We start from the raw sequence: 49,939 nt of genomic DNA, 5'->3' as shown, positions 1-49,939 counted from the left end.
CCCACATTTCTTCGGGCCGCGGGGGCTCGCTGATTTTAAAAACACACTCAGGGGGGGAGGGTCAGCCCTGCGCGACCGGGGTCGCCTGCAGCACGCCCTTGAGCTGCTCGCCACCGGGCCAGTCGGTGGCGACCCGGTCGTTCTCGAGGACCGAGGGCAGCGAGAACTCGACGCCGGTGGGCACCGCGGCGTGCGGCGCGGCGTCGGCGGCCTGGATCAGGTAGGAGTGCGCGGGCGAGGTCGCGGTCAGGTTGACCGGCTCGGCGGCGCTGTTCTCGGGGACGACGTCGACGCCCGGGATCGGCGCGCCGTTCTCGTTGAAGACCAGGCCGCGCGGGCCGCCCTGCAGCTTGCAGTTGACGTCCGGGTTCGTGGCCGCGTAGTCGATGCGGAACGCCTCGTGGCCGGCGGCGCCGCCCTGCTCCTTGACGACCGTGACGTTGACGTCGGCGGCGGTGCAGGCGGTGTCGCTCGGGTTGGCGGTCGCGGCCCCGGCGGAGAGGACGGAGATCCCGGCGACCGCCCCGGTGACGGCGGCGGCAGCGGCGATGCGGCGGATGTTCGCGAACATGGTGTTTCCTCCTCAGTGGTTCTTCTGCTCCTGAAGACGTGCCGGGCGCGCCGAGGATGCTCCGGGATGACACTGCTCATGCCGGAGCAACCTCGGGCCCGCCCGAACGTCGTCCGGAGGCGGGTGGGAGGAATGCCCCGTTCGTCCGCTCGATCCCGGGCGAGCGGGACGCAACGGCACCTGGTCCGTCCCCGGGCGCCGACGCACCCGGGGACGGACGCCTTCCGCGAGCACGTGCGGCGCTCGCTGTGATCAGGCCGCTCCGCTGCGGCCGCCGAGGTGCGCGGCGAAGAACCGCTCGATGGCCCGGTGCAGCTCGATCTGGTTCTCCGGGTTGAGGAACCCGTGCCCCTCGTCCTCCTTGACGAGGTACTCGACGTCGACACCGCGTGCCCGCAGCGCGGCGACGATGTTGTCCGATTCGGCCTGCACCACCCGCGCGTCGTTGGCGCCCTGGGCGACCAGCAGCGGCGTGCGGATCCGGTCGACGCGGGTGATGGGGGAGCGGGCGAGCATGTCGGCGCGCTGCTCGGGCACGTCCGGGTCGCCCGCGTACCGGTACCAGTTGCCGATCAGCCCGCGGCGGGCGAACGGCGGCAGCGTGCGGGTGAAGTTGACCAGGTCGGAGATGCCCACGTAGTCGACGGCGGCGGCGAACTTGTCGGGCGTGAAGGTGACGCCGACCAGCGCCGCGTACCCGCCGTAGGAGCCGCCGGAGATCGCGAGGCGCTCGGGGTCGGCGTAGCCCTGCTCGACGGCCCAGTCGGCGGCGTCGATGAGGTCGTCGTGCATGGCCCCGGCGAGCTCGCCGATGGCGGATTCCAGGTGCCGCTTGCCGTACCCGGTGGAGCCGCGGAAGTTCACCTGCAGCACCGCGTACCCGCGGTTCGCCAGCAGCTGCACCTCGGGCGAGTAGCCCCACGAATCCCGGTACCACGGCCCGCCGTGCACCAGCAGCACCAGCGGCAGCCCGCGCGGTTCCACGCCGACCGGCAAGGTCAGGTACGAGGGCAGCGGGAGCCCGTCGCGGGCGGGGATCGTCACCGGCGTCATCGGCGCCAGCGATTCGGGGTCGAGGTGCGGGTACGACCGGAACAGCAGCCGGGATTCCCCGGTGGCGTGGTCGTAGAACCAGGTGGCGCCGGGGTCGCGGTCGTGGGTGAACGACACCACCCAGCGGCGTCCGGTGTCGTCCCGGGAGATCCCGGCCAGGTCACCGTCGGAGAGCGCGGCCAGCTTCGCCAGCACTTCGGCGAACTCGTCGTCCAGCGCCCGGATCTCCTGCCGCTCGCCGAGGTAGCGCACCCCGAGCAGCCGCCCGCTCGCCCGGTCCCGGATCAGCGGGGAGGACTGCTGCACGACGATGCGCCGGTCCCCGTCGAGGTCCAGCTCCGGGTGCGAGTCCACTTCGGACTCCTCGCCGGTGGTCAGGTCGAACCGGGCCAGCAGGGCGCGGTCCCCGTCGCGGTACGAGCCCAGCCACACCCCGGTGCCGTCCGCGTCGAGCTCGAACGGGTTGATGCCCAGCGGATGGCCGTCGCCGGTGAAGGTCGCGATCGGGGTCAGCTCGCCGGTCGCGGGGTCGTGGCGGGACAGCTCCAGGTCGCCGTCCTCGGTGATGCTGCGGGCGTAGATCTCCGCACCGGGCAGCCAATCCAGCACGGTGCCGGGGTTCTCGGCGAGCACGGTCGACTCGCCGGTGCTGATGTCGATCTCCACCAGGTCGAACCGGTCGAGCTCGCGGGCGTTGAGCTGCACCAGCACCTTGCCGGGCCGGTCCGGGCGCTGCTGCCCGATCGAGGTCCGGACCCCGGGCGGGTAGGGAGTGAGGTCGACCGCGGGCGCGTCCGGGTCGTCCAGGTCCACGCGGAACAGGTGCCAGTCCTCGTTGCCGCCCGCGTCCTGCACGTACAGCAGCCAGCGCGGGTCGTCGGTCCAGTGGTAGCCGGTGACGCTGCGCGTCTCGTCCGCGGTGACGCACCGCGCCTCGGCGTCGTCCTCGACCCCCCGCACCCACACGTTGAGCCGGTTCTTCCACGGCGCCAGGTAGGCGATCCGCGTGCCGTCCGGGGAGATCGAGGCGCCGGCGCGCTCGGGCGAGTCGAAGAACGCTTCCACCGGCAGGATGTCGGGCAGGGCCATGTCGGATCTCTCCTCTCCGACGGCCCGGTCGGCCGCCGTGACCACAGTCGACCCCGTGCCGTCGCGGCATGCTCAAGCCGATTTCCCGTGACCCGAGCCACTCGTGCCGTCGCGAGAACGGATCTCCACCGACGTCCGACCGGATCGCGGCGTCGACGGAGCGCCCGGCCCGGGCCCGTCAGAGCGACCGCAGCCGGTCGCGCACCCGCTCCAGCAAGGGCAGGTCCCGATCCGCCTCGATCCGCCCGCTCCTGGCCAGGCGCCGGTCCAACGCCGCTCCCGGTTCCCGCCGGGGCAGCGGTGGCCGGCAGTCCGGACCGCACGAGTGGTCGCGCCCCCAGCTCTCGATCAGCACCGCGACGCAGTCCGCGCACCCCGAGCGCGCCCGGCCGCCGGTGGCGCGGTCCACACCGATCCCGCAGAACGCGGATCCACCCCTCGCGTCCCGGACGTGCACCCGCCCGTCCGCGTCGGTCCAGGTCCCGGCGGGCCGCAGCGGCCTCATCGGAACGCCGTTCCCGTGAGTCCGGTGGCGGGACCGGTGCTGGTCGGGGTGTGCACCGGTCCCGCCGGAACCCCACCCGGGCCGCGGCCGGGGATCCGCGGTCGTCCTCGGGTGGGGTGGTCGCGGCGCGCACCGAGCACCCGGGTTCCGAGCGCGGAGCGGAACCGGCGGACGAGGTGCGGCGGCATTCGCGACATACCCCGACCGTCGGCGCCCGATCGCCGCAGGTTGATGTTGATGCGTGGCCTGCGCATGCGCGTCCGCTCATGCGCATGGCACGCGATCAGCGGTGGAGCATGTCCTGGTAGGACGCTTGGAGTTCTGGAGCGGCCGGGGACCGGGCGGCGGTCACGGTGCTGACGACTTCGGCGATGCGCCACCAGTTCGACGGCGCGACCTGCCCGGTGTCGATCGCGGCGCGGGCCGCCGCGGCGGCCTCGTCCAGTCGCGACTTCTTCGCGCTGATCAGCGCCAGGTCCATCTGCGCGGCCGCGTACCGGCGAGCTCGCGGGTTGGGGCCGGTTCCGGTCGGCGCGAACATCTCGACGGCGCGGCGGGTGCTGCGCTCGGCCTCGTCGTCGCCGAGCCACGCCAAGGTGGTGGCGGTGAACGAGTCGGTCTTCGCGGGATCGAACCGGTAGTGGTGTTCCGCCTGCACCGGGACTCCTTTGCGAGCGGAGAGGACGTGCGCGGATTCCAGGTGCCGGTAGGTCGCGTCCGCGGCGCCGAGGCGGGCTTGGACGCGGGCGAGCTGCACGGTCGCCTGGATCTCCGCCGACCCGCCGGCCGGGGCGTGCTCCAGCGCCGCGGTGGCCAGCCGCAGCGCCGTGCGGAAGTCGCCGGTGTTGAGCACACGCCACGCATCGGTTTCGAAGCACCAGGCCAGCGCCTCGTCGTCCCCGGCGTGCCGGGCGAGGGCCGCGGAGCTGCGCAGCCACGCGGAGGCGCGCGCGTGCTCGTTGAGGTCGATGTGCAACGTGGCCCGCAGCAGCGCCAGCCAACCGCCGAGGCCCACCAACCGCCGATGTTCGGCGAGCGTCTTCCGCGACGCGTCGAGGAGCCCCTGCACGTGGTCCAGGTGCTCGGCGACCTGCGGCAGCAGCACGGCCGGATCCTCGGCGCAGTAGTCGGTGGCGGCGGTGTCGAACGCGGCTTCCAGCAGGTCGAGGACGTCCCCGCCGAGGTCGGAAGCTCCGGCTCGCCGAACCAGTTCGAGCGCCTGCGCGTTCCCGTCGTCGCCGCCGCCGGTGGTGCGCGCCAACCGACCGCCTGCGGCGAGGAGCTGTTCCAAGGCGTGGACCACCTGGTCGTCCGGGTGCTGCCGGTCGCTCTCGTACCGCGAGATGTCGCTCTGCCCCAGGTGGACCTGCTGCGCCAGTTGCAGCTGCGTCAGCCCCGCGGCGCGGCGGAGGCGCCGCAGCGCCTGCCCGAAGCTCTCAGCCATCGTTCGCCCCTTCCTCGCCGGGCGGCCCGGCGAGCGGCCCACCTTGCCACCCGTGCGCCCGATCCTCGGCGGACTCGGCCGGGCGAGATCGACTCCGCAGCTGATCAGTCGACCGCGACCGGCCCCAGCAGGTCCCAGCGGTTTCCCGCGATGTCCAGGAAGACCGCCACGCGGCCGTAGGGTTCGCTGCGCGGGGGCCGCACGAATTCGACCCCTGCCGCCCGCAGCCGCGCGAGGGCGGCGTCGAAGTCGTCCACGCGCAGGAAGAACCCGACTCGACCGGCGGTCTGCTCGCCGACCGCGGCGGACTGCCGTTCGCCGTCCGCACGGGCCAGCAGGATTCCGGTCGCGGCACCGGGCGGCCGCACGACGACCCACCGCTTCGCCCGGCCGTCGCCGGTGGTCGCGGGCGAGTCCTCGACGAGCCCGAATCCCAAGGTGCCGGTGAAGAACTCGATCGCCGGGTCGTAGTCGTCGACGACGATCGTCACGAGGTCCAGGTGCACGGCGTCCTCCTGAGCGGATCGCCGACCAGCTTCGCGCACGGCAGGACCCTTCCGCAACGGCCCCGGACAGCAGGAAACCCCCTGTGGGGAGGGGGTTTCCTTCGGCTCGGCCGGACCGTCGGCGCACTGGTGCCGAAGCCGTGGATCGGCGCGGACCACGGCACCGGCCCGGCCTGCGCGCGGGGCGGCCGATCAGCCGGCGGGCGTGGTCGTGCACTCCACCGTCGGCTCGGCCTCGGTGCCGGAGGCGACGCAGTCGACGCCCTCGCCGTCCTCGGGGATCGGGTAGCTGAACACGATCGGCCCGTCCGCCTCGTCACCGACGGAGAACTTCAGGACGGTCGGCTGCCACGATTCGCTGCCGTGCAGGGTCTTCGAGTAGTACGTGGTGCCGGGCTCGACGGTGGTGCCGAAGCCTTCACCGTCGTCGGTGAGCTCGCGGACGTGCAGCCGGTAGTCCCCGGCGGTGTACTTGCCCTCGCCCTCGTGTCCCGGTTCGGCGTGGTGCGAGTTCTGGACCTGGGAGGGGACCTGTTCCAGGTTCACGGCCGCGGCGATACCCCCGCCGACCACCAGCACCGCACCGGCCACGAGGCCGGAGACCACGACGTTCTTGGCATTGATCCGCATTACGGCTCCTCGCATTTCATCCGGCCCGAGCACCGTCGCGGCGGTGTCGGAATTCCGATCACCAAGCCTGGCGCGGCGCGCGATCGGCCACCTCGGCCGAGAGGCCGGTTCGAAACGCGGAAAACCAGCCGATCGGCCGGGACGGCCTCTTCGGAGCCTTTCCGAAAAGCAGGGAAACCGTTGCGAACGGCGGTTTCCCGCTCGCCCGGAAGCGCATCCGAAAAGTTCCTGTCCGTCGATCGTCGGATTCGGCCGACGAAATACCTGCGGTACCGGTCCGCTTCCCGCAGCGTGCCGATGGTCCTTTCAGGTGATCCCAGCGGTAAACGGAGTAGTGGGGGCTCCGGTTGACGAAGATCGGCCCCTTCGTGCATCGAGGGACAAGGGGCGGGCGTTGCCGGAGGGCTTCTACACGGATCGACAAGGCCGGGTTCGGCCGATCAACGGCAAGAAGGGCCGCGGCGGATTCGTCGCCGCCGCCGGTGCGACCGCACTCGCGGTCACCGCCGTCGCCGGTGGCGGTGGGGCTACCGGCGGGGTGAGCTCCGTGGCGGGTGAGCAGGTCGCGGTCCGCGTCAGCAACGCGAAGCAGGCGGCGCGCAACGGGCAGTCCGACAAGGCCTGGCAACGGATGCGGCTGCGGGTCCGCGAGCAACGATCCCCGGATCATCAGCTGGACTGCATCGTGCATTCCTTCGGACAGGTGCAGGAGTTCTTCGTCGGGCACCCGTGCCGCTCCCTGACGAGGACCGTGATTCCGCTCGCCGACGAACAGGGCGGCACCGCGGTCGTGTCGATCGCCTGGGTGCGGACCGGCAGCACACGGGATGCGCGCGCGCTGAACCGGCTGGACCGCCGGGACGGGACCGGGGACATCAGGGCGCTGGGCAGCAGCGTCCTCGCCGCGCGGGGCGTGTCCTTCACCGGCGAGCACTACGAGTCCACCGCGAAGGGCACCCTGTTCGTGCGAGCGGAGGCGGCACCGATGAGCGGGAACCTCCCGCCGGCGCTCCTGGACGGGATGGCCGAGGTGGCGGTGCTGCTCCCGCGGCCGTAGCCGGGACGGGAGTCGGTGCCGACGTGCTCGACGGTGCGGTCGGTGGCAGAGCGATCAGGTCGGCGGGGAGGCCCGATCGCCATCACCCGACCCCGGACAGCAAGAAACCCCCTGCGACTAAGTAGGGGGTTTCCAGCTGTCTCGACCAGACGTGCGCCCGAAGGGATTCGAACCCCTAACCTTCTGATCCGTAGTCAGATGCTCTATCCGTTGAGCTACGGGCGCTTGTTCAGTTGTGGATCCCCGCCTGGGCGGGAACCCCTGCGGAGGCTCCGGGATTTGAACCCGGGAGGGGGCGTGACCCCCAACCGCATTAGCAGTGCGGCGCCATAGACCAGACTAGGCGAAGCCTCCCGGCAGTCCCTCTCGGCCACTGGGGAAAAGAGTACACGGCCCGTTCACGCCTTCGCGCAGGGGGGTCGGTCCGCGATCGCTCAGCCGTTCGCACCCGCTGCGAGCTGCACGAACGGGTCGAGGGCCGCCGGATTGCGCAGGGCGTCGCGGCTGACTGCGCGTTCCGGGTCGCCGCCGGCGAGGATCTTCTTCACCGGAACCTCCAGCTTCTTGCCGTTGAGCGTCTGCGGGACCTCGTCCACGAGCAGGAACCGGTTCGGCACGTGCCGCGGGGACAGCTCGTCGCGCAGCCGCCGCTTCAGCTCGCCTTCGACGTCCGCCAGCCGGGCACCCTCGGCGAGCACCAGGAAGCAGAGCAACTCCCCTTCGCCGCCGGCGCCGGAGGTGTCGATGACGAGCGAGTCGGCGACCTCCTCGAAGGCTTCCACGACGCGGTAGAACTCGGCGGTGCCCATCCGGATGCCGCCGCGGTTGAGCGTGGAGTCGCTGCGGCCGTGGATGACCAGGCTGCCGCGGTCGGTGACCTCGATCCAGTCGCCGTGGCGCCACACGCCGGGGTAGGTGTCGAAGTAGGCCTCGCGCAGCCGCGACCCGTCGGGGTCGTTCCAGAAGAACACCGGCATCGTCGGCATCGGCTTGGTGAGCACCAGTTCGCCGACCTCGCCGCGCAGCTCCGCACCGTCCTCCGAGTACGACCGCACCGCGGCCCCGAGCAGCGCGCAGGAGATCTCGCCGAGCCACACCGGCACGTCCGGCGCCGCACCCACGATCGCGGTGCACAGGTCCGTCCCGCCGGAGACGCTGGCGATCTGCACGTCCGCGCCCACGTGCTCGGCGATCCAGCGGAACCCGTCGACGCTCAGCGGGGAACCGGTGGAGCCGACGGTGCGCAGCGCGCCGAGGTCGTGGTGCTCGGCGGGCCGCAGCTCCTTCTTCAGGCAGCTCTGCACGAACGGCGCCGAGGTGCCGAAGTAGGTGACCCGGTGCCGTTCCGCCAGGTCCCACAGCACGTCCAGCGACGGGTGCCCGGGGCTGCCGTCGAACAGCAGCAGCCGGGTGCCGGTGAGCAGGCCGCCGACGAGGAAGTTCCACATCATCCAGCCGGTGGTGGTGAACCACAGGAACGTGTCGCCGGGCCCGAGGTCGGCGTGCAGGCCGATCGCCTTGAGCTGCTCCAGCACCATGCCGCCGTGCCCGTGCACGATGCCCTTCGGCAGCCCGGTGGTGCCGGAGGAGTACAGCACCCACAGTGGGTGGTCGAACGGCACCGCGTCGAAGGCGAGCTCGGCGCCGCGGTGCCGGTCCAGCAGCGCCGCGAAGTCCTCGGTGCCGTCGAGCCCACCGGCTCCGACGTAGTCGACCAGCACCACCGACGCGCCGGGCAGCAGCCCGCGCAGCTCGTCCACGGTGGCGCGGATGTCGTAGGTGCGGCCGCCGTACGCGTAGCCGTCCACGGCGACCAGCACGGTCGGCTCGATCTGCACGAACCGGTCCGCGACCGCCCGCACCCCGAAGTCCGGCGAGCACGACGACCAGGTCGCGCCGAGGCTCGCCGCCGCCAGGAACGCGATCAGCGTCTCCGGGCAGTTCGGCGCCAACGCCGCCACCCGGTCACCGCGGCGCACGCCCAGCTCGACGAACGCGGCGCGCATCGCCGCGACCCGCGCGCGCAGCTCGCCGAACGTGAGCTGCGAGCCGGCCCCGTCCTCCCGGGCGAACACGACCGCCACGTCCTCGTCGGCCTTGCCGGGGCCGCCGCGCAGCGCGTGCTCGGCGTAGTTCAAGGTCGCGCCGGGGAACCACTTCGCGCCCGGCATCACCTCGGCGTCGAGCACCCGCTCGGCGCGCTCGTGGAAGGCCACGTCGAAGAAGTCCGCGATCGCGCCCCAGAAACCTTCGAGGTCCGACACCGACCAGTCCCACAGCGCCGGGTAGTCCGGCAGGTCGAGGCCGCGCTCGGTGCGCAGCCACTCGCGGAACTCGGCGAGGCGGGTGCCCGCCACCTGTTCCGCGGTGGGCCGCCACAGGACCTCGGGGTTTCGATCGGCGCCGGTGCTCGATGTCATGAGTGCTTCCTAACCCACGACCGGGCGTCGACGCCATAGCCGAACTGCTCGGTGCGCACCGCGAACAGGTTGTGCACATGCCTGTGGATGAGTTGTCCACAGGCTGTGTGCAACTCAGCGCAGGTGGGTGTCCAGCCAGTTCCGCGCGCGCTGCCACGCCTCCGCGGCCGCGTCCAGGTCCGTGTCGAAGCGGTGCTCGCTGCGGGCGAAGTGCACCAGGTCCGTCGCCACCGGGGCGGTCGCCGCGGCCTCGCGGAGCTTGTCCACCTCGTCCGCCGGGATGCGCTCGTCCAGCTCGCTGTAGATGCCCAGCCACGGGCCCGCCAGCTCCCCGGCGATCTCCACCAGCGCGGGCAACCCGTCCGACAGCGGGCTCAGGATGCCGCCCCCGCCGACCGTCACCGCCGCGCCCAGGCTGCGGCTCGCCGCCACCACCAGCGCGGCCGAACCGCCGATGTCGAACCCGATGACGCCCTGCCGGTCGCCCGGCACGCCCTGGTCGGTCAGCCACACGAACGCCGCGTCCGAATCCGCCAGGATCGACTCGCCCGATAGTCGCTGCACGTGGTCCCGCACGTGCTCCTCGGCGTGGTCGTCGGAGAACTCATCGGTGCCCTCGCGGTGGTACAGGTGCGGCGCCACGGTCAGCCAGCCTTCGTCGGCGAGGCTGCCCACCAGGGAACGCACCCGGTCGGTGACGCCGCGCGCCTCGTGCAGCACCACCAGTCCGCCGCGCACGACGTTCTCCGGCTCGGCGACGGTCATCCGGAGCTCGGTGCCGTCCGTGAGCGCGAGCGTCTCGGTCCGGGTTTCGGTCATGCCGTTCAGGTAATCAGGGATGGGTGAACAGCAGTCAACGTGATCATCCGGATGGCGGAGCCCGGTTGACACACCGTCGCCGTCGCCGCGTTCCCGCCGCCGCGCCGTCCGCTGATCTCCGCGCCCTCCCGGGCCGCGACAGGTGAGTGCGCCGCCACGTGCGGCAACGGGCCGGCAGAGATCCACCGCGGGCCGCGCGGAACGGCACCGCCGCGGGCCCGGCCCCCCCCCCCCCCGCGCCGGGGGTGTGTTCGGTGTTACACCCGATCGGCGCCAACCGGTCGCCGGGCGGGGTGGAGCCCCGCGGCGCCCGACCCTCCCGGGGTGCCGAACGGGAGCTCCCGCTCGGCCGCACGGATTCTGGGCCTCCCCGTCCAGCTCAGCGCCGCGTCACCGGTTCTACAGTGGTCGGGCGGTGCTCCCGGCGGCGAAGCGGGGGACGCCGCCCGAGCAGAGGGAGCCCCGCATGACCGTCCGCATCCGCCCCGACCTCGACCAGCTGCCCGCCTACGTCGCGGGCCGCACCGTCGCCGGATCGCTCAAGCTCGCCAGCAACGAGGTCTCCGCGGGTCCGCTGCCCGGCGTCGCCGAGGCCATCGCCCGCGCCGCCGCGGACGCGCACCGCTACCCCGACATCGGCGCCGCCCGCCTCACCGAAGCGCTCGCCGCCCACCTCGACGTCGATCCGGGCCGCATCGCCGTCGGCTGCGGCTCCGTCGCCCTGTGCGAGCAGCTCATCCAGATCACCTGCACCGCCGAGGACACCGTCGTCTACCCCTGGCGGTCCTTCGAGGCCTACCCGATCCTCAGCCGCATCGTCGGCGCCACCGAGGTGCAGGTGCCGCTGACCGCCGAGCACGCCGTCGACCTCGACGCGATGGCCGCCGCGATCACCCCGCGGACCCGGCTGGTGTTCGTCTGCTCCCCGAACAACCCGACCGGACCGGCGCTGCGCCGCGCCGAACTGGAGCGGTTCCTCGACTCGGTGCCCTCCGACGTGCTCGTCGTCTTCGACGAGGCGTACCGCGAGTTCGTCACCGACCCCGACGTGCCGGACGGCGTCGAACTCACCGCCCGCTACGACAACGTGCTCGCGCTGCGCACCTTCTCCAAGGCCTACGGGCTCGCCGGGCTCCGCGTCGGCTACGCCATCGGGCCTGCGCACGTCGCCGAAGCGCTGCGCAAGGTGTGCATCCCGTTCAGCATCAACGCCCTCGGCCAGGCCGCCGCGATCGCCTCGCTGGCCGCGCAGGACGAGATGCGGGCCCGCTGCGCCGCGATCACCGCCGAACGGGTGCGGGTGCGCGACGAGCTGATCGCCCTCGGCCACGCCGTCCCCGAGACGCAGGCGAACTTCGTCTGGCTGCCGCTGGGCGACCGGGCCGGCGAGTTCAACGAGCACTGCCTCGCCGAACGCGTCGTGGTGCGCGCCTTCGCCGGCTCCGGCGTGCGGATCACCATCGGCGACGCCGCGGAGAACGACCTGCTGCTCGGCGCCGCGAAGTCCTTCCCGCTGCACGGCTGACGAAGCTCGATCCACCGGCCCCCGCGTTGCTACCGTGCCCGGACAGCGCGCAGATCGGGGGCCGGTGATGGCGGCGGAACACGTTCCGGGTGGAGTGCGGGCGAGCTGGCTCGTGGTGGACGCCGAGACGGCGGAAGTCCTGCGGCGGCACGAAGAACGGCACCGCTTCCGCTCCGCGTCGCTGGTGAAACCGCTCATCGCGCTCGACCACCTGCGGCGCGGCGGCGAACCGTCCGCGGCCGACCGCGCGCTGCTGGAACCGATGCTGCGCTCCAGCGACGACGACGCGGCGAGCGAGCTGTGGGACCGCGGCGGCCGGGAGCGGATCGTGCACCGGACCGTCGCCGAGATCGGCCTCACCGGGACCGAACCGCCGCGCGATCCGGACATGTGGGGCTACGTGGTGCTCACCGCCGCCGACGTCGTGCTCTCGCTCCGGCACCTGCGGACCGCGGGAGCGGCGGGCGAGTTCGTGCTGGAGCAGCTGCGGCACTTCACCCGGCACGGCACCGACGGCTTCGATCAGACCTTCGGGCTCCCCGCGTCGGGAGCCGACGTGGACGCGCTCAAGCAGGGCTGGTCCGGGTTCGGCCTCGGTCCGAACGAGAAGCCCGCCGAGCCGGCGGCCGAGCGCCGCGCCATCCCGGACGAGCGGATCGACCTGGAACGCCCGGCGATGCACACCAGCGGCCTGGTGCGCCGCGGGGATCGGCTGCTCGTCGTCGCGGTGTGCACGCTGCACCCGGCCGGAACCGGGTGGGACACCGCGGCGGGAACGATCACCGAGCTGGTCCGCTCGATCCTCGACTGACCGCTCCTCCCGTCGCACCAGGGGGATCGACCGGTCCGCGAGAGCGGTGATGCCCGGCGGAGAGAGGGGGAGTACTCCGCCGGACATCCCGCGAGGTGTGACCGCCGGTCGGACCGGAACGGCCGCGGCGACCGCGCAGCCGAACCACACCGAGAGCGAATCTAGCCGCGCAGCCGGGAAAAACGCCGGGCGCAACAACCAAGATCGCACTTTCGAGTGGAAGATCCCGCCGGTTCAGCGCGCGGCCGGCCCGATCTCGTCCTGGGCGGGCGCGGCGGCCACGGCGCGGGGTTCGGCGCGGTCCTCGGCGGACTTCGCGGCGACCTCCTCCTCGCTGACCCGCTCGCCGCCGCGGCGGCGGAAGAACTGGAAGCCGGGGATGCCGACGATGGCCCGGCGCACGTCGTGGGTGACTTCGAGCAGCTCGTGGATCTCGGGGCCCACCTTGTCCAAGGTGCGCAGGATCGGCAGCACGTCGGAGAGCACGTGCTCGGTGAGCACCGGGAGTTCGTCGACCAGGCGGATCGCCGCGTCGACCTCCTTCTGCGAGAGCTCGTCGACGAACAGCTGCGCCATCGGGGCCGCTTTGCGCGCGACCGGCTCGTAGGCGGCGAGGAGTTCGTCGGCGACCGCCGCGGTCCGCTGCACGTCGCTGACGGTGCTCGCGGCGGTGGCGCTGACGGCGCCCGCGGACTCGACGATCGTCTGCGCCTCGGCGGAGATGGCGCCGGCCGCTTCGACGGTCCGTCCCGCCGCGGCGGCCACGACCTTGGCCTCGCGCAGGACCTCTTCGACCTCGTCGACGGTGCGGCTGGTGCGGGCGAGGATCTCCTCGGCCCCGTCGACGACGGTGTTCACCCTGGCCAGCAGGGCCTCGACGCCGTCCACCAAGCCCAGCACCCGAGCGGGAGCGGCGGCGACGGTGGTCGCGGACTCCACCGCCCGACCGACCGTGGAGCGGGCCATTCCGAGTACGTCGCCGGGAGTGGGGATGCGGATCAACATGTCACCACTGTGCACGTGCCCGCACCTCGTCGACCACGGTGCGGGTCGGAACGAGGTGCGGGCACGGTGCGAATCGGGACGAAACCGGTCAGCCGGTCACGGCGGCGTGGCCGGCCACCGCCACCGGGCTCGGCGCGGCGGGCAGCTCGGCCGGCGATACCTGCTCGGGGGCGCTCGGCGCGGGCGCCGGAGCGGGAGCCGGGCCGGGGCCGGGCTCGCCCGGGCCGGGGCCACCGGGGCCGGGCCAGTCGGGGCCGCCGCCGCCGCAGTCGTCGTCGCAGCCGCCGCAGTCGTCGTCGTCGCAGCCGCCGCCGTGGCCGGGCTTCTCCGGCTTCTCGTGCCCCGGCTTCTCGGGCTTCTCGTGGTCCGGCTTGTGCGACGGGTGGTCCCCGACCGGCGCGTTGGTGCAGTCACCGCTCTGCGGCGACAGGATGTTGACCACCGCACCGACGACCGCCACGTTGTTGCCGCACAGCTGGATCGGAACGAGGCTCACGTCGTTGTCGTTGCCGACGTTGATCCCGTCGTTGTCCGCGCTGTCGGCGAACGCCGGAGCGCCTGCGAGCAACAAACCAGCGGTCGCCGTGATGACACCGGCGAAGCGTGCTTTTTTGTGCACTGTCGCACTTCCTTCGTTTCGATTTCCGGGATTTCTGTGGTGGCCGGCTTTTCCCGTGGCCCGGTTCCGGCCGGCCGGTCGCGCCAGGACCTCGTTCGCCCTGCCGCCTTCCCGCCGCGTTCCGCTCCGCTGTTCGCGAGTGCTCTAGTGCAGCAGCACGAGTGTTCCCAGCGGGAGTGTGCTCAGCAGCCGTAATGCGTCCGGTGGCACTCGCACGCACCCGTCGCTGGCTGCCTCGCCGAACACGGCCGGATCCGGCCAGCCGTGCAGTGCGACCGTTCCCGGTCCGCCTCCGTAGCTGTTGAACGTTTCGGAATGCGTACCGAGCGGAAGGATGATGGGGCTGAACTTGGTGACCGTTTCCTCGATCGCGGCCATCAGGTAGGTCCGGCCGCGCGGGGTGGGGGAGTCGGAGGAACCGACGCCGACGGTCCAGCTGCCGACGTTCCGGTCGCCCTCCCACACCACGAGCCGACGCGCGTCGACGTCCACGTCGACGTGGTAAGGCGTGCGGGCCTGCGTGATCGGGGCGCCGTCGATGCGGATCCAGCCGGTGCTGCTGTTCGGCCGGGACGGCAGCAGGACCTGCCCCCAGCCGCCCTGCCGAGCGATCAGCGGCACCCAGGTCGGGTTGCCGAGCTGGGTGGCGGGCAGCCGCGCGAACGGGGCTCCGCCGGGGGCGTCGTGCACGGCCACGTCTTGCTCGACCCGCAGCACGACCCCGTCGGTCCCGACCTGCGGCGCGGGGTCGGCGGCGGCGCCGTCGAGGTCGCCGAAGGTGCTGGCCTCGGGGAGCCCGGTGAGGTCGACCCGGGCGGCTTGTCCGGCCGGTGCGGGGGCGGCGTGATCCGCGGCCGGAGCAGGTGGCAGCGCACCGCCCCCGCAACCGGTGAGCAACGCCGCGAGGCCACCGGCGAGCAGCGAGGATCGCGCGCGGCCGAGCGCCCGGCGGCGTGCCGGGGCGCTCGGGGCGGATCGCGTTCGCGCAGTCATGGCTCGTCCTCGGTTCCTGGCCCGGCGATGCCGGGTGCGGCGATGCGGTGAGGGAATGCCGAAAGGCATTCGGGAGGTTTCTTGCCGATCGGGGAGGCGCCGGATCGCCGGTACCGCCGATCAGGTGCCGGGCGGACGCTAACCCACCGCGTGGATCGCTCCAAACGGAAAGGTACGCGCGTGCGTGGCAGTGCCGTCCCGCGGAATTCGTTGCTGAGCAGCGAAAACCGGCGTTTCCGGTGGATCTGTCGGAAACGCCGAGAATCGGTTGCCCCACCATCGGGTAGATAAGTTCACTACTTCGAGTGACCCGTTTCGAGGGATTCGCGTGGTGCCGAACTGCCGCCGGACGAGCTCGAACGGCGAGTACCCGGTCCGGCTCGTGATCAGCGTCCTCCCGTATCCGCCGGACCGCCACCGCACGAGGGCGCGCGGTTCCAACCCCGAGGTGCCGCCCGCCGCGGGATCGCGGTGCGGCGGCGACCACGATCTTCCGCCGGGCCGCCGGGCGCGGTGCGGGCGCGAGTCGGTTCTGCCGGGCCCGTACCGCTGTCTCCTCCGGCGCGGAATCGTGGCCGTGGAACGCAACGATCCCCGTCCGGAAGACGGGGATCGTTGCTGTGCGGCGGGGGGAACGGGGTCAGTCCACCCAGGGGCCGTGCTGGACCTCGACCTGGCTCGGGCCTTCGGGGTCCGACTCGTGGACCGGCTTGCAGTAGATGGCGTAGTAGTCGTCGGGGGTGTTGGGGTCGTTCTTCATCTGCTTGACCTTGTCCAGGCAGGCGTCCCCGGTGGGGTAGACCGTCGGAAGGGTCTCCAGCTGCTCGGGTCCCGCGGATGCCGCGCCGGTTCCCAGCAGGGAAACGCCTGCACCGGCCACGCAGAGAGCCGCTGTCGCCAGAGCCTTGCCGAATCGCATATGAACTCCTCTTCGAGGTAAGGGTGGGGAGCGAACGCGTCGCTGGAACCGACGCTATTCGCGGGGGAGCGCGCCGGGGCCCGATCAGCCGCGCAGTCCGGGTAACCCCTCGGCGGCCGTCCGAGGCGCCACCGCGGGTGACGGGGAGTACGAGCCGCGCCGATGCCCGGAATGCCGCACACGGGACGAATCCCGGAACGCTGAAGACCTGCTCAGGTGCGGCAGCGGAGCATTCGAGATCACCGGTCCGCCTCGGACGCGCTCGCATTCGCACCGTGCCGTTCCACGGCCGGAGGTGCCGATTCCGCGGTCCGGCCGGGGAATCGCGAGATCAGCGTTGCCGCGACCGCGGCGGCCACCGCGGCACCGACGGAATTGTTGAGGAAGTCCTGCGTCTCGCACACCCCTCGGTTCGTGCCACCTGCAGCAACTCGATCGCCGCGCTGAGCCCGATCGCCGAAACGAGCACCACCAGCGGCTTGCGCGTGGCGAGGACGGCGAAGAACACCAGCGGCACGAACAGCAGCACGTTCGACAACTCGTTGCCGCCGGCCATCGAGAATCCGTTCAGCTGGCAGAACGGTTCCTCGACCACCCGCACTCCGGGCATCGACGCGTAGTCCGGCCGGGTGCGGGAGAGGGTCGCGCCAGCACCACGCCGAGGCTGGCCCCGGCGAGCACCGACGGCACCGGACGCCATCCCCACCGGCGCGCCGCCATCAGTCCCGCGGTGCTCAGCAACGCGAGCCCCACCAGCGTTCCGATGAGGATGAGCGGGTTGGACAACGCGCCCACGACGGACCAGAAAACCGAATTCACTCCGTACAGCACAACGGCATCTCCCATTCGGGGTCGACTGCATGCCCGAGTGAAATTAGCGGCGGAATAAGACGATCCGGATCAGCCGCGAAGCCGGTGGTCCCGGGCCGAACGGCCGATTCAGCGGCACCGCGGCCCGCCGATCGGCCAGTGCGGCAGCGGACGCCGCCGGATCCCGCGGAAGGTGCGAAGGGGACGCGGAGCCGCGGCGCGGGCGGCAGGACGCGAAAGAGCCCGGCGGGGAATTCCTCGCGGGGCTCCACTGGTTCCCGTTGCGGAAGCGGGGGGATTCGAACCCCCGGTCCCTCTCGGGACGCTCGCTTTCAAGGCGAGTGCATTCGGCCGCTCTGCCACGCTTCCAGGGCCGGAGCCTAGCCCGCTGGGACGGTTCGGGGGACAGCGGGGAGGGGCTGCGCTCAGGCGTCCGGGCGGTCGTGCAGGCGGGTGCGGAGGCGTTCGAAGACGGCGGCGAGGACCTGCTTCTCGGCGGGTTCCAGGAGGTCGATGAAGTGCTCGCGGACGCCTGCGACGTGGGTGGGGGCCGCGGTGCGCAGGACTTCGAGGCCGCGGTCGGTGAGGACGGCTAGGACGCCGCGGCCGTCTTCGAGGCAGTCGTTGCGGCGCACCAGGTCGGCGTTCTCCAGCCTGCGGATCTGGTGCGAGATGCGGCTCTTCGAGTGCGCCACGTCGCGGGCCAGTTCGCTCATCCGCTGCTGCCGTCCGGGCTGTTCGGAGAGCCGCACCAGGATCTCGTAGTCGGCGATGGACAGGTTGTGCGCGGCCTGCAGCTCCCGGTTCAGCCGGTGCTCCAGCAGCGCGCTGCCCTCGATGTACGAGCGCCACGCGACCATCTCGTCGTCGTCGAGCCAGCGGACCTGCTCTTCGCTCCCATCGATCACGCCCACCAGGTTAGTCCGCGCCGGGTGATCACCGGGGCGGATCGGCGGGACGGGCCGCCGGGCTCCCACCGCGGACCGCCTGCGCCGAACGGGTGCGACGGCCCGGTGGCGGTGGCGGAACCGGGGTGGGCGGACGGGGGAGTCCGGGTGCCGCTGCGGGCTTCCCGAGTGCACCGGACGGGCGGATTCGGGAAGCCCGCGGCCGACCTCGGAACGCACCGGGCGGCCCACCCGGTCCGGGCGGGCCGCTCGGCCGCGTCGATCAGCGGACCGCGTGCTCCCCGAGCCGGGGGAGCGGTGCGGCGGCGGTGCGCTGGGCGGTGCGGCCCTGCGCGCCGTTGACGCCCGCGGTGCTCTGCGCGTACCGGCCGATGGTGTCGGCCAGCGCCTTGGAGTTCCGCTCCAGCGCCACCCGGTCCACGTTGGACAGGTCGTCCTGCGGGGTGTGGTAGTTCGGGTCGAAGGTCTGCCCGGCGGTGCCGCCCCACTTCGCGGCCTGCTCCTCGGTCTTCGTGCCGTCGCCACCGGTGAACAGCCCGCCCGCGGGGATGCCGTTCGCGATGAACTCGCCGTAGTCCGAGCGCCCGTCGAAGTCGGTGCCCTCGGCCTCGACGCCCTGTTCGGCCAGCGCCGCCACCAGGTCCCGCTCGATGGCGGCGGAACCGTGCGGGCCGGGGCCCGCGCCGACGCCGTCCGAGTCGTCGCCGTCGTAGGCGAAGTACCCGGCGTTCGGGGAGCCGATCATGTCGAAGTTCAGGTACAGCGCGATGTCCAGCTGCTGCTCGAATCCGAGGCCCTGCACGTACTTCGTCGACCCGACGAGACCGGATTCCTCCGCGCCCCAGAACGCGAAGCGCACCGCGTTCTCCGCGCCCGGGTTGCCGCCGAGGGCTTCCGCGGTGGCCAGCAGCCCGGCGGTGCCGCTGCCGTTGTCGTTGATGCCCGCGCCTTCGGGGACGCTGTCCAGGTGCGCCCCGGCGACCACCACGTTGTCGGTGCGGCCGCTGCGGGTCTGGGCGAGGACGTTGCGGGTGGTGATGTCCTCCAGCCGCGACTGCACGTCCAGGTGCACCTGCGCGCCGGCCTGCTCGGCGAGCCGCTGCCCGGTGGCGAGGTCGACGCCCGCGCTGGGGATCCGGGCGTCGGCCGGGTCGCCCAGGGTGCCGTTCAGCGGGCCTTCGACGTTGTTGTAGACGATCGTGCCCGCGGCGCCGAGTTCCGCGGCGACCAGCTGCTTCTCCGCGAACGTGCAGGAACCGCGCTGGACCAGCACCACCGAGCCCGCCACGTCCGCCGGGTAGTCGGTGGCTTCGCAGCCGGGCGTGTCGTCGACCGCGGCGACGGTCAGCGGTGCGGTGATCCCGCCCTGCGGCGTCGCGGGGGAGTACTCCAGCGCGCCGCCCTCGACCGGGGCGCCCGCCACGTCCAGCGCGAACGAGTCGAGGAAGAACGCCTGGTAGTCGAATTCCGGTGTGGTGACGTCGAAACCGGCCGCGCGCAGCTTGCCCGCCACGTAGTCCACGCTGGCCTCGTAGCCCGGCAGTCCGGACGCGCGGTTCCCGTCGTGCGTGTCGGCGATGCGCTGCAGCGCGACCAGGTGCCGGTGCACCGCGTCCACCTCGACCCGGTCGCCCAGGTCGGTGGTGGCGGCGGAAGCGGGAACGGCGGCGAGCAGCATCGCGGCGAAGGTGGCGAACGCGGCGGTCGCGCGGCGACCGGGTTTCACAGCACTCATGTTCTGTTCGGCTCCCCAAGGTGAGTTCGTGACGATCAGCTTCGACAGCTCCCCCGACGGAGTCAAGAATGTCCGGATGATGGTCCTGGCGGGCGGTTTTCCCGATATTGCCGGAACGCGTCCAGGTACTACCGTCGGCACCATGCATGCCATCGCGATCCGTGAACCCGGGAATCCGGAAGTGCTGGAGTGGACCGAACAGCCCGATCCGCGGCCCGCTCCCGGCGAAGTGCTCGTCGAGGTCGCCGCGGCCGGGGTGAACCGGGCGGACCTGTCGCAGCGGCAGGGGAACTACCCGCCGCCGAAGGGTGCCAGCGAGGTCCTCGGCCTGGAGTGCTCCGGCACCATCGCCGAGCTCGGCGAGGGCGTCACCGGCTGGCAGGTCGGCGACCAGGTGTGCGCGCTGCTGTCCGGTGGCGGCTACGCCGAACGCGTCGCGGTGCCCGCCGCGCAGCTGCTGCCGGTGCCGGACGGCGTCGACCTCCTCGACGCGGCCGGGCTGGTGGAGGTCGCGTGCACGGTGTGGTCGAACGTGGTCATGGAAGGCGGTCTCGCCGAGGGGAAGCTGCTGCTCGTGCACGGCGGTTCCGGCGGCATCGGCACCAGCGCCATCCAGATCGGCCGGGCGCTGGGCGCACGGGTCGCCGCGACCGCGGGCGCGCCGGAGAGCATCGAGTTCTGCCGGCGGCTCGGCGCCGACCCGGTGATCAGCTACCGGGACGAGGACTTCGTGGAGGTGGTGAAGGGCCTCGGCGGGGCGGACGTGGTGCTGGACAACATGGGCGCCGCCTACCTGGACCGGAATCTCTCGGCGCTCGCCCCGGACGGGCACCTCGCCGTGATCGGCATGCAGGGCGGCCGCAAGGCCGAGCTGGACCTGGGCAAGATGCTGGTGAAGCGGCTGCACATCTCGGTGCTGGGGTTGCGCGGGCGGCCGGTGGACGGCCCGACGGGGAAGGCGGCCATCGTCGCCGACGTGCGGGAGAAGCTGTGGCCGCTGGTCGCCGCCGGGAAGGTGCTGCCGATCGTGCACGACCGCATCCCGCTGCCGGAGGCGGCGCGCGCGCACGCGCTGCTCGAAGCGGGCGGCGTGCACGGCAAGATCCTGCTCGTCCGGCCCTGACCAGGTGAGTGGCCCATTCGCCCAGTCCCGCTGGGCCGGTGGGCCACTCAGCAGGCGCTCCCCGCCCGTCCTCGACCCCCGCAGGTCCTTCATCGGTTTCCTGTCAGCGGCGCAGCCGCTGAGCCAACGACCACCCAAGCAACGGGACCACCCGGGGGTTCTCAGCGTCCTCCTCGCGAGGACAGCGTTTTCTCATGTGGCGGAGCCACCTGTGAAAACGATCCCGCAGCGAGGAGGACGCTGAGGTTCCGCCACCCCAGTGCTACGCACAACGAGTGGGAAGACCGAGCTCAACTGAGAGCGGCGACCGCGCGCAGGAGTTGGTCGACCTCGTAGGTGTTCGTGTAGTGGGTGAGCCCGACGCGCACCGCGCCGCCGACCTCGCCGACGCCGAGCACGGCGAACACCCCGTGCGTGCCCGGGTCGGCGAACGCGCAGACGCCCTGCTCGGCGAGGTGCTCGATCGCGTCGACCGCCTTCACCCCGTTGACGGTGAACGCCATCGACGGCACCCGGCGCATCGCGTCCCCGATGATCATCACGTTCCGCAGCCTGCGCAGCCCGCCGGTCAGGTTCGCCAGCAGCCCCGCCTGGTAGGCCTTCACCGAGCTCAGCGAGGTCAGCAGCCGCTCCCGGCGCGGTCCCGCGGCGGCGTCGTCCAGCCCGGCCAGGTAGTCCACGGACGACACCAGACCGGCCAGCAGCGGGTAGGCGTGCGGCCCCAGCTCCAGCCGGTCCGGCCCGCGCCAGCCGGGTTCCAGCGCCGCCGACGGCAGCTGGTCGATCATCGCCGGGTCGCGGAACACCAGGGCGCCGACCGGCGGCCCGCCCCACGCGGAGGCGTTCAGCGCGAGCACGTCGGCGCCCATCGCGGTGATGTCCAGCGGCAGGAACGGTGCGGCGGCCGAGGCGTCGACGACCACGAGCGCGTCGTGCGCGGCGGCGATCTCGGCGATCTGGCGCACGTCCGGGCGGGTGCCGACGGCGCCGGAGGCGGCGGTGACCGCGACGACCTTGGTGCGCTCGTCGATCAGGTCCTGGTACTGCCAGGCGGGCAGCTCGCAGGTCTCGATGTCCACCTCGGCCCACCGCACCTGGGTCCCGGAGCGCTGCGCGGCCCGCTGCCAGCACACCACGTTGGAGGGGTGGTCGAGCCGGGACACCACGACGTCGTCGCCGATCATCCAGCCGTCGCCGAGCCCGTCGGCGAGCCGTTGCAGCAGCACGGCGGAGTTCGGCCCGAGCACCACCCCTGCGGGGTCGGCACCCACGAGATCGGCCAGTGCGCGACGGGCTGCGTCCACGATGGCCTCGGCGCGCTGCGACGCGGGGAAGATCCCGCCAGGCCCGGAGACGGGGGCGCGCAACGCGGTGGACACCGCGGTCGCGACCTGCTCGGGAACCTGCATGCCCGCCGGGGCGTCCAGGTGCACCCACCCGTCACCGAGCGCGGGGAACAGCCCGCGAACTGCAGCGACGTCGAACGCCATGGTCATACCGTACGGAGCGGGCCGGGGCGCACCGCCGCCGGGTGGTCCGATCCAGCCTGCCACGTGCACCCGGCGCGGCCGGACGCGTCAGGATGGTGGGCATGAACCAGAACGAGCAGGACCAGCAGCGCGAGATCTTCGTGGTGGGCGAGGGCACCCCGCTCGGCTCGGGCGCCGACCCGTCCGCCGAGGCGGTGGGCGAGCGGGAGAACGTCGGCGAGCTCGTCGAGCAGCCCGCGAAGGTGATGCGCATCGGCACCATGATCAAGCAGTTGCTGGAGGAGGTGCGGGCCGCGCCGCTGGACGAGGCGAGCCGCAGCAGGCTCAAGGAGATCCACCAGTCCTCCATCCGCGAGCTGGAGGAGGGCCTGGCGCCGGAGCTGATCGAGGAACTGGACCGGCTGTCGCTCCCGTTCGCCCAGGAGACCACCCCCTCCGAGTCGGAGCTGCGCATCGCGCAGGCCCAGCTCGTGGGCTGGCTGGAAGGCCTGTTCCACGGCTTGCAGACGGCGTTGTTCGCGCAGCAGATGGCCGCGCGGGCGCAGCTGGAGCAGATGCGGCGCGGCCTGCCCGCGGGTGGCGCGGGCGAGGGCGAGCCGGCCTCGCACCCGAGGGGAACCGGCCAGTACCTCTGAACGGACGATGACCGGAGGGTGTCCGGTATGCCGAGAGTGATCGCGGCAGCGATGCCCTGTACTCGGTCGGGTGTGGCCTGTGGGTACTCTGACGCACCGTGCAGGCCACAAGCACGCAAGAGCGCCCTCCGGCCCCGCCCGAGACGTCCGCACGGACTTGGCGCAAGGCGTTCCACGACATCGCGCAAGGTTTCCAGCAGCAGCAGCTCTGGGCTCATCTGGGCTGGCAGGACATCAAGCAGCGCTACCGCCGCTCGGTGATCGGCCCGCTCTGGATCACCATCGGCATGGGCATGACGGCGACCGCGCTCGGTCTGCTGTACTCCCAGCTGTTCGACCAGGACATCAAGACGTTCCTGCCGTACCTGACGGTCGGCTTCATCGTCTGGAACTTCATCCTGGGCTGCCTGACCGAGGGCACCGAGGTCTTCATCTCCAACGAAGGCCTGATGAAGCAGCTGCCGGCCCCGTTGAGCGTGCACGTGCTCCGGCTGGTCTGGCGCCAGGCGCTGCTGTTCGCCCACAACATGGTCGTCTACCTGGTGGTCCTCGCGATCTTCCAGATGCCGATCGGGTGGAGCGTGCTGCTGGTCTTCCCGGCGTTCCTGCTGCTCATGATCAACGGCGCGTGGGTGGCGCTGCTGTTCGGCGTCATCGCGACGCGGTTCCGCGACATCCCGCCGGTGATCAACAGCCTCACCACGCTGCTGTTCTTCATGACCCCGATCGTGTGGGACGCGAAGATCCTGGAGGAGAAGGGCGTCGGCTGGCGGGCGAACCTCGCCGAGATCAACCCGCTCTACCACTACATCCAGATCATGCGCGACCCGCTGATCGGTGGCGACGAGAAGTTCTACCACTGGGGCATCGTGCTCGGCTGCACCGTCGTCGGCTGGCTGCTGGCGCTGGTCGTGCTGCGCAACTACCGCGCTCGCGTCACCTACTGGATCTGATCGGGGGTTCTGCACATGGTCAGCATCGACGTCTGGAATGCCGCGGTCGACTTCCCGATCTTCGACGCCAAGTCCCGCTCGCTGAAGAAGGCGGCGCTGGGACGGGCCGGCGGCAAGATCGGCACGGAGAGCCGGGTTCCGATCATCGAGGCCCTGCACGACATCGACCTCTCGCTGCGGCACGGCGACCGGGTCGCGCTGGTCGGGCACAACGGCGCGGGCAAGTCCACGCTGCTGCGCCTGCTGTCCGGCATCTACGAGCCCACCCGGGGCAGCGCCCGCGTGGTGGGCAAGGTCGCGCCGGTCTTCGACCTCGGCGTCGGCATGGACCCGGAGATCTCCGGGTACGAGAACATCATCATCCGCGGTCTGTTCCTCGGCATGAACCGCAAGCAGATGGAAAAGCGGATGGACGACATCGCCGAGTTCACCGAACTCGGCGACTACCTCGGCATGCCGCTGCGCACCTACTCCACCGGCATGCGGGTGCGGCTGGCGCTGGGCGTGGTCACGTCCATCGACCCGGAGATCCTCATCCTCGACGAGGGCATCGGGGCCGTGGACACCGAATTCCTGGACAAGGCGCGGGACCGGCTCAACGACCTGGTCAAGCGTTCCGGGATCCTGGTGTTCGCCTCGCACTCGGACGAGTTCCTGATGGAGCTGTGCACCACCGGGCTCTGGATGGAGAAGGGCGGCATCCGGGAGCACGGCTCGCTGCGCAGCGTCCTGACGTCCTACAAGGGCAAGGACCCGTTCGAGAACCTCAGCCCGGAAACCCTGGCGCGGATCGGCGAGTCCGCCCTGATCGAGAGCGACAAGGCACCATGAGCACCGACTCCGCCGAGCAGCCGCAACTGCCCGCCGACTCCGTCGTCGCGGTGATCGTCACCAGGCATCGCCGCGAGCTGCTCGCGGAGTCGCTCAAGGTGATCGCCACCCAGACCCGGGTGCCGGACCACCTGGTCGTCGTGGACAACGGTCCCGACCAGCCCGCGCGGCAGGTCGTCGAGGACTGCCCGATCCCGTCGACGTACCTGCCCTCGCAGCGCAACCTCGGCGGTGCCGGTGGTTTCGCGCTGGGCATGCTGCACGCGCTGGCGCTCGGCGCGGAGTGGGTGTGGCTCGGCGACGACGACGGCAGGCCCGCCGACGACCACGCGCTGTCGACGCTGCTGGAGGTGGCGCGCACCCGGAAGCTCGCCGCCGTCTCGCCGGTCGTGGTGAACATCGACCACCCGGAGAAGCTGGCGTTCCCGCTGCGCCGCGGCCTCACCTGGAAGCGGCACCCGGAGGAGCTCGGCGCTCCCGGCGGCGATGCCGACTTCCTGCCGGGCATCGCGTCGTTCTTCAACGGCGCCCTGTTCCGTGCGGCCACGCTGGACGTGGTGGGCGTGCCGGACTACCGGCTGTTCTTCCGCGGGGACGAGGTGGAGCTGCACCGCCGCGTGGTGCGCTCGGGCCTGCCGTTCGGCACCTCGTTGAAGACGCGGTTCGTGCACCCGGACGGGTCGGACGAGTTCAAGCCGATGCTCGGCGGCCGGTTCCACGCGCAGGACCCGTCGGACGCGAACAAGCGCTACTACACCTACCGGAACCGCGGCTACCTGCTGTCGCAGCCGGGGATGCGCAAGATCGGGATGCTGGAGGTGCTCCGGTTCGGGCTGTACTTCGTCGGCCACCGCCGGGACCCGAAGGCGTTCCGGGAATGGCTGCGGCTGGTCCGGCAGGGGCGCCGGGAGCAGTTCTTCCGCCGCTGATCGGGGCTGCGCGCGTTCCGTCGTTCGGTGGAACTTGAATCTTTCTAGCGTATTTGCCGCTTGAGTGGCCATCGCGGTAGAAGTATGCTGTGGTCAACACGAGGCTGAAGACGGCGAAGTTACTCCATCGAATCAGGCGAGCCGTCCGGGAGAACCCGGCCGCTCGGGAGCGCGGAGTGCGGCTCGTGGAGTCGCCGCAGCGCGGCAAGGGTTCGCACCGGCTCTTCCTCCTCTGCGACGAGGACGATCGCGAACTGGTCAGGTTCGTGCTTCCCGGGCATCAGCGCGAGGTCTCCTGGACGGTGCTCCGGAGCATCGAAGGGCGCTTGGCGCCACTGCTCGGCGAGAAGTGGATGGAGGAGCGATGAGCGGCGTTCAACGAAATCACTACACCGTCGACGTGGCGCGCGAGGACGACCTCTGGGTCGCCGCGGTGCGGGAGCTCGACGGCGGGGTCACCGACGTCGAGCGGTTCGACGACCTGGACGTGGAGGTCCGGGACATGGTCCGGCTGCTGGTCGACGTGCCCGAGGACTCCTTCGACCTCTCCTGGCACTACCGCCAGGGCGACGTCGAGTACACCCGCCCGGTCGAGGAGCTGGTCCACTGGCGCGAGCAGTCCCGGCGGGCCGCGGAGAACGCCGAACGCGCCCGCCTGGAGATCATCACGACGCTGCGGGCGGCGGGGCTGAGCCAGCGCGTCATCGCCGAGGTGATCGGCACCTCGCACCAGCGCGTGGCGCAGCTGCTGGCGGAGGCGTCCTGAGCGTCCCCGGTGTCCGGGTCACCGGGCGGTCACCGGGGGATCACGGGACGCTGAGAGCGGCCTGAGAATCACTCGATCGGTACTGCTCATGGGGTCGGCGGAGATCTCGATTCCGGCCGCACCGAACGCGCCGGACGTCCCCGGACCAGCGACTACTATTCTCCTGGCGTGCTTAAGGGGCAGGAAGACAGCAGTCGCAAGGACGACCCATCGGAGTCGTCCGAGGATCGACCGGCGGACTCTCCGGCACGCCCGGCGGCGAACGGGCGGGACCCGTCCGCGAAGCAGCTGAGGTGGTTCGCCTCCGTGCTCGGACTGCTCGGCGCGGTCCTGGCCCTCGCGGTGCCCTTCCTGCCGGTCGAGCACGACGTCAACACGCTGCGATGGCCCACCGCCGAGGGCACCGAGTCGGTGTCCGCGCCGCTGGTGAGCTTCGAACCGCTGTGGATGGACGCGACCGTGCCGTGCGCCTCGGTGCGCAGCCTCGACGCGCGCACCCAGGGCCCGGCGAACCTGCTGAGCACGAACCCGCCGGACTCCGACTACGGCAACCTCACCGGGATGACCCTGCAGGTCGACAACGGCCAGGTGACGCTGCTGTCGAAGGGGCAGCAGATCAGCACGATGCCGCTGCCGCCGGGGGACTGCGCCATCGAGGTGCGCTCGGACGCGATCGGCACCAAGGTCGAGCTCGGTGACGAGAAGCTGGCCAACATGCGCGGCGACCAGCGCCCGCAGCTCACCGGCATCTTCTCCGACCTGGACGCGAACGTCGACGACATCCGGGGCCTGTCCTTCGAGGCCCGCATCGACAACCGCTACGAGAGCAGCGCGACCCCGATCAAGATCGCGGTGATCGTGCTGGCGCTGGCGTCGTTCGTCGGCTCGGTGGTGTGCCTGCGCCGCCTGGACGTGCGGGCGGGCCGGCGGCCGCCGCGGTGGGCGCCGCTGGGCTGGTGGAAGCCGACGCTGCGCGACCTCGCCGTGTTCGGGTCGCTGGTCGTCTGGTGGATCGCGGGGGCGATGACCTCCGACGACGGCTACATCCTCACCATCGCGCGGGCGCGGGAGAGCGCCGGCTACATCAGCAACTACTACCGCTGGTTCGCGGTGCCGGAGGCGCCGTTCGGCTGGTTCTACGAGCTGTACTCGATGTGGGTGCAGGTGTCCACGGCGACGCCGTGGGTGCGGTTGCCCGCGCTGCTGATGGGTTCGGTCAGCTGGATGCTGATCAGCCGCGAGGTGCTGCCGCGGCTCGGGCAGCAGGTGCGGCGCAGCAACGCGGCGGGCTGGGCCGCGGCCGCGGTGTTCCTGGCGTTCTGGCTGCCCTACAACAACGGGCTGCGCGCCGAGCCGGTGATCGCGCTGTTCTCGCTGCTGGCGCTGTGCGCGGTGGAGCGGGCGGTGGCCACCGGCCGGTTGATGCCCGCCGCGCTCGGCCTGGTCGTCGCGGCGCTGGCACTCGGCGCCGGGCCGCACGGGCTGGTGGCGGTGCTGCCGTACGTGGCGGCGCTGAAGCCGCTGCTGCGGCTGGTGCGGCAGCGCGCCAAGGACTACGGCTGGTTGCCGGTGCTGGCGCCGATCGCGGCCTGCGGGTTCGTGATCCTCACGGCGGTGTTCGCGGACCAGACGTGGGGTTCGGTCATGGACGCCACCGAGCTGCGCACCGAGCTCGGGCCGAGCGAGGACTGGTACCAGGAGCTCAACCGCTACAACCTGCTGTTCAGCCCCACCCCGGACGGTTCGCTGGTGCGCCGGTTCCCGGTGCTGCTGGTGATGCTGTGCCTGGCGACCTGCGCGGTGATGCTGCTGCGCCGGGGCCGCATCCGCGGTGCCGCACTCGGCCCGAGCCGCCGCCTGCTGGCGGTCGCCGCGCTGTCCTTCGTCGCGCTGGCCCTGACCCCCACCAAGTGGTCCCACCACTTCGGGATCTTCGCGGCGGTCGGCGGCGCGCTGGCGGCGTTGACCGCGCTGGCGACGAGCAGCACGGTGCTGCGGTCGCGGCGGAACCGGGCGGCGTTCTTCGCCGGTCTGATGGTGATCTGCGCGTTCGCCGCGACCGGCCCCAACGCCTGGTGGTACGTGTCCGGCTGGGGCGTGCCGTGGTTCGACAAGCCGCCGTCGATCAAGGGGCACGACGCGAGCACGCTGCTGCTGGGCCTCGCCGCCGTCGCCGGCATCGTCGCGTTCGTCGAACACCTGCGGCTGGACGAGAAGAACCCGAAGCTCGTGGAGCTCCCGGACAAGACCGGGATGGAGAAGCGCAGCCGCGCCCTGCGGCTGGGCACCGCCCCGCTGGCGATCATCTGCGCGCTGCTCGTGCTGGGCGAACTGGCGACCTTCGGCAAGGTCATCCAGAAGCAGGCGGGCAGCTACAGCCTCGGCATGGACAACATCAAGCAGCTGGCCGGTTCCAGCTGCGGCCTGTCCGACTACGTGTACGTGGAGACCGATCCGAAGGCGGGCATGCTGCCGGTGTCCGGGCAGCAGCCGGGCTCGCCGGCCCCGGACTTCGAGGTGCCCAAGCGCGCCAAGGACGAGGAGGACGCCCGCCAGTACCTGGGCGCCAAGATGGACGGCTTCCGCCGCCCCGGCCTGCCCGTCGGGGACGGTTCGGACCCGGAGGAGCCGGACTGGCGCCCGCCGTACCAGTTCGGCGACGACACCGCCCCGGTGTGGGGCAGCTACGACGAGGCGGGCACCGGCACCGGAGAGCTGCGCACCCAGTGGTACGACCTGCCGGAGCGCGCGGCGACCGGCGAGGTCCCGGTGGTGCTGAGCCTGGCCGGTTCGGAGTCCGGGGCGAACGCGCTGGTCCTCGAATTCGGCCGGGACACCCCGCAGGGCTTCGAGTTGATGCACCGGCAGTTCGTCGGCCAGGGCCCCGGACCGTCGTGGCGGGACTACCGCTACACCGTCGGTGGGGACGCCGAGGGCGCCACCAAGATGCGGGTCGTCGCGATCGACCAGGCGGTGTCCCCGAACGGCTGGCTGGCGGTGAGCGCACCGCGCGCGCCGCAGCTGTCGAACATGACCGACGTCGTCGGCGACGCCCCCACGTTCGTGGAGTGGACGGCGGCGCTGGTGCACCCGTGCCTGAAGATCTCCGGGATCAGCGGCGGCGTCGCCGAGATGCCGCGGTTCCGGGTGTCGGCGGGTGCCGAGGTCCGCGACATCGGCGCGGGCTGGTCCTCGCCGGACGCGGGCGGTCCGTTCGGCTGGATGAACGTGAGCTCCAGCGTGCGGGAGCTGCCGACCTACATGCGCGGGGACCTGAACCGGGACTGGGGTTCGCTGTACGAGGTGGACCCGTACGAGCCGGACGCGCTGCCCGCGCAGGCGGCGATGGAGGTGCACTCCGAGACGCACTCCGGGCTGTGGTCGCCGGGGCCGCTGACCAAGACGGTCCAGCTGCCGGGCGACGTGCCCAGCTCGGACGACCGCAACGACGTCAAGCAGCTCGGCGGTGACGACGACCAGCAGTGAGGAGCCCGTACGGAACGGCCCGCGGGTCGTTCCGGCGGCCCCCGAGCGATGACGGCCCGCCCCGCCGATTTCCGGTGGGGCGGGCCGTTCCCGTGTCCGCCGAGGGTGAAAAGGCCTGGTGGCGCGTCCGCTCAGGGTGAAAGCACCTGTCGCCGTGGCCGGCGCGGTGGTGCGCTGGGGGCATGAGCGAGAAACGACCGGGACTGGTCCTGCACCTGGCTGGCGTGTCCCAGCCCCTGCACATCGCGTTGGACGCGACCGAGGCCGAGACGCTGGACGGGCGCTTGGCGGAACTGATGGGCTCCGGCGGCACGACGCTGCTGACGACGGCGGACGGCGGCAAGTTCGCGGTGAACTTCGCGCACGTCGCCACGGCGCACGTGGAGAGCACGCGTTCGGACAGCAACGCCTACGGGGCGCCGAACCGGCCCGCCGGGTTCAGCCGCTGACGGGCCGGTGCCGGGTCAGTCGCGGAAGACGACCCACTTCAGCATCACGAAGTTGATCAGCGTGCCGAGGCCCTGGGCGATCACCCAGAACAGCCCGAACTGCCACGCCTCGCGCGCCTCGAAGATCCGGCACAGCAGCTCGTTCGAGCCCATGTTCACGAAGAACGTCGTCGTGTAGACGATCGCGAACGCCCCGGCCTTGGCCGTGGAGTTGCCGGTGCTCGCCCCGCTGAAGGTGAACTTCCGGTTGATCAGGTACGACGCCGTGGTGCCGAGGATGAAGGAGATCGACTTCGACAACCAGGTCGGCCAGCCCAGCACGCCCAGCAGCACCGAGTAGGTGCCCGCGTCGATCAGCGCGCAGAACCCGCCGATGGCCACGAAGCGGAAGAGTTGCTGGAACAGCCCGAGCTTCTTGATCTCGGCGTCTGCACCGGATTCGGCCACGGCCACTGGTTCACCCCAAGTGTCGGCAACGAGCGTCGGTACGGCGGGCCCGGAGGCGGACGACCACAAGTCGCCCCGAAAAGTGTAGCGGCGAAGCTCTGCACCGACGGGGACACCTGTGCTAGGCCGCCGCTACCCGCCCGTACCCGGGGTCGGGGCGCGGATAGACTCGGCTGGGTGGGATCGGTACAGCACGAACACGCGACCAGCCAGCGGTTGACCGGCTGGGGGCGCACGGCGCCGACCTCGGCCCAGGTCGTGAGCACCCCGGACGTCGACGTGATCGCGAGAGCGGTCCGCGAAGCCGGTGCGCGCGGCGTCATCGCCCGCGGCCTCGGCCGCAGCTACGGAGACCCGTCGCAGAACGCGGGCGGCACCGTCATCGACATGACCGCGCTGAACCGCGTGCACCAGGTGGACGCGGACGAGGCGACGGTCGTGGTGGACGCCGGTGTCTCGCTGGACGTGCTGATGCGCCGCCTGCTGCCGTACGGCCTGTGGATCCCGGTGCTGCCGGGCACCCGCCAGGTCACCGTCGGCGGCGCCATCGGTTCCGACATCCACGGCAAGAACCACCACTCGCAAGGTTCGTTCGGCAGCCACGTGCTGTCGCTGGACCTGCTCACCGCCGACGGCTCGGTGCGCACCCTGTCGCCGCAGGGCGCCGGTTCCGAGCTGTTCTGGGCGACGGTCGGCGGCATGGGGCTGACCGGGATCATCCTGAAGGCGACCATCCGGCTCAAGCGCGTCGAAACGGCGTACTTCCTGGTCGACAATGTGCAGACGAAGAACCTCGACGAGCTGATCGAGCACTTCACCGACGGCTCCGACGGCAACTACATCTACTCCGTGGCCTGGTTCGACTCGCTGGCGCGTGGCGAGAAGCTGGGCCGCGCCCTGCTGACCAGGGGGAACTCCGCGAAGCTGGAGGACCTGCCGAAGAAGCTGCGCAAGGACCCGTTGAAGTTCAACGCCCCGCAGCTGATGACCGCTCCGCCGATCTTCCCGAACGGGCTGGTGAACAAGTACACGATCACCGCCTTCAACGAGGTCTGGTACCGCAAGGCGCCGACGAAGTTCGGGGCCGTGCAGAACATCACCCAGTTCTTCCACCCGCTCGACCTGGTCGGCGAGTGGAACCGGGTGTACGGGCCGAACGGGTTCCTCCAGTACCAGTTCATGGTGCCGTTCGGCCAGGAGGACATGTTCCGCCGGTCCATCGACAAGATCAGCGCGAGCGGGCACGTGTCGTTCCTGAACGTGCTCAAGACCTTCGGCGAGGGCAACGAGGCCCCGATGTCGTTCCCCGGCGAGGGCTGGACGCTGACCGTCGACATTCCCATCTCGCCGGGCCTGGACCGGCTGTGCCGGGAGCTCGACGAGCTGGTGCTCGACGCGGGCGGGCGGCTCTACCTCGCCAAGGAGTCGCGGACGACGGCGGAGATGATCGAGCGGATGTACCCGCGCATCCACGAGTGGCGCAAGATCCGCGCCTCGGTCGACCCCGAGGGCGTGTTCCATTCCGACCTGTCCCGGAGGTTGAGCCTGTGACCGCAGCGTTGCAGAACCGGAAGCTGATGGGCTGGGCGCGCACCGCGCCGACCCACGCCCACGTGCTGAGCACCCCCGACGTCGACGCGATCGCCCGCGCAGTCCGCGAGGCCGATGAGCGCGGCGTCATCGCCCGCGGCCTGGGCCGCAGCTACGGCGACGTGTCGCAGAACGCGGGCGGCACGGTCATCGACATGACCGCGCTGAACCGCATCCACGACATCGACCCGGACAAGGCCGTGGTCGACGTGGACGCCGGCGTGAGCCTGGACCAGCTGATGAAGGCGGCGCTGCCGCACGGCCTGTGGGTCCCGGTGCTGCCGGGCACCCGCCAGGTCACCATCGGCGGCGCCATCGGCTGCGACATCCACGGCAAGAACCACCACTCGCACGGCAGCTTCGGCAACCACGTGCTGTCGATGGACCTGCTCACCGCCGACGGCGAGGTCCGCACCCTGACCCCGGACGGGGAGGGCTCGGAGCTGTTCTGGGCGACGGTGGGCGGTGTCGGCCTGACCGGCATCGTGCTGCGCGCCAAGGTGAAGATGAAGCGCACCGAGAGCGCGTACTTCATCGTCGACGCCGACCGCACGAAGGACCTGGACGAGACGCTGGAGCTGTTCTCCAACGGCTCGGACATGAACTACGACTACTCGATGGCGTGGTTCGACGCGATCTCCACCGGCCCGAAGCTGGGCCGCTCGGCGTTCTCCCGCGGCTCGCTGGCCAAGCTCGACGAGCTGCCGCCGAAGCTGCGCGCCGACCCGCTGAAGTTCGACGCGCCGCAGCTGCTGACCTTCCCGGACGTGTTCCCGAACGGGCTGGCCAACAAGCTGACGTTCAGCACGCTCAGCGAGGTCTGGTACCGCAAGACGCCGAAGGCGGGCCGCGGCCAGGTGCAGAACCTGACGGCCTTCTACCATCCGCTGGACATGTTCGGCGAGTGGAACCGCGCCTACGGTTCCAAGGGTTTCCTGCAGTACCAGTTCATCCTGCCGTTCGAGCAGCACGAGGCGCTGCGCACGCTGGTGAAGCGCATCGCCGAGTCCGGTCACGTGTCGTTCCTCAACGTCCTCAAGCGGATGGGCGACAGCAGCCGCGCGCCGCTGTCGTTCGCGATGCCGGGCTGGACGATCACCGTCGACTTCCCGATCAAGGACGGCCTGAGCCGGTTCTGCCAGGAACTGGACGAGGTGGTGCTCGGCGCGGGCGGGCGTCTGTACTTCGCGAAGGACTCGCGGACCACGCCCGAGATGATCCAGCAGATGTACCCCCGCCTCGACGAGTGGCGCAAGGTCCGCGCCGCCGTCGACCCGCAAGGAATCTTCCACTCCGATCTGTCCCGAAGGTTGGCCCTGTGATCGACGCCGTTGGAAACCCGCAGTCCCTGTTCATCCTCGGTGGTACGTCCGACATCGCGTTGGCGACCGCGGAGCAGTACGCGAACCAGCGCCCGCTCCGGATCGTGCTGGCCGCGCGCCCCGAGGAGGCCGACCTGGTCGCAGCCGCCGCGGAGCGGCTGCGCAAGACCGGCAGCACGGTCAGCACCATCGAGTTCGAGGCCACCGACCCGGAAACGCACGGCGACGTGGTCGAGAAGGCCTTCGCCGACGGCGACATCGACGTCACCCTGGTCGCCTTCGGCGTGCAGCTCGACAACGAGAAGTGCTGGACCGACCCGGCCGCCGCCCGGCTGACCGCGGAGGTCAACTACGTGGCGCCGATGTCGCTGGGCGTGCACCTGTCGAACAAGCTGCGCAAGCAGGGCCACGGGCACCTGGTGATGATGGCTTCGCCCGCCGGTGAGCGCGCCCGCCGGACGAACTTCGTCTACGGCTCCGCCAAGGGCGGCATCGACCTGTTCTACTCCGGGCTGACCTACGCCCTGGAGGGTTCGGGCGTGAAGGTCACGGTCGTGCGCCCGAACTTCGTGAAGACGAAGCTCACCGCGGGCATGAAGCCGGCCCCGATGGCGCAGACGCCGGAGCAGGTCGGCGCCGCGATCATCGACGCCGTCCGCAAGGGCAAGGAGTCCATCTGGGTTCCGGGGCAGATGCGCTGGGTGATGGTCGTGCTGCGGCACCTGCCGCGGGCGATCTTCCGCAAGCTGTCGTTCTGATCCGGAACGCGTGAGCGAGGGCCGCCGGGCGCACCGGCGGCCCTTTCTCTTGCTCGGGGCGGTTCCAGCGGGGTGAACGGACCGTTCGCCCAACGGGATCGGACGAACGGTCCGCTCACCCGGTACCGGCTCAGCCTCGCGCGGCCGCACCCCCCGCGGGCCGGTGCCGCCGGTCAGCGGGTGCGCAGCGGGAGCTTCCGCACGCCGGTCATGTTCGGGTTGGGCTGGAACTCCGGCGGATCCGAAGGGTCGGTGGCCAGCTTCGGGAACCGGTCCAGCAGCAGGTCCAGCGCGACCTTCCCCTCCAGCCGCGCCAGCGGTGCGCCGAGGCAGAAGTGGATGCCGCGGCCGAAGCCGAGCTGCGGGTTCGGGTGGCGGGTCGGGTCGAAGACGTCCGGGTTCGGGAACTGCCGCGGATCCCGGTTCGCCGCGGCCACCCACACCATCAGCAGCTGGTCGGCCGGGATGCGCTGCCCGCCGAGTTCGGTCTCGGCGGTGGTCACCCGGCCGAGCGTGGCGAACGGGCTGAGGAAGCGCAGCGATTCCTCGATCACCGAGGGCAGCGTGCCGCGATCCGCCCGGGTGCGGGCCTCGTGCTCGGGATGGGCGTCCAGGCAGAGCACGGTGTTGCCGAGCAGCATCGTGGTGGTGATGTGCCCTGCGATGAGCAGCACGTTCGCGAAGTTCACGACTTCCTCGCGCGTGAGCCGCTCCCCGTCCACTTCGGCTTCCACGAGCTTCGTGAGCAGGTCCCCGCGCGGGTGCGCGCGCCGCTCGTCGACGTGCTCGCCCAGGTAGTCGGTGAGGTTGCGGACCTGGGCGAGCACCTCGTCCAGCTCGCGCTGCTGCTCCGGCGTCCGGTCCTTCAGCGACAGCGTCGCGTCGCTGGTGAACATCGCGTCCACCCACTGCTTGAACAGACCGCGGTCGTCGGCGGGCACGCCGAGCAGCTCGGCGATGACGATCACCGGCAGCGGGTAGGCGAGGTCGGCGACCAGTTCCAGCCGGTCGGTGCCGTCGACGGCGTCGAGCAGCTCACCGGTGAGTTCGGCGATGCGCGGTTCGAGCCCGGCGACGACCTTCGGGGTGAAGGCGTGGGTGACGAGCCTGCGCAGCTTGTCGTGCTCCGGCGGATCCATCCGCACCAGGTTGCCGTCGGCGAACTCGTCGCCCTGCGGGAACAACCGGCTGGTGTCGGAGGAGAACGTCACCGGGTCGTTGAGCAGGTGCAAGGTCTCGGAGTGTCCGTAGACGTTCCACAACCCGGTGGACTCGTCGTACTGCACGGGCTCGCCGGGGCGTTCGCCGCGCAGCCAGAACTGCGACGCCGGTGATCCCCAGTCTTCGATCGCGGTCATGATGTCCCCTTCATCGAACGTCGGGTGGAATCCGCCGGGGGGCGTTCGCCGCGTCCAGCGCGTCGAACAGCTCCCGGTAGCCGTTGATCAGTTCGGTGAGCAGCGCGTCGATCCGGTCCGCGACGGCGCGCACCACCGCCGGGTCCGGCTCCGCCGGTGGTTCGAACGCATGTCGGATGGTGTGCGCGAGGGCGTCGGCCTTCGACTCCCGATCGATGCCGGAGAGGGCGGGCTTGTAGTCGTCGGCGAGGAAGAACCCGAGCGCGGCGGCGTTGAGCGTGTAGGCCAGGTCGGGCAGGTCGTCGCGGAGCAGCCCGGACTCGGCCAGCACCGCGTAGAACCGCTCGTTGGTCCGCTGCATCCACTCCTCGCCGGAGCGGTCCGCACCGGATGGCCGGCGGAGCTCGCCCAGGACTTCGGCGTCTCCGGTGATCAGCGCCAGCGCCAGCGGGCGGCGGAAGGTCACGAGGTAGGCCAGCCGCAGCAACCGGTGCGGGCGCACCTCGTCCGGGTCGTCCCGCAGGCCGCCGCGGAGGTCGTCGACGAGCGCGATCGACTCGCGCAGCAGGAGGCCTTGGAACAGCGCGACCTTCGTCTTCCAGTGCAGGTAGACGGTGCCCTTGCCGACGCCTGCCCGGCGGGCGACGTCGTCGACGGTGACCTTCCGGTACCCGTGGCGCAGCAGCAGTTCGCCTGCGGCGTCGAGGATCCGGTCGGCTCGGGTGGTGTCGCGGGGCACTGGGTTCCTCTCCTGCGCCGGTCCGGGCGGCGCCGTCTCGTGGACTCCGTGACCGGATTCGCTCATCTGGTCACGGAGTCACGCTAGACCCGCCGGGCAGCGGCGGGCAAGCATCGGGACGGACTGCGGAGCGTCACCACAGACTCGCGATCACCCGGCCGATGTCACCCTTCCGTGCCGGATCGCGGTGACGGGCCTGCCTGGCGGCCGCTCACCGGCGCGCATTCCCCCGCCAGGGGGTCTAGCTTCAGGAGGACCTGAGGACGTCGCCAGAAGGGAGCTGTCATGGGACTCGGCAGCCTCAAGGACAAGCTGTTGAACATGGGCAAGCAGCACAGCGACAAGGTCGAACAGGGCATCGACAAGGGAAGTGATGCGGTCAAGAAGAAGTTCGGCCACGAGCAGCAGATCGATCAGGCCGCCGAGAAGGGCAAGGACTACTTCCGCAACCAGGACTCAGGACCGAAGCAGTAGTCCGCGCTCCGCTGCGCGGCCGAAGCCGAACCGGAGGGACCTGGCGAGGGTGGTCCCGACCGCGCGGTGGCCGGCAGCGCCCCGAGAGGGGTCGTCCCGCACGCGCGGGGACGGCCCCTCTCCTCGCGTCCGGGGCCGTTCGCGCGGGTGCCCCGGGGGCGCGGGTCACGCCCGGACGGCGATCGCCAACCCCTGCCCGACGCCCACTGAGGCCGCCGCGATGCCCAGCCCGCCGCCCCGGTGCCGCAGGTGGCGGCACAGGTCCAGCACGATGCGCGGCATCGACGCCCCCAGCGGGTGCCCGTAGGCGAGGGCGCCGCCGTGCACGTTCACCCGCTCCCGGTCCACGCCGGGCAGGTGCTCCAGCACCGCCAGCACCACCGCGGCGAACGTCTCGTTGATCTCCCACAGATCCACGTCGGCCGCGGTCACCCCGAGCTTGCGCAACAGCGCGCGGATCGCGGGCACCGCGGACAGCGCGAAGTGGTGCGGTTCCGTCCCGGTGCTCGCCGAACCCACCAGCTCGCCCCACGGCCGCACGCCGAGCCGTTCGGCCTGCGCCTCGGTGCCGACGAGCGCGGCCAGCGCCCCGTCCGACAGCGGCGCCGAATTCCCCACGGTGACCGGCCCGCCCGGGGAGAACGCGGGGTCGAGCCTGCCGAGCTTGCGCAGGTCGGTGTCCGGCCGCACCGACTCGTCGCGGCGCACCACCTCCCCGTCGGGTGCGGTCACCGGGAACGCGAACCCGTCGTGCAGGCCCGCGTCCCACGCGGCCGCCGCCCGCCGGTGGGAGCGAAGAACGCACCCGTCCAGCTGTTCGCGGGTGATGCTGAGGTCCAGCGCGGTCCGCTCCGCGGCGTGCCCGAGCGGCACCGTCCACGCCGAGAGCATCCGCGGGTTCACCAGCCGCCAGCCCGCGGCCGTGGACACCGCCTCCATCCGGTCCGGCATGGCCCGCTCGGCGCGCGGCACCACGAACGGCGCGCGGCTCATGCCTTCCACCCCGCCCGCGACGAGCAGCTCGGCCTCGTCGGCCTTGACGGCCCGCGCCGCCTGCACGAGCGCCTCACCGCCGGAGGCGCACAACCGGTTGACGGTGACGCCCGGGACGGTGGCGGGCAGCCCGGCGAGCAGCGCCGCCATCCGCGCCACGTTGCGGTTCTCCTCGCCGGCGCCGTTGGTGTTGCCGTAGAGCACGTCCTCGATCCGCGCCGGGTCGAGCCGCCCGCTGCCGCCGGGACCGTGCCTGCACAGCAGTTCGGTCAGCGGCAGGGCGGCGAGGTCGTCGACGCGGATCCCGGACAGCGAACCCCGGTAGCGTCCGAACGGGGTGCGGGCGGCGTCGAGGACGTAGGCGCGGGCCATGGCTCCATGCTGGCCGAACCGGCGGCGCCGGTGGAAGGTGCGGGCGGAGTCGCTGTCAGCTCGCTGGGAGTTCCACGGTGGCGGACCCCTCGCCGAGCGCGGTGATGCGTCCGCCGCGCGCGCCGAGCTCCCGCAGCCTGCGCAGGTCCCGGTCGCCGCGCAGCACCACCTCCTGGCTCGTCCGCTCGGGGTCGCTGACCCGCTCCAGTTCGCCGCGCGCCGCGAAGCCCGCGTCGACGGTGGTCTTGAGCGCCCCGGTGGAGGCCAGCGAGCCGCGCGCGGCGCCGAGCCGGCCCAGCGCGTCGTCCACCGCGTCCAGCAGCGCCACCCGGTTGCCCTCGGTCATGGCCCGCACCAGCTCCGGGTCGGAGGCGGCGACGCGGGTGGCGTCCCGGAACGACCCGGCGGCCAGCGACAGCGCGAGCGGCCCGCCGTCCGCGCCGACGGCGGCGAGGACGTTCGCGAACACGTGCGGCAGGTGCGAGATGCGGGCGACGGCGTCGTCGTGCTCGGCGGCGGAGGTGGCGACGACGTGCGCACCGCAGTCCAGCGCCAGTTCGGCGGCGTCCCGCCACGCCTCCAGCGAGGTGCCCTCCTCGACGACGACCGCCCACGGCGCGCCGCGGAACAGCTCGGCGGACCCGGCGGCCCAGCCGGAGGACGCGGTGCCCGCCATCGGGTGACCGCCCGCGTAGCGCGCGCCGGGCAGCAGGCCGCGCACCTCGGCGTCCACCGGGTCCTTGACGCTGACCACATCGGTGAGCCGCGCTTCCGGCGCGTGCCAGGCGACCTCGCGCAGCACGGCGCGCACCGAGGTCAGCGGGGTGGCGACGACGACGAGGGCGTCCTGCTCGGCGGCGCGGCGCAACGCCTCCTCGGTGCTGTCCACCTGGTAGCCGTCGCCGCGGGCCCCGGCGGCGTCGTCGGCTCCCGCGGTGGCACCCCAGGCGGGGCGTCCGGCGGCGGTGGCGGCGCGCAGCACCGAGCCACCGATCAATCCCAGTCCGATCACGCACACGGCACGCATGGACCCATCCTGCCCGACCCCGGGGCGGGGCAGCGCCACCCGGTCGTGCGGTTGTGCACCCCCGTTCGCGGTGCCGAAGGTCACGAGCGCGCAATAGTGCTTTCGGGTGGCACCCGCACGCTCTACCGTGGTCCGCATGACAGGGCAGGAGCCGGAGGCGGGCTTCGCCGTGGCCGTGGTTCGCGAGGACGGCCGGTGGCGGTGCAGTGCGTTGGAGGGCTCGGTGTTGGGCGGGCTCGACGACACGATCACCGCGTTGCGGGCCTTGCGCTCGACCGGCGCGGTGTTCGGCATGTGCAACGTGGACGACGAGTTCTTCGTGCTGATCCGCCCGATCCCCGGTGGCGTCGACCTGCTGCTGTCGGACGCGGCGGCCGCCCTGGACTACGACATCGCCGCGGACGTGCTGGACCTGCTGCGTGCGGACGCCCCCGACGAGGACGACGACGAGGTGTGGCCGGAGGGCAACCTGTCGATCCTGTCCGACATCGGACTCCCGGAGGGCGAACTCCTCGTGATCATCGAGGAGGTCGACCTGTACCCGGACGAGCAGCTGGAGATGATCGCGCAGCGCTGCGGTTTCGGGGAGCAGTTCGCCGGCGTGCTGGAGAAGCTGGACCAGTGACGCCCCGCGACACCGAGCTGGTGCGCGCCGCGCTGGAGGTCGCCCCCGGTGCGCTGGCCACCGGCGACGTGCCGATCGGCGCCGTGGTCGCCGCCCCCGACGGCCGCGTCCTGGCCCGCGCCCACAACCGCCGCGAAGACCTCGCCGACCCGACCGCGCACGCCGAGGTGCTGGCGCTGCGCGCCGCCGCCGCGGAGTGGGGCGACGGCTGGCGGCTCGCCGACTGCACGCTCGCCGTGACCGTGGAGCCGTGCACGATGTGCGCGGGCGCGCTGGTCCTGTCCCGGGTGTCCCGGCTGGTGTTCGGCGTGTGGGAACCGCGCACCGGCGCCGTCGGCTCGCTGTGGGACGTGGTGCGGGACCGCCGCAGCAACCACCGCCCGGAAGTGGTGGGCGGCGTGCTGGCCGCCGAGTGCGCGCGGTTGCTGGAAGGATTCTTCGACCAGCACCGGTGATCTGCGCCACGTGCGCGTGATGCCGGATCATGAGGGGTACTCCCACGCGTGAACCGAATGCTGCGGAAGGAGTCATCATGGGCGTGTTCGACAAGGCCAAGCACCAGGCTCAGCAGTGGACCGGCAAGGCCAAGGAGGCGGCCGGGAACGCCACCGGCAACGACGAGCTGAAGAACGCCGGCAAGCGCGACCAGGTCGAAGGCCAGGTCAAGGAGACCGGCCAGGACGTCAAGGACAAGGCCGCCGGCGCCGTGCAGGACGTCCAGGACAAGTTCAAGGGCTCCGGCGAGAGCGAGTCCAGCGGTTCCTGATCTTCGACCCCCGCCTGAGGCGCCGAACGAGCGTGCAGTAGCCTAGTCGGCGGTAGCGTGTCCGAGCGGCCGAAGGAGCGCGCCTCGAAAGCGCGTGAGGTGAGAGCCTCCGTGGGTTCGAATCCCACCGCTACCGCCAGCGAAGAGCCGGTCCCCACAGGGGACCGGCTCTTCGGCGTTCGGGGCCCGGTTCTCCGGGGGCGCCGCGCACGGGGAGCTGGCTCGGCTCCCGGCACCGTCTCGTCGGGGGCGACCTCCTGACCGGGCCGTGCACCGCGATCCCGGGTCGACCCGGAGCGGACGACAGTGCCACCGGCGTCGAGTTCCTCGTGGTCCGCGACGACCGGGTCGTGGATCCTCGTACCCGGCGAACCGGCCGTTCCACCGCTGAACCTCCGCGCGACGCCCCGCCGGGTCAGCTGGTCGGGGGGTGCGGGTGGTTCTCGACGTTCATCGGTTCGATCAGGCCGGAGTCCTCCTCGCCCGCGAAGTCCTCCCAGTCCATGTTGGCGAGGGACAGGTTGATCTCCATCTCGACGAGGGCGCCGGTGGTGGCGCGGCGGGTCTCGCCGAAGCTGTCCTCGTCGAGGCTGACCACCAGCACGTCGTGCTCGGGCGCGGTCGTGGTGTGCGCGTCGGCGACGACGAGCAGCGGCCAGTCCGCGTCCGCCGGGACGAGGGCGGTCAGCTGCGCCGCGGAGAGTCCGGCGTAGCGGCGGTCGTCGACCAGGACCACGTTCGCCGACCAGGGTTCGTCGTCCGGTTCGCCTTCGAAGTAGTCGGCGGTGGTGCGGGCCGCGGTCGCCGCCCACGCCGCGTCGTCGGAGAAGTCGGTGCGCACCACGGGCACCTCTTCGGTGCCGGGCAGCTCGGGGACGTTCGCGGGGCGCGTCGGCCGCGCGGGACGGGCGCGCTTCGCCGGGACCGCCGGGGCGAGCGGCTTCGGGCGGTGCGCCCACAGGATCTCGTCGTGCGCGTCGACGAGGGCGAGGAACCCGTCGTCGGTCACCAGCAGCGCTTCCGCGCGCACGTCCGGCGCCGGACCGATGATGCCGGGCAGCGCGTAGCCGTCCGGCCGGACGGTGCGCGGCTCGCCGTCCTCGGTGAGCGCGAACCCGTCGCCCCGCCGGATCGGCTCGTGCCACAGCACCGGACCGTCCACCCGGCACAGGAAGCACGCGTCCTCCTCGCCGACGACGAACTGGTACTCCCCGTTCGCGGAGGTCAGCGAGGCGTTCCGCAGCGTCTGCCCGCGCCGCACCCGGTGGCCGTCGGCGGGGGAGTTCCAGCCGTCCCAGCGCTTCGGCGCGCGCGGCGATTCCCACAGCACGTGACCCTGCTCGTTCTTCAGCGCGATCTTGCCCCAGTCGTGGACCACCAGGGACTCGACCGGTTCGCGTTGGGGGCCGGTGGACCATAGCCGCTCGCCGGTGTGCGCGTAGACCACGAGGTCGCCGTCCTCTTCCAGAGCGAGGCGGCCGGGGCGGCCGAACGCCGGATCCGGATCGGACACCAGGGGCGAGTCGAGCACCCCCCGCTGGTAGTTCGTGCCGGTGGCCCACACCGCGACCGAGTCGGCGTTCCGGTAAAGGACGACGTTGCCGTCGTGCTGGTGCACCAGGCCGTACTCGCCGGAGGGGCAGCTCACCGCGCGGCGGCTCAGGTGCTCGCCCGGCCGCAGCACGAGCGCATGTCCGTATCCAGGTCTCACGCCGCGGGACACTAGATCAACGCACCGACAGGCCGGCGGCTATTCGAGCCGAGCGTGGATCTCGGGTAGCAGGCTCGCACCGAACGCCTGCTTCAACCGCGCTTTCGCCTTGTCCAGCAGCAGTTCCTGGAGCGGGTCCAGGCAGTGCCGCACGACCGCCGGATGGCGGGGCGGGGACTTGCACAGCACGACCGCGAGCGTCCGCAGCGCGGGCAGCAGTGCGGCGGCCTGCTCGATCCCGGTGAGGCCGAGCGCTTCGGTGAGGCGGGTCCAGAGCTGCTTCGTGCACGCGGAGACGACCTCGGCGGGGATCTTGCGGCGGCCTGCGTTGACCACCTCGTCGAGCTGCTTTCCCACCACCTGGGGAATCGCGTCCCAGGCGCGCTTCGCCTCCTCGATCACCACGACCAGCTGCACGAGCAGTTCGCACCAGAAGTGCTCCGCCATCGCCGCGCGGGTTCCGGTGCCCAGCGGGCCGAAGTCCCGCTCGACCTGGTCGAGGACCTGGCCGAGCAGCTCGCCCACCGCTTCGACCCGGTCCACATCGGTGCGGGCGGTGGCGAGCCTCCGGTCGGTGTCCGCCCGTTCCCGGGCCGCGGTGTCGGCTTCCTCGTCGGACGTCGGAGGTGGCGGAGATTCCTGCCGTCCTGCACCGGACCCGGTGGCTCCGTCGTCGGGCGTCGAATCCGGTGGGGGACTCTGCTGCTCCGCACGGGACTCGGCGGTCCGGTGCACCGCGCGGAGCGCCCGGAGCACGTGTTCGCGCGCGGTGTCCACCGCGGCGCGCTTGTGCCCGATCGTCGAGCGGGAGCGGTTCTCGCTCCCGGAAGCCTTGCGCTCGGCCGCCTCCCACCTGCGGTCGGCTCGTTCCCGGAAGTCGTCGAGGGCGTCGGGGGCCGGGTCGCGGATCAGCGAGACGGCGCCGGGCCACCCGTGCAGGGTGTTGGCGCACCGGCACTTGCAGGTGTCGCCGCCGGCACGTTCGCAGTGGGACGGATGCGTCAATGCTCCTCCAGAGCGCGGAGAAAGAGCCGCCGCCAACGGATGCTTCCGGGCCGCGCGGCCCCGCCCTACCGCTGGTCCAGCGAAACTCGCTGCGTCGCGGCGCAGGTCGCGGGCTTGCTCGTTCGGGGCATCCGAGGCGCTCGGACGGCGGGTGGGTGCTGACCCGGCGCACCGGTGCTCGCCGCCGAACGGGGAACGCGGGCCCCGGCGCGCTGCTCCGTTCCGGCGTCGGGCGGGGCGTCGACGTCGAGTGCGCCGGTGCCGCGGTGCGCCCCGAATCCTGGTGAATGCCCGGGTTCCGGACGGGGATGCTGCTGGGTGGGTCGGTGCAGGCGTCGGCGGCTGGAGGAGCGCGGAACATGTGCGGAATCGCGGGACTGGTGTCGTTCGAGGACGACGTGAACCGGCGGCGGGACGTCGTGGCGGCGATGACGGAGACGATGGCCTGCCGCGGCCCGGACGCGGCGGGGGTGTGGCTGGACCGGCACGTCGCGCTCGGCCACCGCAGGCTCGCCGTGATCGACATCGAGGGCGGGGCGCAGCCGATGCGCGCGGACACCCCGGACGGTCCGGTGGTGCTGACCTACAGCGGCGAGACCTACAACTTCCCGGAGCTGCGCGAGGAACTGCGCGGTCGCGGCCACCGGTTCGGCACCTCCAGCGACACCGAGGTGGTGCTGCGGGCCTACCTGGAGTGGGGCGAGGAGCTCGTCGACCGGCTCAACGGCATGTACGCGTTCGCGATCTGGGACGGTCGCGCCGAGAAGCTCGTCATGGTGCGCGACCGGATGGGCATCAAACCGTTCTACTTCCAGCGCACCCGGGACGGCGTGCTGTTCGGTTCGGAGCCGAAGGCGATCCTGGCGCACCCGGACGTGCGGCCGGTGATCGCGGCGGACGGGGTGAACGAGCTGCTCGGCGGGATCAAGACGCCGGGGCACGCGATCTGGGCGGACATGCGCGAGGTGGTGCCGGGCACGCTGGTCGTGGTGGACCGGGACGGGCTGCGCGAACGCACCTACTGGACGTTGCGCACCGCCGAGCACACCGACGACCTCGACACGACGATCGCCACGATCCGGGAGCTGCTGGACGACTCGGTGCGGCGGCAGCTGACCGCGGACGTGCCGCTGGGCGTGCTGCTGTCCGGCGGCCTCGATTCGAGCGCGCTGACCGCGCTGTCGGCCGGCCAGCTGGCGGCGCGGGACGAGCGGGTGCGCAGCTACTCGGTGGATTTCGTGGGCCTGGCGGAGAACTTCCGCCCGGATGACATGCGGGCGACGCCGGATTCGCCGTTCGTGCACGACGTGGCGCGGCACGTCGGATCGGTGCACCGGGACATCGTGCTCTCCGACGCGGCCCTGGCCGATCCGGCGACGCGGCGGACGGTGCTGGCGGCGAAGGACTTCTCGGTGGGTGCCGCCGATGTGGACACCTCGCTGTACCTGCTGTTCCAGGCGATCCGGGAGCACTGCACGGTCGCGCTGTCCGGGGAGACCGCGGACGAGCTGTTCGGCGGCTACCCGTGGTTCCACGACCCGGTGGCGCAGCAGGCCGAGATCTTCCCGTGGATGGTGCCGGTGTTCGCCGCCGGTGAGATGTCCGCGGACGAAGGCGGGCCCGCCGTGTCGGAGTTCTTCGACCCGGACCTGGACGCCCGGATCGACCTGATGACCTACCTGAAGGACCGCTACCGCGACGCGGCCGCCGAAGTGGAACCGCTGCCCGGCGAAGATCCGCACGAAGCGCGGATGCGGGTGATGAGCCACGTGCACCTGACCCGCTTCCTGCGGGCGCTGCTGGACCGCAAGGACCGGATCAGCATGGCCGTCGGCCTGGAGGTGCGCGTCCCGTTCTGCGACCACCGGCTGGTCGAGTACGTGTTCAACGCGCCGTGGGCGATGAAGAGCTTCGACGGCCGGGAGAAGAGCCTCCTGCGCGCCGCCACCCGCGACGTGCTGCCGGAATCGGTGCTGCAACGGGTGAAGAGCCCGTACCCGTCCACCCAGGACCCGGGCTACGCGGGGAAGTTGCAGGCGATGGGCCGCGAGGTGCTGGCGGACCCGGACCACCCGATGTTCCAGGTCATCTACCGCAAGTGGTTCGACGCCACGGTGAGCACGCCGCCCGCGGAACTCCCCGGCTACGAACGGGAGAAGCTGGACCGGGCCCTCGACATCGCGGCTTGGCTGGAGCAGCACCGCCCGGAGATCCGGGTCTGAAAACCGTGTCGTCCCCTGCTGCTCGGGGATGGGGTGGCGGAACCTCAGCGTCCTCCTCGCTGCGGGATCGTTTTCACCGGTGGCTCCGCCACAGGAGAAAACGCTGTCCTCGCGAGGAGAACGCTGAGAACCCGCTGCGGTGCGAGGTGCTCAGGTGGTCGGCGGCTCAGCGGCTTCGCCGCTGACGGGAAACGGCGCGAGGTCCGCGGTCTCGATCGACGAGGTTTCGCCCGGCGTACGGGTGAAATCGGTTCGGGCGTCACCTGCGCGCGGTAGCGTCGGGCGCCGCTGTGATCGTTCGAGCGCTGGGGGTTCGGAGTGGGATCGTCGAAGGTGCTGGCCGGGGCGCTGGCCGCGTGCGGGGTGCTGATGGTGTTGCCGGGTTCGGCGGCGGCAGCCGAGGTGCGCATCCACGACGTGCAGGGCGCGGGCCGCGTCTCGCCTCTGCTGGGGCAGCGGGTGAGCGGTGTGCCGGGCGTGGTCACCGGCGTCCGGACCGAGGGCACCGCACCGGGTTTCTGGTTCCAGGACCCGGAACCTGACGGCGATCCGCGCACCAGCGAAGGCCTGTTCGTCTACACCCCGGACGCGCCGCCGCGGGTCGCGGTGGGCGACGTGGTGGCGGTGTCCGGCACGGTCGCCGAGTACTACGCGGTCGGCGACGGCGAGCAGCCGGAGACCACGCCGAACCAGTCGGTGACCGAGCTGTCCGGCGCCACCTGGGAGATCACCGGCGCGGCACCGGTCCCGGCGGCGGAGCCGATCGCCCCGGAATCGGTACCGGCGGCGTACGCCCCGGACGGCGAGCTGGACGCGCTGCCGCTCGACCCGGCCCGGTTCGCGCTGGACTACTACGAGTCCCGCGAGCACATGAACGTCTCCGTCGCCGACGCGCGCGTGGTGGGCCCGACCGACTCGTACGGCGCGCTGACCGTCACCTCGAAGCCCGCGCAGCAGGCCGGCGAGCGCGGCACCACCACCTACACCGGCTACGACGAGCCGAACTCGGGCCGGTTGAAGGTGGAGCCGGTGGGCCTGCCGGTCCCGGCGGCGAACGTCGGCGACGAGCTGACCGGGCGCACCGAGGGGCCGCTGGACTACAGCCGGTTCGGCGGCTACCTGCTGGCGGCGACGTCGCTCGGCGAGCACCGGCCGGTGGGCGTCGAACCGGAGGTCACCCGCGCGCAGGATCCGGACGAACTGGCCGTCGCCACCTACAACGTGGAGAACCTGGCGGGCACCGACGAGCAGTCGAAGCTCGACCGGCTGGCCCGCGGCGTCGCGGTGAACCTGGCGGCCCCGGACGTGATCGCCCTCGAAGAGGTGCAGGACGACACCGGCGCCACCGACGACGGGGTGGTCGCCGCCGACGGCACGCTGCGCCGCCTGGTGGACGCCATCGCCGCCGCGGGCGGCCCGCGCTACGAGTGGCGGCAGATCGACCCGGTGGACGGCGCCGACGGCGGGCAGCCGGGCGGCAACATCCGGGTGGCGTTCCTGTTCGACCCGGCCCGGGTGTCCTTCGTGGACCGTCCCGGCGGGGACGCGGTCACGCCGGTCCGCGCGGTGCCCGCGGGGGACCGCGCCGAGCTGAGCGCCTCCCCGGGCCGCATCGCGCCCGCCGACCCGGCATGGGAGGCGAGCCGGAAGCCGCTGGTCGGCGAGTTCTCGTTCCGCGGCGAGCAGGTGTTCGTCGTCACGAACCACTTCACCTCGAAGGGCGGCGACCAGCCGATGCACGGCCGGTTCCAGCCGCCCGCGCGGGAGTCGGAGCGGCAGCGGGTCGAGCAGGCCCGGCTGGTGCGCGGTCTCGTCGCGGACCTCACGGCGATCGACCCGGGCGCGAAGGTCGTCGTCACCGGCGACCTCAACGACTTCGGCTTCTCCCCGGCGGTGTCCGCGCTGACCGAGGGCGGGCTGCTGAGCTCCGCCGCCGACGCGCTGCCGCCGGTCGAGCGGTACAGCTACGTGTACGAGGGCAACGCCCAGGCGCTCGACCACGTGCTCACCACCCCGGGCGTCGGGCGGGTGGACTACGACGTGGTGCACGTGAACGCCGAGTTCGCCGACCAGACCAGCGACCACGACCCCCAACTCGCACGCCTTCGGCCTTGATGGCCTTCCCGGTCCCGTTGCTCGGGAGTGGGGTGGCGGAACCTCAGCGTGATTCTCGCTGCGGGATCTTTTTCCCAAGTGGCTCCGCCACGAGGGAAAAAGCTGTCCTCGCGAGAATCCCGCTGAGAACCCGCGGGTGGTCCGGTTGGTCAGGTGGTTTCTGCTCATCGGCTTCGCCGCTGACAGGAAGGACGATCTTGGTCAGGGGTGCTCGGCTGCGTCGAGGGCTGGGGTGAGGGGGGCCAGGGCTGCGCGGAGCTGGTCGGGTAGTGGGCCGGTGGGGACGACCAGGCCGTCGGCGCTCCCGGCCGGCTGGAGCCAGGTCTCCAGGGCGATGCGGACCGCCGCGGCGACGCTCGCCGCGAGCACTCGGGCGGCGGTCGCCTCGGTGCCGGGCGCGCGGTCGGCGATGGCCGCCGCGAGCGGCCCTTCGATGCCGGCGGTGGTGTCGAGGAACGCGTCGCGCAGCGCGGGCCGGGTGGTGATCAGCAGCAGCGCCTCGGGGTCGTGCTCGCCGGTGCCGGTGAGCTGCTCGACCACCGCGTCGGTGACGGCGTCGGCCAGGTGCACCTCGGCGGGCCGGGCCGCGACCGCGGCGGCGATCCGCGACTCCCGGTCCGCGGTCACGGCGGAGACGATCGCCTGCTCGCGGCTGGCGAAGTAGTTGTTGTAGGTGCGCGGCGAGACCCCGGCCGCCTCGGCGATGTCCTCGACCCGCACCTGGTCCGGCCCGCGCTCGACCGCCAGGCGCAGCGCCGCCGCGCGCAGTGCTTCGCGCGTGGCCTGCTTCTTCCGCTCCCGCAACCCCGGTGCCGTCGTCACGGCGCCAGCGTCCCACGACCAGGTGCGTGCACGCAAACTTGCGTGCGCGCACTTTTGCTGTCACGCTCGTCCGCCGGAAGACCGACGGAGGGGATCGCGCCATGCGAGCAAGGGGAATGACCTACGACACCGGGTTCGTCGTGCACGGCCGGACGTCCCGCGAGCACTTCGACCCCGCGGTGGTCCGGCGCGAGCTCGCCATCATCCGCGACGACCTGCACTGCAACGCCGTCCAGATCATCGGCGGCGACCCGCGGCGCATCGAGCTGGCCGCCGGTGCCGCCGCCGACCTCGGCCTGGAGGTCTGGTTCTCGCCCTACCCGCTCGAACTGGAACCGGAGCAGATCCTCGCGCTGTTCCGCGACTGCGCCGTGCGGGCGGAACGGCTCCGGCGGCGAGGAGCCGAGGTCGTGTTCGTCGCGGGGGTCGAGCTGAGCGTGATGAACCGCGGGTTCCTGCCCGGCGACACCCCCGAGGAGCGGGTCGAGCAGCTGGTGGGCCGGCCTGAGCAGCGGGCCGCGGCGCTGCGCGAGCTCGGCGGGCGCGTCAACGCGTTCCTGCGCGACGCCGCGGCCGCGGTCCGCGAGTACTTCGGGGGCGGGCTCACCTACGCCGCCATCCAGTTCGAGCAGGTCGACTGGGCCCCCTTCGACTTCGCGACGTTCGAGCTGATCCGCTCCGCCGAGGTCGCCGACGGGTTCCGCGAAGCGGTGCGCGAGCTGGCCCGCGGTCCGAAGCCGCTCGCCATCACCGGGTTCGGGACCGCGGCCTACCGGGGCGCGGGAGACCGCGGGGGACGGGTGCTGGAGGTGGTCGAGCACGATCCGCGGACCCGGGTTCCGGTGCGGTTGACCGGTTCCTACGAGCGCGACGAGGCCGGTCAGGCCGCCTACCTGGACGAGCTGCTGGAGATCTTCGAAGCGGAGGGCGTGGACGGCGCGTTCGTGTTCCTGTTCGCCCTGCCCGGCTACCCGCACCGCCCGGACGGCGACCCGAGGGACGACTTGGACCGGGCCGGCCTGGGGATCGTCAAGATCCTCGAAGGGCGGCGGGGGGCGACCTATCCCGACCTGGAGTGGGAACCGAAGGCCGCTTTCTCGGCGGTGGCGCGGCGGTACCGGGCCGCCGCGGCGGGGGCCGCAACCGCGTGATCATCGCGAATCGGGCCGGGATCGTCGCCCCGGTCGGGCCGAGAACTTCCCGTGGGCACTTCTGGGTGTCACTCAAGGTGAGTACGCTGTGGGCACTGGGTGACGAAGGGGGGAGTCATGGGACAACCGCAGCGGGACGCGTCCAAGGGTGAAGTGCAGGAGCTGGGCGACTCCGCCTAGCAGCCCGGCGGAGCGGTTCGAGTCCTCGCGGGGCGATCGGCCCCGACGGGGTTCTCCGGGAACCCGGGAAAGCAGAAGGGGGGGGGGGGGGGGGGGGGGGGGGGGCGGGGCGGGGGGGGGGGGGGGGGGGGGGGGGGGGGGGGGGGGGGGGGGCGGCGGCGGGCCCCCGGCCCGGCCGGGG

Annotated in this window: 46 protein-coding genes and 4 tRNA genes; 23 read left to right on the top strand and 27 right to left on the bottom strand. The window is 71.9% G+C overall.

The genetic code is table 11. The features are described from left to right. Nucleotides 1-61 precede the first annotated feature (61 nt). The 6 genes from LCD35_RS08085 to LCD35_RS08060 form a co-directional block, all read right to left on the bottom strand. Nucleotides 62-571, bottom strand: a complete 510-nt coding sequence (locus LCD35_RS08085) for a DUF4232 domain-containing protein (protein WP_224968985.1) — start codon at nucleotides 569-571, stop codon at nucleotides 62-64. Between the two features lie 252 nt (nucleotides 572-823). Continuing rightward, on the bottom strand, nucleotides 824-2,713 hold the full coding sequence (locus tag LCD35_RS08080; protein ID WP_224963172.1) for a S9 family peptidase: 1,890 nt from the start codon (nucleotides 2,711-2,713) through the stop codon (nucleotides 824-826). A gap of 178 nt (nucleotides 2,714-2,891) precedes the next feature. Then, nucleotides 2,892-3,218: a hypothetical protein gene (locus LCD35_RS08075; RefSeq protein ID WP_225043974.1), complete on the bottom strand. Its 327-nt coding sequence runs from the start codon at nucleotides 3,216-3,218 to the stop codon at nucleotides 2,892-2,894. Between the two features lie 283 nt (nucleotides 3,219-3,501). After that, the gene (locus tag LCD35_RS08070) at nucleotides 3,502-4,662 is read right to left on the bottom strand and encodes a helix-turn-helix transcriptional regulator (protein ID WP_224961773.1); all 1,161 of its coding nucleotides are present in this window, start codon (nucleotides 4,660-4,662) and stop codon (nucleotides 3,502-3,504) included. A gap of 104 nt (nucleotides 4,663-4,766) precedes the next feature. Then, on the bottom strand, nucleotides 4,767-5,168 hold the full coding sequence (locus LCD35_RS08065; protein WP_224961775.1) for a VOC family protein: 402 nt from the start codon (nucleotides 5,166-5,168) through the stop codon (nucleotides 4,767-4,769). Nucleotides 5,169-5,360: 192 nt separating this feature from the next. After that, nucleotides 5,361-5,798: a hypothetical protein gene (locus LCD35_RS08060; RefSeq protein ID WP_224961777.1), complete on the bottom strand. Its 438-nt coding sequence runs from the start codon at nucleotides 5,796-5,798 to the stop codon at nucleotides 5,361-5,363. 394 nt (nucleotides 5,799-6,192) lie between these two features. On the opposite strand from LCD35_RS08060, the gene LCD35_RS08055 reads away from it, so the two are divergent. Continuing rightward, on the top strand, nucleotides 6,193-6,855 hold the full coding sequence (locus LCD35_RS08055; RefSeq protein ID WP_224961779.1) for a hypothetical protein: 663 nt from the start codon (nucleotides 6,193-6,195) through the stop codon (nucleotides 6,853-6,855). A 152-nt stretch (nucleotides 6,856-7,007) separates the two neighbouring features. On the opposite strand, the gene LCD35_RS08050 is transcribed toward LCD35_RS08055, so the two are convergent. The 4 genes from LCD35_RS08050 to LCD35_RS08035 form a co-directional block, all read right to left on the bottom strand. Beyond that, nucleotides 7,008-7,080: transfer RNA gene (locus LCD35_RS08050), tRNA-Arg, on the bottom strand. Nucleotides 7,081-7,119: 39 nt separating this feature from the next. Further along, nucleotides 7,120-7,209 (bottom strand) — tRNA-Ser (locus LCD35_RS08045). 80 nt (nucleotides 7,210-7,289) lie between these two features. Further along, nucleotides 7,290-9,275, bottom strand: a complete 1,986-nt coding sequence (locus LCD35_RS08040) for an acetoacetate--CoA ligase (protein WP_225043973.1) — start codon at nucleotides 9,273-9,275, stop codon at nucleotides 7,290-7,292. Between the two features lie 114 nt (nucleotides 9,276-9,389). Further along, entirely contained in the window at nucleotides 9,390-10,094 is a 705-nt protein-coding gene (locus LCD35_RS08035) for a dienelactone hydrolase family protein (protein ID WP_224957173.1), read from the bottom strand. A 466-nt stretch (nucleotides 10,095-10,560) separates the two neighbouring features. On the opposite strand from LCD35_RS08035, the gene hisC reads away from it, so the two are divergent. Further along, nucleotides 10,561-11,619 carry a histidinol-phosphate transaminase gene (gene hisC, locus LCD35_RS08030; protein WP_224957172.1) on the top strand — a complete coding sequence of 353 codons (1,059 nt, stop codon included), beginning with the start codon at nucleotides 10,561-10,563 and terminating at the stop codon, nucleotides 11,617-11,619. Between the two features lie 67 nt (nucleotides 11,620-11,686). Next, nucleotides 11,687-12,430 carry a hypothetical protein gene (locus LCD35_RS08025; protein WP_224957171.1) on the top strand — a complete coding sequence of 248 codons (744 nt, stop codon included), beginning with the start codon at nucleotides 11,687-11,689 and terminating at the stop codon, nucleotides 12,428-12,430. 234 nt (nucleotides 12,431-12,664) lie between these two features. Here LCD35_RS08025 and LCD35_RS08020 read toward each other — a convergent pair whose 3' ends face one another. The 8 genes from LCD35_RS08020 to LCD35_RS07985 form a co-directional block, all read right to left on the bottom strand. Then, complete coding sequence (locus LCD35_RS08020; RefSeq protein ID WP_224957170.1) at nucleotides 12,665-13,435, bottom strand: hypothetical protein; 771 nt, start codon at nucleotides 13,433-13,435, stop codon at nucleotides 12,665-12,667. An 88-nt stretch (nucleotides 13,436-13,523) separates the two neighbouring features. Further along, the gene (locus LCD35_RS08015) at nucleotides 13,524-14,054 is read right to left on the bottom strand and encodes a chaplin family protein (RefSeq protein ID WP_224957168.1); all 531 of its coding nucleotides are present in this window, start codon (nucleotides 14,052-14,054) and stop codon (nucleotides 13,524-13,526) included. A gap of 144 nt (nucleotides 14,055-14,198) precedes the next feature. Further along, complete coding sequence (locus LCD35_RS08010; protein ID WP_224957167.1) at nucleotides 14,199-15,047, bottom strand: L,D-transpeptidase; 849 nt, start codon at nucleotides 15,045-15,047, stop codon at nucleotides 14,199-14,201. Between the two features lie 640 nt (nucleotides 15,048-15,687). Further along, nucleotides 15,688-15,927, bottom strand: coding sequence for a hypothetical protein (locus LCD35_RS08005; RefSeq protein ID WP_224957166.1), 240 nt, complete (start codon nucleotides 15,925-15,927; stop codon nucleotides 15,688-15,690). Nucleotides 15,928-16,297: 370 nt separating this feature from the next. Beyond that, the gene (locus LCD35_RS08000; protein WP_225043972.1) at nucleotides 16,298-16,576 is read right to left on the bottom strand and encodes a VanZ family protein; all 279 of its coding nucleotides are present in this window, start codon (nucleotides 16,574-16,576) and stop codon (nucleotides 16,298-16,300) included. 484 nt (nucleotides 16,577-17,060) lie between these two features. Beyond that, nucleotides 17,061-17,145: transfer RNA gene (locus LCD35_RS07995), tRNA-Ser, on the bottom strand. 56 nt (nucleotides 17,146-17,201) lie between these two features. Further along, a complete protein-coding gene (locus LCD35_RS07990; RefSeq protein WP_255614547.1) occupies nucleotides 17,202-17,636 on the bottom strand; it encodes a MarR family transcriptional regulator in 435 nt (144 codons plus the stop codon). A 310-nt stretch (nucleotides 17,637-17,946) separates the two neighbouring features. Beyond that, a complete protein-coding gene (locus LCD35_RS07985) occupies nucleotides 17,947-19,419 on the bottom strand; it encodes a M28 family peptidase (protein WP_224957163.1) in 1,473 nt (490 codons plus the stop codon). Nucleotides 19,420-19,561: 142 nt separating this feature from the next. On the opposite strand from LCD35_RS07985, the gene LCD35_RS07980 reads away from it, so the two are divergent. Further along, nucleotides 19,562-20,542 (top strand): NAD(P)H-quinone oxidoreductase, encoded by a 981-nt coding sequence (locus tag LCD35_RS07980; protein ID WP_224957162.1) that lies wholly within the window; start codon nucleotides 19,562-19,564, stop codon nucleotides 20,540-20,542. Between the two features lie 290 nt (nucleotides 20,543-20,832). Here LCD35_RS07980 and LCD35_RS07975 read toward each other — a convergent pair whose 3' ends face one another. Further along, nucleotides 20,833-22,032, bottom strand: coding sequence for a cysteine desulfurase-like protein (locus tag LCD35_RS07975; RefSeq protein WP_224957161.1), 1,200 nt, complete (start codon nucleotides 22,030-22,032; stop codon nucleotides 20,833-20,835). A 101-nt stretch (nucleotides 22,033-22,133) separates the two neighbouring features. On the opposite strand from LCD35_RS07975, the gene LCD35_RS07970 reads away from it, so the two are divergent. From LCD35_RS07970 to LCD35_RS07935, 8 genes are all read left to right on the top strand, one after another. Then, nucleotides 22,134-22,667 (top strand): bacterial proteasome activator family protein, encoded by a 534-nt coding sequence (locus LCD35_RS07970; RefSeq protein ID WP_224957159.1) that lies wholly within the window; start codon nucleotides 22,134-22,136, stop codon nucleotides 22,665-22,667. A 98-nt stretch (nucleotides 22,668-22,765) separates the two neighbouring features. Further along, nucleotides 22,766-23,620 (top strand): ABC transporter permease, encoded by an 855-nt coding sequence (locus LCD35_RS07965; protein WP_224957158.1) that lies wholly within the window; start codon nucleotides 22,766-22,768, stop codon nucleotides 23,618-23,620. Between the two features lie 15 nt (nucleotides 23,621-23,635). Next, a complete protein-coding gene (locus LCD35_RS07960) occupies nucleotides 23,636-24,451 on the top strand; it encodes an ABC transporter ATP-binding protein (RefSeq protein ID WP_224957157.1) in 816 nt (271 codons plus the stop codon). Next, on the top strand, nucleotides 24,448-25,380 hold the full coding sequence (locus LCD35_RS07955; protein ID WP_224957156.1) for a glycosyltransferase: 933 nt from the start codon (nucleotides 24,448-24,450) through the stop codon (nucleotides 25,378-25,380). The genes LCD35_RS07960 and LCD35_RS07955 overlap by 4 nt, the downstream gene beginning before the upstream one ends. Nucleotides 25,381-25,556: 176 nt before the next feature. Continuing rightward, the gene (locus LCD35_RS07950) at nucleotides 25,557-25,748 is read left to right on the top strand and encodes a hypothetical protein (protein ID WP_224957155.1); all 192 of its coding nucleotides are present in this window, start codon (nucleotides 25,557-25,559) and stop codon (nucleotides 25,746-25,748) included. Further along, nucleotides 25,745-26,146, top strand: coding sequence for a MerR (locus LCD35_RS07945; RefSeq protein ID WP_224957154.1), 402 nt, complete (start codon nucleotides 25,745-25,747; stop codon nucleotides 26,144-26,146). The genes LCD35_RS07950 and LCD35_RS07945 overlap by 4 nt, the downstream gene beginning before the upstream one ends. Nucleotides 26,147-26,314: 168 nt before the next feature. Then, the gene (locus LCD35_RS07940) at nucleotides 26,315-29,632 is read left to right on the top strand and encodes an arabinosyltransferase domain-containing protein (protein ID WP_224957153.1); all 3,318 of its coding nucleotides are present in this window, start codon (nucleotides 26,315-26,317) and stop codon (nucleotides 29,630-29,632) included. A gap of 182 nt (nucleotides 29,633-29,814) precedes the next feature. Beyond that, the gene (locus tag LCD35_RS07935) at nucleotides 29,815-30,081 is read left to right on the top strand and encodes a hypothetical protein (protein WP_224957152.1); all 267 of its coding nucleotides are present in this window, start codon (nucleotides 29,815-29,817) and stop codon (nucleotides 30,079-30,081) included. Between the two features lie 15 nt (nucleotides 30,082-30,096). Here the strand turns inward: LCD35_RS07935 and LCD35_RS07930 are convergent, their stop codons facing one another. Continuing rightward, the gene (locus LCD35_RS07930; protein ID WP_224957151.1) at nucleotides 30,097-30,534 is read right to left on the bottom strand and encodes a GtrA family protein; all 438 of its coding nucleotides are present in this window, start codon (nucleotides 30,532-30,534) and stop codon (nucleotides 30,097-30,099) included. Nucleotides 30,535-30,705: 171 nt separating this feature from the next. On the opposite strand from LCD35_RS07930, the gene LCD35_RS07925 reads away from it, so the two are divergent. Genes LCD35_RS07925 through LCD35_RS07915 form a run of 3 tightly spaced genes read left to right on the top strand, consistent with a single transcriptional unit; the run spans nucleotide 30,706 to nucleotide 34,198 of the window. Then, complete coding sequence (locus tag LCD35_RS07925; RefSeq protein WP_224957149.1) at nucleotides 30,706-32,079, top strand: FAD-binding oxidoreductase; 1,374 nt, start codon at nucleotides 30,706-30,708, stop codon at nucleotides 32,077-32,079. Nucleotides 32,080-32,105: 26 nt separating this feature from the next. After that, on the top strand, nucleotides 32,106-33,440 hold the full coding sequence (locus LCD35_RS07920; protein ID WP_224957200.1) for an FAD-binding oxidoreductase: 1,335 nt from the start codon (nucleotides 32,106-32,108) through the stop codon (nucleotides 33,438-33,440). Continuing rightward, nucleotides 33,437-34,198, top strand: a complete 762-nt coding sequence (locus LCD35_RS07915; protein WP_224957147.1) for a decaprenylphospho-beta-D-erythro-pentofuranosid-2-ulose 2-reductase — start codon at nucleotides 33,437-33,439, stop codon at nucleotides 34,196-34,198. The genes LCD35_RS07920 and LCD35_RS07915 overlap by 4 nt, the downstream gene beginning before the upstream one ends. A 173-nt stretch (nucleotides 34,199-34,371) precedes the next feature. On the opposite strand, the gene LCD35_RS07910 is transcribed toward LCD35_RS07915, so the two are convergent. Then, nucleotides 34,372-35,556 carry a cytochrome P450 gene (locus tag LCD35_RS07910; protein ID WP_224967538.1) on the bottom strand — a complete coding sequence of 395 codons (1,185 nt, stop codon included), beginning with the start codon at nucleotides 35,554-35,556 and terminating at the stop codon, nucleotides 34,372-34,374. A gap of 10 nt (nucleotides 35,557-35,566) precedes the next feature. After that, entirely contained in the window at nucleotides 35,567-36,295 is a 729-nt protein-coding gene (locus LCD35_RS07905) for a TetR/AcrR family transcriptional regulator (RefSeq protein ID WP_224957143.1), read from the bottom strand. Between the two features lie 285 nt (nucleotides 36,296-36,580). Between LCD35_RS07905 and LCD35_RS07900 the strand changes: the two genes are divergently transcribed. Further along, the gene (locus LCD35_RS07900; RefSeq protein WP_224957141.1) at nucleotides 36,581-36,769 is read left to right on the top strand and encodes an antitoxin; all 189 of its coding nucleotides are present in this window, start codon (nucleotides 36,581-36,583) and stop codon (nucleotides 36,767-36,769) included. Nucleotides 36,770-36,934: 165 nt separating this feature from the next. Here LCD35_RS07900 and LCD35_RS07895 read toward each other — a convergent pair whose 3' ends face one another. After that, nucleotides 36,935-38,134 carry a thiolase family protein gene (locus LCD35_RS07895; RefSeq protein WP_224967536.1) on the bottom strand — a complete coding sequence of 400 codons (1,200 nt, stop codon included), beginning with the start codon at nucleotides 38,132-38,134 and terminating at the stop codon, nucleotides 36,935-36,937. A gap of 55 nt (nucleotides 38,135-38,189) precedes the next feature. Then, nucleotides 38,190-39,161, bottom strand: coding sequence for a prephenate dehydrogenase (locus LCD35_RS07890; protein WP_224957137.1), 972 nt, complete (start codon nucleotides 39,159-39,161; stop codon nucleotides 38,190-38,192). 136 nt (nucleotides 39,162-39,297) lie between these two features. On the opposite strand from LCD35_RS07890, the gene LCD35_RS07885 reads away from it, so the two are divergent. The 4 genes from LCD35_RS07885 to LCD35_RS07870 all read left to right on the top strand — a co-directional run bounded on the left by LCD35_RS07885 (nucleotide 39,298) and on the right by LCD35_RS07870 (nucleotide 40,691). After that, complete coding sequence (locus LCD35_RS07885; protein WP_224957135.1) at nucleotides 39,298-39,786, top strand: tRNA adenosine deaminase-associated protein; 489 nt, start codon at nucleotides 39,298-39,300, stop codon at nucleotides 39,784-39,786. Next, on the top strand, nucleotides 39,783-40,241 hold the full coding sequence (locus LCD35_RS07880) for a nucleoside deaminase (protein WP_374108046.1): 459 nt from the start codon (nucleotides 39,783-39,785) through the stop codon (nucleotides 40,239-40,241). The genes LCD35_RS07885 and LCD35_RS07880 overlap by 4 nt, the downstream gene beginning before the upstream one ends. A 77-nt stretch (nucleotides 40,242-40,318) precedes the next feature. Continuing rightward, nucleotides 40,319-40,552, top strand: coding sequence for a CsbD family protein (locus LCD35_RS07875; RefSeq protein WP_224957131.1), 234 nt, complete (start codon nucleotides 40,319-40,321; stop codon nucleotides 40,550-40,552). A 51-nt stretch (nucleotides 40,553-40,603) separates the two neighbouring features. Next, nucleotides 40,604-40,691 (top strand) — tRNA-Ser (locus LCD35_RS07870). Between the two features lie 276 nt (nucleotides 40,692-40,967). Here the strand turns inward: LCD35_RS07870 and LCD35_RS07865 are convergent. Together LCD35_RS07865 and LCD35_RS07860 are read right to left on the bottom strand one after the other, a co-directional pair. Then, nucleotides 40,968-42,263, bottom strand: coding sequence for a hypothetical protein (locus tag LCD35_RS07865; RefSeq protein WP_225043971.1), 1,296 nt, complete (start codon nucleotides 42,261-42,263; stop codon nucleotides 40,968-40,970). Between the two features lie 39 nt (nucleotides 42,264-42,302). Continuing rightward, on the bottom strand, nucleotides 42,303-43,268 hold the full coding sequence (locus tag LCD35_RS07860) for a hypothetical protein (protein ID WP_224967532.1): 966 nt from the start codon (nucleotides 43,266-43,268) through the stop codon (nucleotides 42,303-42,305). A gap of 359 nt (nucleotides 43,269-43,627) precedes the next feature. Here LCD35_RS07860 and asnB point away from each other — a divergent pair, with 359 nt between their 5' ends. Both asnB and LCD35_RS07850 read left to right on the top strand, forming a co-directional pair. Further along, nucleotides 43,628-45,490 (top strand): asparagine synthase (glutamine-hydrolyzing), encoded by a 1,863-nt coding sequence (gene asnB / locus LCD35_RS07855; protein WP_224957128.1) that lies wholly within the window; start codon nucleotides 43,628-43,630, stop codon nucleotides 45,488-45,490. Nucleotides 45,491-45,859: 369 nt separating this feature from the next. Continuing rightward, nucleotides 45,860-47,605, top strand: coding sequence for an endonuclease/exonuclease/phosphatase family protein (locus tag LCD35_RS07850; RefSeq protein ID WP_224967544.1), 1,746 nt, complete (start codon nucleotides 45,860-45,862; stop codon nucleotides 47,603-47,605). Between the two features lie 201 nt (nucleotides 47,606-47,806). On the opposite strand, the gene LCD35_RS07845 is transcribed toward LCD35_RS07850, so the two are convergent. Further along, nucleotides 47,807-48,427 carry a TetR/AcrR family transcriptional regulator gene (locus LCD35_RS07845; RefSeq protein WP_224957127.1) on the bottom strand — a complete coding sequence of 207 codons (621 nt, stop codon included), beginning with the start codon at nucleotides 48,425-48,427 and terminating at the stop codon, nucleotides 47,807-47,809. A 101-nt stretch (nucleotides 48,428-48,528) separates the two neighbouring features. Here LCD35_RS07845 and LCD35_RS07840 point away from each other — a divergent pair, with 101 nt between their 5' ends. Continuing rightward, nucleotides 48,529-49,578, top strand: coding sequence for a hypothetical protein (locus LCD35_RS07840; protein WP_224967312.1), 1,050 nt, complete (start codon nucleotides 48,529-48,531; stop codon nucleotides 49,576-49,578). Nucleotides 49,579-49,939 lie beyond the last annotated feature (361 nt).

The organism is Saccharopolyspora sp. 6V, from assembly GCF_020176785.1.
Classification (GTDB): domain Bacteria; phylum Actinomycetota; class Actinomycetes; order Mycobacteriales; family Pseudonocardiaceae; genus Saccharopolyspora_C; species Saccharopolyspora_C gregorii.
The sequence above is the reverse complement of the archived record's forward strand: the minus strand, read 5'-3'. Positions and strand labels throughout refer to the sequence as shown.

What these genes read in the sequence shown, in the direction of transcription:
- LCD35_RS08010 (WP_224957167.1), bottom strand. Translation starts at nt 15,047, where the DNA reads ATGACTGCGCGAACGCGATCCGCCCCGAGCGCCCCGGCACGCCGCCGG.
- LCD35_RS07910 (WP_224967538.1), bottom strand. Translation starts at nt 35,556, where the DNA reads ATGACCGCGATCGAAGACTGGGGATCACCGGCGTCGCAGTTCTGGCTG.
- LCD35_RS07885 (WP_224957135.1), top strand. Translation starts at nt 39,298, where the DNA reads ATGACAGGGCAGGAGCCGGAGGCGGGCTTCGCCGTGGCCGTGGTTCGC.
- LCD35_RS08060 (WP_224961777.1), bottom strand. Translation starts at nt 5,798, where the DNA reads ATGCGGATCAATGCCAAGAACGTCGTGGTCTCCGGCCTCGTGGCCGGT.
- hisC (WP_224957172.1), top strand. Translation starts at nt 10,561, where the DNA reads ATGACCGTCCGCATCCGCCCCGACCTCGACCAGCTGCCCGCCTACGTC.
- LCD35_RS07850 (WP_224967544.1), top strand. Translation starts at nt 45,860, where the DNA reads ATGGTGTTGCCGGGTTCGGCGGCGGCAGCCGAGGTGCGCATCCACGAC.
- LCD35_RS07935 (WP_224957152.1), top strand. Translation starts at nt 29,815, where the DNA reads ATGAGCGAGAAACGACCGGGACTGGTCCTGCACCTGGCTGGCGTGTCC.
- LCD35_RS07900 (WP_224957141.1), top strand. Translation starts at nt 36,581, where the DNA reads ATGGGACTCGGCAGCCTCAAGGACAAGCTGTTGAACATGGGCAAGCAG.
- LCD35_RS07990 (WP_255614547.1), bottom strand. Translation starts at nt 17,636, where the DNA reads ATGGTCGCGTGGCGCTCGTACATCGAGGGCAGCGCGCTGCTGGAGCAC.
- LCD35_RS07980 (WP_224957162.1), top strand. Translation starts at nt 19,562, where the DNA reads ATGCATGCCATCGCGATCCGTGAACCCGGGAATCCGGAAGTGCTGGAG.
- LCD35_RS08000 (WP_225043972.1), bottom strand. Translation starts at nt 16,576, where the DNA reads ATGCCCGGAGTGCGGGTGGTCGAGGAACCGTTCTGCCAGCTGAACGGA.
- LCD35_RS08080 (WP_224963172.1), bottom strand. Translation starts at nt 2,713, where the DNA reads ATGGCCCTGCCCGACATCCTGCCGGTGGAAGCGTTCTTCGACTCGCCC.
- LCD35_RS07890 (WP_224957137.1), bottom strand. Translation starts at nt 39,161, where the DNA reads ATGCGTGCCGTGTGCGTGATCGGACTGGGATTGATCGGTGGCTCGGTG.
- LCD35_RS07945 (WP_224957154.1), top strand. Translation starts at nt 25,745, where the DNA reads ATGAGCGGCGTTCAACGAAATCACTACACCGTCGACGTGGCGCGCGAG.
- LCD35_RS08085 (WP_224968985.1), bottom strand. Translation starts at nt 571, where the DNA reads ATGTTCGCGAACATCCGCCGCATCGCCGCTGCCGCCGCCGTCACCGGG.
- LCD35_RS07920 (WP_224957200.1), top strand. Translation starts at nt 32,106, where the DNA reads ATGGGCTGGGCGCGCACCGCGCCGACCCACGCCCACGTGCTGAGCACC.
- LCD35_RS07875 (WP_224957131.1), top strand. Translation starts at nt 40,319, where the DNA reads ATGGGCGTGTTCGACAAGGCCAAGCACCAGGCTCAGCAGTGGACCGGC.
- LCD35_RS07960 (WP_224957157.1), top strand. Translation starts at nt 23,636, where the DNA reads ATGGTCAGCATCGACGTCTGGAATGCCGCGGTCGACTTCCCGATCTTC.
- LCD35_RS08040 (WP_225043973.1), bottom strand. Translation starts at nt 9,275, where the DNA reads ATGACATCGAGCACCGGCGCCGATCGAAACCCCGAGGTCCTGTGGCGG.
- LCD35_RS08020 (WP_224957170.1), bottom strand. Translation starts at nt 13,435, where the DNA reads ATGTTGATCCGCATCCCCACTCCCGGCGACGTACTCGGAATGGCCCGC.
- LCD35_RS07970 (WP_224957159.1), top strand. Translation starts at nt 22,134, where the DNA reads ATGAACCAGAACGAGCAGGACCAGCAGCGCGAGATCTTCGTGGTGGGC.
- LCD35_RS08070 (WP_224961773.1), bottom strand. Translation starts at nt 4,662, where the DNA reads ATGGCTGAGAGCTTCGGGCAGGCGCTGCGGCGCCTCCGCCGCGCCGCG.
- LCD35_RS07840 (WP_224967312.1), top strand. Translation starts at nt 48,529, where the DNA reads ATGCGAGCAAGGGGAATGACCTACGACACCGGGTTCGTCGTGCACGGC.
- asnB (WP_224957128.1), top strand. Translation starts at nt 43,628, where the DNA reads ATGTGCGGAATCGCGGGACTGGTGTCGTTCGAGGACGACGTGAACCGG.
- LCD35_RS07975 (WP_224957161.1), bottom strand. Translation starts at nt 22,032, where the DNA reads ATGGCGTTCGACGTCGCTGCAGTTCGCGGGCTGTTCCCCGCGCTCGGT.
- LCD35_RS08025 (WP_224957171.1), top strand. Translation starts at nt 11,687, where the DNA reads ATGGCGGCGGAACACGTTCCGGGTGGAGTGCGGGCGAGCTGGCTCGTG.
- LCD35_RS07985 (WP_224957163.1), bottom strand. Translation starts at nt 19,419, where the DNA reads ATGAGTGCTGTGAAACCCGGTCGCCGCGCGACCGCCGCGTTCGCCACC.
- LCD35_RS07955 (WP_224957156.1), top strand. Translation starts at nt 24,448, where the DNA reads ATGAGCACCGACTCCGCCGAGCAGCCGCAACTGCCCGCCGACTCCGTC.
- LCD35_RS07895 (WP_224967536.1), bottom strand. Translation starts at nt 38,134, where the DNA reads ATGGCCCGCGCCTACGTCCTCGACGCCGCCCGCACCCCGTTCGGACGC.
- LCD35_RS08075 (WP_225043974.1), bottom strand. Translation starts at nt 3,218, where the DNA reads ATGAGGCCGCTGCGGCCCGCCGGGACCTGGACCGACGCGGACGGGCGG.
- LCD35_RS08035 (WP_224957173.1), bottom strand. Translation starts at nt 10,094, where the DNA reads ATGACCGAAACCCGGACCGAGACGCTCGCGCTCACGGACGGCACCGAG.